Genomic DNA, 56,785 nt, shown 5'->3' with positions numbered 1-56,785 from the left:
TCCAGTGCAGGCGCCTGGCCACGTGCACCTGGGCCTCGCCCGGGCCGCACAGGCCGCGCTCGGCGTTGTAGCGGATAATGTCGGCAATCGGCCGGCCGACGCTGATCAGCCCGTCGGGGTAGTTGAACAGCTCCAGGTAGCGGCGGTTCCAGGCCACCAGGCGCAGCGACTGGTCGACCACGCTGATGCCCTGGCTGATGTTCTCGATTGCCCCTTGCAGCAGGGCGCGGTTGAACTGCAGCACTTCCGAGGCTTCGTCAGCGATGCGCACCACGTCCTCAAGCTGCATGTCGCGGCCTTCGATCGCGGCCTTGACCACTGCGCGGGTCGAGGAGGTGCCGAGCACGCCGGCGAGCAGGCGCTCGGTGTGTTCGATCCATTCGCCGTCGGCATTCTGGTTGGGGTTGAAACCCTTGCCCTGGCGATAGGCAAAACGGATGAAACTCTGCCGCGCGCGCTCTTCACCCACAAAGCGCGCAGCCAGGTGCAGCAGGTCGTCGATCTGCACCGCCAGCAGCGACCGGCTGCTGGGGCGGGCGCTGGTCTGCTGGCCGATGAAACGCCCGGCCTGCCAGTGCTCGGACACCCGTGTGCGCGAGAGGATCGACACCCAGGCGAACAGGGTGAAGTTACCCGCCAGCGACAGCACCACGCCTTGGGTCAGCGGCGTGATCGGCAGGTTCAGCGGGTTGCCATGCAGCCAGGCCAGGCCCGGGAACAGCTCCAGCGACCAGCCCAGGCTATGGGCGGCAATCGGCAGCACCAGGGTGTAGAACCACAGGAACACCCCGGCGGCCAGGCCTGCGAACACCCCGCGGCGGTTGGCCTGCTTCCAGTACAGGGCGCCAAGCATGGCCGGGGTCAGCTGGGTCACGGCGGCAAACGCCACCTGGCCGATGGTCGCAAGGCTTGCGGTAGAGCCGAGCAGGCGGTAGCTGACATAGGCCAGCAAAAGGATGACGACGATGGTCACCCGGCGTACCGAGAGCATCCAGTGGCGGAAGGCTTCGAACGGGCGCTCGGCGTTGTTGCGCCGCAGCAGCCAGGGCAGCAGCATGTCGTTGGAAACCATGGTCGACAGCGCCACGGCCTCGACAATGACCATGCCGGTGGCCGCCGACGCGCCGCCGATAAAGGCCAGCAGGGCCAGCGCCGGATGCGCCTCGGCCAGCGGCAGGCTGATCACGAAGGAGTCGGGCAGCACCGAGTCGGGCAGCAGCATCTGCCCGGCCAGAGCGATTGGTACCACGAACAGCGCGGCGAGGATCAGGTACATCGGGAACACCCAGCGCGCCAGGCGCAGGTCCTGGGGTTCGATGTTCTCCACCACGGTGACGTGGAACTGGCGCGGCAGGCAGATGATCGCCATCATCGCCACGCCGGTCTGCACGATCATCGACGGCCAGTTGATGGTTTCGTTCCAGAAGCCTTCCAGGCGTGGCGCCAGTTGCGCCTTGCTGAACAGGTCTTCGAAACCGTTGAACAGGCCGAAGGTGACGAAGGCGCCGACGGCGAGGAACGCCAGCAGCTTGACCAGCGATTCGAAGGCAATCGCCAGGACCATGCCGCGGTGGTGTTCGGTGACGTCCAGGCTACGGGTACCGAAGACAATCGAAAACAGTGCCAGCACCAGCGACACCACCAGCGCGGTGTCCTGCACACGGCTGCCAGTAGCATCGGCGCCTGCGCCGATCAGCAGGTTGACGCCAAGCACGATGCCCTTGAGCTGCAAGGCGATGTACGGCAGCACGCCGATCAGGCAGATCAGCGCCACCACCACCGCCAGGCTCTGGGATTTACCGTAGCGGGCGGCGATGAAGTCGGCGATCGAGGTGATGTTTTCCTGTTTGCTGATCAGCACCATCTTCTGCAGCACCCAGGGCGCGAACAGCAGCAGTAGCACAGGGCCCAGGTAGATCGGCAGGAACGCCCAGAGTTGTTCGGCGGCCTGGCCGACGGCGCCGAAGAAGGTCCAGCTGGTGCAGTACACCGCCAGCGACAGGCTGTACACCCAGGCACGCAGGCGCGGCGGCAGCGGTGTGCTGCGGCGGTCGCCGTAAAAGGCGATGGCGAACATGATGGCCATATAGGCCAGGGCGACCACGGCGATCAGCCCACTGGACAGCGACATGACAACTCCGAAACAAAAGGGTGATTCAGTCTGACAGCGAACCTCGATCAATCAGTCTGGCACGCCGCAAAGGCTTCGTCAGCGCCGACGATGGTCGCAGTGGCAGAGCGTCGCAGGGCCTTAGCCGGGCAAGGCCAGGTCAAGCAGGCTGTAGAGCTGTTCCAGGGTCGGCGGGGCTTCGGCGAACAAGGTGCGGTAGACGGTCGGTGCGACCAGCAGATCCAGCAGGCGTTCGATGTCTGGCAGGGCCTCGCCGCGCGCCTGGGCGCGGTCGAGGATGACCTGCAGTTGCCCGCGCAGGATGTTGGTGCAGTAACCCGGGCAGGCGCTGCTGAGCACGTCGCGCATCAGGTTGCGGCCTGGTTCGGAGGTGATTTCGTCGAGGTACTGTTCGGTCCAGGCGCGCAGGTCGGTACGCAGCTCGCCGGTGTCCAGCGGCGCCACGTCAGGCAGCACGCGTTCGACGGCGACATCGGCGAGCAGGGCGGCCAATTCGCCCCAGCGCCTATAGATAGTTGACGGGGTGACGCCGGCGCGAGCGGCAATTTGCGGCACGGTCAGGCTCGCGCGGTCCTGCTCCTTGAGCAGTTCGCGTACCGCCGCATGTACCGATGCCTGCACACGGGCGCTGCGCCCACCCGTGCGGATACCTTCTTTAATCGCCATCGGTCGACCTTAACACAAAGGGTTTGCGTTAAGGAATGAAGGCGAGCAGACTGCGCAAAAGCTAAATAATTGCTTTAGCGGAGTGCTGATCATGTTCATGTTGTTCAAAGCCCCGGCCTCACGGCGTTTTCGTCTGATGTTCCTGGCACTTGCCTTGCTCGGCTTTCTCGCCGCCTCGAGCACCCCGACGCCTTTGTATCACCTGTACCAGCAAGCCTGGCAGTTCTCGGCGGTAACCCTGACGCTGATTTTTGCGGTGTATGCCGTCAGCTTGCTGGCGGCGCTGCTGACAGTCGGTTCGCTGTCGGACTACCTGGGGCGGCGGCCACTGATCTTCACTGCATTGGTGCTGGAAAGCGTCTCCATGCTGTTGTTCCTGCAGGCCGACAGTGTCGGCTGGTTGATTGCTGCGCGCATTCTGCAAGGCTTCGCCACCGGCATGGCTACCAGCGTGCTGGGCGCTGCGTTGCTGGATATCGATCGCGAGCAGGGGCCGTTGGTCAACAGCCTGACGCCCTTGCTCGGCATGGCCAGCGGCGCCCTGGGTACCAGCCTGCTGGTGGAATTTGCGCCGTGGCCGCTGCGTTTGGCCTACTGGCTGTTGCTCGGCTTGTTCGTCACGCTGGCGTTGCTGGTGTGGCATCTGCCCGAGAGCGTCAGCCGCCAGCCCGGCGCCCTGGCATCCTTGCGTCCGGCCCTGCATGTACCGCCCCAGGCGCGGGCTGCAGTGCTGCGTATGCTGCCGGTGAACGTCGCCGGTTGGGCGCTGGGTGGGTTCTTCCTGTCGCTGGCGCCATCACTGGCGCGCGAGGCCACCGGGGCAACCTCGAATTTGGTGGGCGGCGGCCTGGTGGCGGCGTTGACGGTGACCGGCGCCGTGGCGATCTACCACCTGCGGCTGCGTCCGGCCGGGCAGATCCTGCGCCTGGGCACAGGGGTGTTGCCGGTCGGGATGCTGTTGATCCTGCTGGCGTTGCATCGCGGTGAGCTGGGGCTGTTTTTCCTCGCCACTGTAGTCACCGGCATCGGCTTTGGCGCCAGCTTCCTTGGAGCGTTGCGTAGCATCATGCCGCTGGCCGAGGCCCACGAACGCGCCGGGCTGATGGCGACGTTCTATGTGCTGAGCTACCTGGCGTTCTGCGTGCCGGCCATGCTGGCCGGGTGGATGGTGCGCAGCTTCGGCCTGGTGCCGACCGGCGAGGTGTATGCCTTGGCGGTGATCATTTTGTGCGCCGTTGCGGCGGTTCTGAGTTTGCCGCTGCGGGCTTTGTCCCGCGGCTGACTGTACTGGCCTCATCGCGGGGCAAGTCGGGTCGCCGCACCGCCGCTCCCACTGGTTCATCGTAGACCCCGCGATGCTTTAATTCGGCGCTCGCCGGGCCCCCAGGTAATAGAACAGCGCCGCCAGCAACACCGAAAGAATCAGCAGGTAAAAGGTCGCCACCGGCACCAGGTGCGCGAGGGCAAAGCCGCAGATCACCGGGCCCAGCGCCGCGCCGAGGTTGGACAGGTTTTGCGCGCCGTAATACACGCCGCGCAGATGTTCCGGGGCGATGCTGTCGATGAACATGTACTCGGCGGGGATGACGATGATCTCGCCAAGGGTGAACACCAGCATCGCCAGGCACCAGGCCAGCAGCGTTTGCGCCAGCGAGAAACCCAGCAGGCCAACCAGAAACAGCGCCATGCCGGCCATCAGCCAGGGCATCAACTGGCGGCTGCTGATGCGCCGGCCAATCACGTACTGCAGGGCAATTACCGTGACCGCGTTGGTGGCCACCAGGTAGCTGATGTAGCGCGCCGCCTCGCTGGCGCTGCTGGTCACCACCAGGTACTGCGACAGGTAGGCGGTGAACTGGCCGAACACCACCGCGCTCAAGGCGCCACCGAGGGTGAAGCAGATCAGCCGGCGATCTTTGACCAGTTGCCCGCCAACGCTAAAGAAACCGGCCTGTTCGCCGCCTTCGACCCGCGCCCGCGCCGCGCGCTCGCCCCAGCGCTGGTAGCTCAGGCACATGGCCAGGCCCAGCAGCGCCGAGAGCAGGAACGGCAGGTGATCGTCCAGCAGCACCAGCGCCACGCCGACGAAGGGCCCGACCGCGTAGGCGACGTTGCTCAGGGTGTACTTGATCGAGAACACCTCGCTGCGTTCTTCCAGCGGCAGCAGTGCACAGAAGCCGGCTTTGGCGGCGATGTCCACCACCGCCAGGGCCAGGTTGATCAGCACCAGGCAGGTGAAGAACAGGCTCAGTTCGCGGCTGACCACCGCACCGACAAAGGCCAAAGTAAAGGTCAGGGTCGCGGCGATGATCACCGTGTAGCTGCGCAGGGTGTCGATCAGGTAGCCGCCATACAGGCTCAGCAACGAGGCGACTATCAGCGCACCGCCGATCATCAGGCCGATGCCGCTGATATCCAGGGCGAAGTTCTGCGCCAGGTAGACCACCAGGTAGGGCAGGGTGATTGCACGGGCGAGGGTGAGGATGAAGGTAGTTGCCAGCAGCAGGCGTACCTGCGCCGAGTAACCTTTGATAGCGGTGAGCATTGAGTGACCACGTCCTTGTTGTTATCGCTGCCGAGCATACGCCGCGGGCAGTGAAATCTGTATATCTGTAAAACCGATAACAGATAGAGAAAATACCCGTTATATAGATATATTTTCCCGGCCTAAGATGGATACAACCTCACCGGAGGACAGGAGAATCCATCATGTCTTGCAGCCAAACCCGCACCTCGCCGTTACGCCCGCTGAGCCAGCTGGCGCACCCGCGTGAAGTGATCCGTCAGTTCACCCCCAACTGGTTCGCCGCGACCATGGGCACCGGCGTGCTCGCCCTGGCCCTGGCACAGGTCGATGTACCCGGCCTGCGTGGCCTGGCCGAATCGCTGTGGTTGTTGACCATCGGCCTGTTCGTGCTGTTTACCCTGCTGTACACCGCGCGTTGGGTCATGTTCTTCGATGAAGCGCGGCGGATTTTCGCCCATTCCACCGTATCGATGTTCTTCGGCACCATCCCCATGGGCCTGGCGACCATCCTCAACGGCTGCCTGGTGTTCGGCATCAATCGCTGGGGCGAAGGGATCCTGCCGTGGGTCGAAGCGCTGTGGTGGTTCGACGTCGGCCTGGCGCTGCTGTGCGGGGTGGCCATTCCCTACCTGATGTTCACCCGCCAGGAACACAGCATCGACCAGATGACCGCGGTGTGGTTGCTGCCGGTGGTGGCCGCGGAAGTCGCCGCTGCCAGCGGCGGCCTGCTGGCGCCGCACCTGGTGGATGCCCATGCGCAGTTCCAGGTGCTGATCACCAGCTACGTGCTGTGGGCGGTGTCGTTGCCGGTGGCGTTCAGCATCCTCACCATCCTCATGCTGCGCATGGCCCTGCACAAATTGCCGCATGCCAACATGGCCGCATCGAGCTGGCTGGCCTTGGGGCCGATCGGTACCGGTGCGCTGGGCATGCTGCTGCTGGGCGCCGATGCCCCGGCGATTTTCGCTGCCAACGGCCTCGGCAGCCTGGGTGAAATCGCCCGTGGCCTGGGCCTGATCGCCGGTATCGTGCTGTGGGGCGCCGGGCTCTGGTGGTTGCTGACCGCCGTGCTGATCACCCTGCGCTACATCCGCCATGGCATGCCGTTCAACCTCGGCTGGTGGGGCTTTACCTTCCCGCTCGGGGTGTACACCCTGGCCACCCTGAAGCTGGCGGCCTGGCTGGGCCTCGGTTTCTTCCTGCACATGGGCATGCTGCTGGTGCTGGCGCTGGCGGCAATGTGGTTGCTGGTCACGGCCCTGACCCTGCGTGGCGCCTGGCGCGGTGAGCTGTTTGTATCGCCGTGCATTGCCGGGCTGAACAAGTAGATTGCATTTACCTGAGTGTTTGTGGCTTTGTGCGGCCTGCGCGTATCCAATAACAAAGCCCCACTCAGGTACACGGACGATGAGTCAATCTTCACAATTCAGCCTGCTTGGCAAACGGCGCTTCTTGCCGTTCTTCGTCACCCAGTCGCTGGGTGCGTTCAATGACAACCTGTTCAAGCAGTCGGTCATCCTGCTGTTTCTCTACAAAATCGCCAGCTCCCATGGCCAGGACACTGCCATCTGGGTCAATGCCTGTGCCTTGATGTTCATCCTGCCGTTCTTCCTGTTCTCGGCGCTGGCCGGGCAGTTTGGCGAGAAGTACGCCAAGGACGCTTTGATCCGCGTGATCAAGCTGGCCGAGATCGCCATCATGGCGGTCGGCGCCATCGGCATCTTGAACCAGATTCCGGGGCTGATGCTCCTGGCGTTGTTCGGCATGGGCACCCACTCGGCGCTGTTCGGCCCGGTGAAGTACTCGATCATGCCCCAGGCCTTGCGCGAAGAAGAGCTGGTCGGCGGCAATGGCCTGGTGGAAATGGGCACCTTCCTGGCCATCCTGGCCGGCACCATTTGTGCCGGGGTGCTGATGTCCAGCGCCCATTACGGTGTCTGGGCGTCGTCGGCAGTGCTGCTGGTGGCGGTGCTCGGCTACCTGTCCAGCCGCGCCATCCCGCGCGCCGCTGCGTCCACGCCGGCGCTGAAAATCAACTGGAACATCGCCAGCCAGACGATCGCCACCTTGCGCATGGGCCTCAAGCAGACGCCAGCGGTGTCGCGCTCGATCGTCGGCAACTCGTGGTTCTGGTTCGTCGGTGCGGTGTACCTGACGCAAATTCCCGGTTACGCCCAGCAATGGCTGCATGGCGACGAGACCGTGGTGACTCTGATCCTGACCCTGTTCTCGGTGGGCATCGCTGTCGGCTCGCTGCTGTGCGAGCGCATGAGCGGGCACAAGGTGGAAATCGGCCTGGTGCCGTTCGGCTCCTTTGGCCTGAGCCTGTTCGGCCTGCTCTGGTGGTGGCACTCCGGTGAGATCCAGCCGGCGGCCGCGCCGTATGACTGGCTGGCGGTGCTGGGCATTGGCCAGGCCTGGTGGGTGCTGGGGTCGATTCTCGGCCTGGGTGTGTTCGGTGGCTTCTATATCGTGCCGCTGTATGCGCTGATCCAGTCGCGCACCCCCGAGGATCAACGCTCGCGGGTGATTGCCGCCAACAACATCCTCAACGCGCTGTTCATGGTGGTCTCGGCGGTCTTCAGCGTGGTGCTGCTGAGTGTCCTCAAGCTGAGCATCCCGCAGTTGTTCCTGGTGGTGTCGCTGCTCAATATTGCGGTGAACTTCTACATCTTCCGCATCGTGCCCGAATTCACCATGCGCTTCATGATCTGGCTGCTCAGCCATTCCATGTACCGCGTCGAGCACCGCGACCTGCAGCAGATTCCGGACCAGGGTGCAGCGCTGCTGGTGTGCAACCATGTGTCGTTCGTCGATGCGTTGCTGATCGGTGGCGCGGTGCGCCGGCCGATCCGCTTCGTCATGTACTACAAGATCTACCGCTTGCCGGTACTCAACTTCATTTTCCGCACCGCCGGGGCGATCCCGATTGCCGGGCGCAATGAAGATGCCGAGACCTACGAGCGGGCCTTCAAGCAGATTGCCGCGTACCTGGCCGATGGCGAGCTGGTGTGTATCTTCCCTGAAGGCAAGCTGACCAGTGACGGTGAAATCGACGAGTTCAAGGGCGGCCTGCGGCGGATCATCGAGCAGACGCCGGTGCCGGTGATCCCGATGGCATTGCAGGGCTTGTGGGGGAGTTTCTTCAGCCGCGATCCGGCCAAGGGTTTCTTTCGCCGCTTGTGGTCGCGGGTGACCCTGGTGGCCGGTTCTGCCGTCCCGGTGGAAGCGGCAGAGCCGGCGTTGTTGCGTGAGCGGGTCAGCGCCTTGCGCGGCGACTCACGCTGACAGGGCAGGGCGGGGTCAGCTGGCGCTGACCTTGAGCCCGACCAGGCCACAGATGATCAGCGCCACGCTGACCAGGCGCACCAGGGCCATGGATTCGCCGAACAGGATGATCCCGGCGATCACCGTGCCGACGGCGCCGACCCCGGTCCAGATGGCATAGGCGGTGCCCAGCGGCAATTCCTTCATGGCCAGGCCCAGCAGGCCGAGGCTGATGACCATGGCGCCGACGGTGAGTACGGTGGGTAGCGGGCGGGAAAAGCCGTCGGTGTATTTCAGGCCGACAGCCCAGCCGACTTCGAACAGGCCGGCGAAAAACAGGATGATCCAGGACATGCAGAGTCTCCATCAAGTGATGGGGCCGTCCCCGGAATGGTCACGCGGTGCGTCGTGAGGCCGTCCTCACAGGGGGCATAAGCTATCAGCTGCAAGCGACAAGCTGCAAGCAAAGGCAGCGCGGGTGGCTGTTGCTCTCTCTTGCAGCTTGAAGCTTGAAGCTTAAAGTCAGATCCCCTGTGGGATCTCTTCCCCGCCCAATGCCTCGAACAGCGCCGGCAGGAACTCGCCAAAGGTCAGCATCATCAGGGTGAAGCTGGCATCGAGCTGGCCCAGGGCCTCGTCGCCGCCGTCTTCTTCGGCCTGGTCCTGCAGCAGTTCTTCAAAGCGCAGGCGCTTGATGACCATCTTGTCGTCGAGCACGAACGACAGTTTGTCCTGCCAGGCCAGCGACAGTTGCGTGACCACCTTGCCGGTACCCAGGTGCAGCTGGATCTCGTCGCTGGTCAAGTCCTGGCGCTTGCAGCGGACGATGCCGCCGTCTTCATGGGTGTCGCGCAGCTCGCACTCGTCCAGTACATAGAAGTCCGGCGCCGCTTGCTGGGTTTTGACCCAGTCGGTCATGGTCGCGCTCGGGGCGATCTTGACGGTCACCGGGCGCACCGGCAGCGAGCCGATCACTTCACGCAGGGTCGACAGCAGGTCTTCGGCACGCTTGGCGCTGGCCGAGTTGACCAGGATCAGGCCTTGCTTGGGGGCGATGGCGGCGAAGATCATCGAGCGGCGGATAAAGGCACGCGGCAGGAAGGCCTGGATGATCTCGTCCTTGATCTGGTCACGCTCCTTCTTATAGACCTTGCGCATCTGCTCGGCTTCGATCTCGTCGATCTTCTCTTTAACCGCATCGCGCACGACGCTGCCGGGCAAAATGCGTTCTTCTTTACGCGCGGCGATCAGCAGGAAGTCACCGCTGACATGCACCAGGGGCGCGTCTTCACCTTTGCCGAACGGGGCGACGAAGCCGTACGTGGTCAACTCCTGGCTGGCGCAGGGGCGAGCCGGCTTGCTGGCCAGAGCGGTTTCCAGTGCCTCGGGGTCGAACGGGATGTCCTGGGTCAGGCGGTAGGTCAGCAGGTTTTTGAACCACATGGGGTGAATCTCTCCTCAACACATAAGGAGGGCATTAAACTCCGAGCGGGCGCTTCAGGCCAAGCACCGCTAAGTCTTTGGAACGCCTGAAAAATTTTTTTAAAAAAGTGCTTGCCAGAGTGTTCGGTGCTCCGTAGAATGCGCGCCACACCGAGACGAAGGGTGATTAGCTCAGCTGGGAGAGCATCTGCCTTACAAGCAGAGGGTCGGCGGTTCGATCCCGTCATCACCCACCACTTCTCAGTGTATCGCGCAGCGGTAGTTCAGTCGGTTAGAATACCGGCCTGTCACGCCGGGGGTCGCGGGTTCGAGTCCCGTCCGCTGCGCCATATTTAGCTTCAGGGCCCACTGAACACCCTGAAGCCACAAAGAAAGCGACCTTAGGGTCGCTTTTTTTGTTTCTGGAATTCGTCCAGAATCCACCAGTACGCTGGGACGCTACTGTTTTTCTCCGTGCCAGCCCCACTTCTGAGCAAGAGATCACACATGCAGGATGCAAGCACCTCCCCGGCGCCAATGCTGGGTATCGACCTGGGTACCACCAACAGCCTGGTGGCGGTCTGGCAGGACGGCCGGGCACAACTGATCCCCAACGCCCTGGGCGACGTGCTCACGCCTTCAGTGGTCAGCCTCGACGAAGACGGCAGCATCCTGGTTGGCAAGGCCGCGCGTTCACGACTGACCACCCACCCGCAACGCACGGCTGCTGCCTTCAAGCGTTTCATGGGCAGCGAAAAAAAGATCAGCCTCGGTGAGCAGGCCTTCAGCCCGGAAGAGCTCTCGGCGCTGGTGCTCGGTGCGCTCAAGGCCGATGCCGAAGCCTTCCTCGGCTGCCCGATCAGCGAAGCGGTGATTTCCGTACCGGCCTATTTCAGCGACGAGCAGCGCAAGCGCACCAGCTTTGCCGCCGAGCTTGCCGGGCTGAAAGTCCAGCGCCTGATCAACGAACCGACCGCCGCGGCCATGGCCTACGGCCTGCACGAGCAGAAGTTCGAACGCACGCTGATTTTCGACCTCGGTGGCGGTACCTTCGACGTCACGGTGCTGGAATACGCGCTGCCGTTGATCGAGGTGTATGCCTCGACCGGCGACAACTTCCTCGGTGGCGAAGACTTTACCGGCGCTTTGCTTCAGGCCTGCCTGCAAGACTGGCAGCTCAAGCCGACGATGCTCGCGCCCCAGGCCCTGGCCAGCCTTGCCGACGCCATCGAGCAGCTCAAGTGCAAGCTGGGCGAAGGCGAGCAGCACCTGAGCTGGAACGGTGATGGCGTCAGCCGCCAGTGGCTGCTGGATGAAGCCCGCGCGCAGAAGATCTGGGCGCCGTTGCTGGCGCGGATTCGCGCGCCGATCGAGCAGGCCCTGCGCGATGCGCGGCTGCGTGCCAGTGACCTCGACAGCCTGGTGCTGGTCGGCGGCGCCACGCGCATGCCGGTGGTCCAGCAGATGGTCTCGACCCTGTTTGGCCGCCTGCCTTACCGCCACCTCGACCCGGACACCATCGTTGCCCTCGGTGCTGCCACCCAGGCGGCATGCAAGGCGCGCGATTCGGCGATCGAAGAGCTGATCCTCACCGATGTCTGCCCCTACACCCTGGGAATTGCGGCAATGGATGGCGACTACCAGACCGAGATATTTGCGCCGATCATCGACCGCAATACGGTGATCCCGACCTCACGGATCAAGCCGTTCTACAGCACCCATGTTGAGCAAAAAGCCATCAGCATCCGTGTCTACCAAGGTGAACGGCCGTGGGTCGAAGACAACATCTTTGTCGACGCCTTCACGATCCCGCTGACCCCCAACGGCAAGATCCAGCGCCTGGACGTGCGCTTCAGCTATGACATCAACGGCCTGCTGGAAGTCGATGTGACCTTGCCGCAGACGCGCGAGCAATTCAGCCACGTGATCGATCGCAGCCCCACCGGGCTTGACGACGAGGCGCGCCAGGCCAGCCATGAGCGCCTGGCCGGGCTGAAGATCCACCCGCGCGACGCCTTGCCCAACCGCACCTTGCTGGCCCGCCTGGAGCGGGCCTGGGCGCAGAGCCTGGGGCCTGAGCGCGATGCGATCGGCGACAGGCTCAAAGAGTTCAGCGCGATCCTGGCCGGTCAGGAGTCGAGCGAGATCGCCGGGGCCCGCCAGCGCCTGATCGAGGCGCTGGACGACATGCGTTACTGACCGTTGAGCCGCCGCAAGGCGGCCTGCAGGCCACCCTCCAAGGTGTCCTGCGGCTGATTGCCGGGCGGCACGCCGTAGCGGTTGGGCAGCGGTTCGCCCGGTAGCAGCAACAGCACCAGCGGCAAGAACTGCAGGAACGGGATCAGCATCACGAAGATGATCATCATCGGGATGCCCCGGCCAATGTCGTGCAGGCGGCGCAGCGTGGCGCTGCCAAGCACACCGACGAACAGCAGGCCGAAGAATATCTGCTCGATCGCGCTGCCGGCCATCAAGGTCAGGATCGGCCCGAGAAGGACACTCACGGCCACCTGCACACCATAACCCTTGCGGCCCAGGCGGCTGCCCAGTTTCCACAGGTGCGAGGCCGGTACCGGCTGGCTGCCGGAGTTTTCCAGCAGCAGGCGTTCGGACCACGACAGCAAGGCGGTGATCGCTGCGCGAATGCCGGCGTCCATGCCCGGGTAATCCTTGCCGCGCTGCAGCTCTTTGAGCACTTTGGCCCGCGGTACCCCGGCGCGGCCGTAGCGGGCCAGGTCCTTGAGGCTGTCGAGCATGCTGTAGAACAGCGTGCTGTTGATCAGTTCGTCTTCTTCCAGCACCTTGCGTGGCGGGCGCACCGGCTCGCCCTTGATTAGGCCGTTGCGAAACGGCTCGAACCAGTCATCCGGGCAGGTCAAGGTAGAGATGCGTCGCAGCAGGCTGCCATGCTGTTCGGCGTTCAGGGTCGGGTCGTGATAGAGGACGGCGCATAGCACCATCATGCCCAGCACGTCTTCATCAAAGGCGCGCGGGTCGTTCTCAAGGCAGGCGTAGAGTTTCAGGTTGCTGGGCAGCTTGGCGCTGTCCAGGGCTTGTTGCACCGTCGACAGGCGCTGGCCGATAAAGCACTGCAGCGGATCGTTGTCATCCAGCCAGCCGAGCAGGCCATCGACATTGCCTTGCTGGCTTTGCAGGCGCAGCAACAGTTGCTGCAGGCGGGCGAACGGATGCTCCGCCGGGTAGGGCAGGCTGGCCAGCAACTGCGCCGGCACCATCGCCAGCCAACGCTCGGGCTGTTCGACCAGGGCAAGCATGAACAGGTTCTGCCGGTGCCAGGTCCACAGGCCGTCGTCGGCAGGCGGGCGTGGCAGTTCGATGCCGGCTTCGGCGAGGTCGGACAGCAGCTGCAGGGCAAAAGGCGTCGGCATCAGGTTGGCCGGCTTGATCAGCGCGGTCAGCTTCGGTAGGGTCGCGGCCGGGTAGCTGCGCATGCGCCGCAGCCAGTCGCGGGCGACTGTCTGGCATGGGCCTTCCTGCAGCACCTCGGGCAGTTGCGGTTGCGCCGCCGGGCTGTTGATAAAGGCGGTCAGGGCCAGGGCCAGCGGTGACTGCTCGAGCCAGCGCAACTGCTGTTCGGCCTGGTACTTGAAGCCTTCGATAATCAGCTGGTCGAGCGGATCGTCGCCCAGCGGCTCGGCCATGATCTGTCGCAGCAGGCCACTGTCACCGCGGTGCAGGGCCCACGCGTGGCGGTACAGGCGCTGCAGCTGGCGATCCAGTTGGTCGTCGAGCAGCCAGGCCAGCAGCGGCAGTTCGTCCTTGCCGTCCAGGCGCCACTTGATGAACTCGCCGGCGATACCTTCCTGCTCGTCACGGGCGGCGTCGAACCAGCGCGTCAGGGTTTCCGGGCGCTGCGACGGGCTGCCCCAGATCTGTGCCGGATCGTTGAGGTCTTGCGGCCATTCATACACCGGCTCCAGGCGGTCGAGGGCCTGGATCAACAGCGCCAAGCGCTGCGGTTGATGCTTGGCGCACAGGTTGAGCAGCCAGCGTGCGGCTTCCGGATGCTGGTGCTCGCGCCACAGGCGGGTCCAGCACTGGCGGGCGAGTTCTTCCTGGCCGGTGTCGCTGGCCTGGCAGGCGAGCAGGTACAGCAGGTCGATATCGTCCGGCGCCTGGCGTTGCTGCTCGGCGATCAGGGCAAAGAAGCTGCTGCTGCCGATGCCGGCCTGGCACAGCTTGACCAGCAGGCGCTGGATATAGGCCGGGTCATCCGGGAACGGCTGGCAGGTGTGCAGGCTGACGAAGCTTTCGAACTCGAACAGCGGCCGGGTGTGGTAGAGGAAATCCAGGTTCCGGGCATACCACAGGGTTTCGACTTGCACTGGCATCGACCAGTGCTTCATCAAGCTGGTGTCGAACGGGTCCGGTTCGCTGATGCGCTCGAGGAATTCGTCAGCCTGGCGCGGATCTTCCAGGCGCAGCACTTCGTTTTCCCAGCCCAGGTGCCGGGCCATCAGTTGCACGCAGGCGTGCGACAACGGCCCGGTTTCCATCAGCCGGTACAGCAAGTGCCAGCTGACCTGCTCCTGGTCACCCAGGGTCAGGCCGCTGAAACCATCGATGAAGGCCTGCCAGGCCGGGGGATCGAAGCGGCGGGCAGGGTCGCCGAGCAACTTGGAAAAGTCGCTCATGGTCTGTTCGATCAGGGCATTGCGCACCGGCGCCGAATCGTCGTGCTGTGCATCCTCAGCGGCCTCATCCGGCTCGTCGCGGGCCAGGCGCAGGGCGTGCTCGTAAGCCTCGCGCAAGGCCTGGAAACCCTGCGGGTCGGTTTCCGGGTGGTGCTGCGGCAGCAGTGCGCGGTAGGCGCCGCGGATGACATCGGGATCGTTGGTCGGCTCGATGCCCAGGTGAATCCAGCAACTCATGACCAGCCTCCTTGCAGGGTGTCAGGGCGTTCCGGCAGGTTCAGCGGCAGGTCCCAGGGGATGCTGGCGAAAAAGCCCAGGGCGTCGTGGCTCAGGTTCATCATGATGCAGCGGTTCCAGTGTTCGCTGCCCTGGCGCTCCAGGCATTGCGCCAGTTCTTCGTCGCTGGCGCTGGAGCAGTTCCACAGCGCCTTGCCGAACAGGTAGCCGGCCAGGTAGCGGTCCCAGCCGTTGTAGTAGTGGCGGGCGCGCACGGCCAGGCGGCCTTGCAGATAGTGGCTTTCATGAATGCTCAGGTAGCCTTTGCGCAACCCGGCACGCAGCAGGTAGCCCATGCGTCCCAGGTCCCAGGCGCGCACACCACCCTGGCCGCAGTCGCCGAGGGTGCGCCGGGCGAATTCGTACTGGATGCGCTGGCGCGGGGTCAGCGCTTCGAGCACCTGCGGCCATTCGCTGGGCAGGCAGCGGGCGGCTTGCCAATAGGCGTCCTTGAGCTCCAGGGCATGGCCGGTGTCGGCCATGCTGAGCATGTTCAGCAGCTCCTGGCGATTGTGGATGCCCCACCACTTCTTGAGGTCGGTCTCGTCTTCGTCGTAAGTCTCGAAGTAGGTCGCGGCGGTGTAGCTGGCGCCGTTGAGGGCGGCCATGGGGGCGGAAAGGGCGTACAGCCAGTGCTGCTCGATTTCTTCCATGAAAAAGCTCCGGGGCCGGTAGGAAAATGTGCGGGTGCCGGCCGTAATGGCGCGGATTGTAGAGAGCCGCGCGGTGCGCGGCAAACTGACTTAAGCGTGGACCAGCATGGCGCGCTCTTCTTCGCGCAGGGTCAGCACTTCGAAACCTTCGGCGGTGACGGCGATGGTGTGCTCCCATTGCGCGGACAGGCTGCGGTCGCGGGTGATCACCGTCCAGCCGTCCTTGAGCGTGCGCACCCCGCGCCCGCCCTGGTTGATCATCGGTTCGATGGTAAACACCATCCCCGGCTTGAGCTGCAGGCCGCTGCCCTTGTGCCCGTAATGCAGAACCTCGGGCGCCTCGTGCATCTGCCGGCCGATGCCGTGGCCGCAGTATTCGCGCACCACGTTGTAGCCCGCTGCCTCGGCATGGCGCTGGATGGCGTGGCCGATATCGCCCAGGGTCGCGCCCGGACGCACCTGGCGAATGCCTTGCCAGAGCGCGGCATAGGTGGTGTCGACCAGTCGCTGGGCGGCTGCATCGATCTGCCCCAGGCAGTACATCTTCGACGAGTCGGCAATGTAGCCGCCTTGTTCCAGGGTAATGTCGACGTTGACGATCGAGCCGGCCTTGAGCACCTCATCGGCATGCGGCACGCCGTGGCACACCACATGGTCGACCGAGGTATTGAGCGAATAGGCAAAACCGTACTGGCCCTTGCTCGCCGGGCGCGCCTTGAGCACATCGACGATAAAGGCCTCGGCCCGGTCGTTGATCTGCAGGGTGCTGACCCCGGGAGCAATGAAGCTGTCGAGGTGGGCGAACACCTGGCTGAGCAATTGCCCGGCATTGCGCATCAGGGCCAGTTGTTCGGCGTTTTTCAAAACCACTTGGTTCATGGGAGGAGGTTTTTCATCTCTCGGAATGTCTGCCCATGATAAGGCCTGGCCCGCTGGCTGTGCCATCCGATGGTGCAGGCCGGCCCAATGCAGTGCGGCCGGGCAGGCGCCCTGAACGCCTGAACCGCGCCGCACAAGGCGCTGCCAATTGTGGCGCGACCCTTGCTACAGCCTGAGCATCCGGCAATCAACGCAGATTGCCCCGTTCACGACAAAGGCGCCGTGTTGCCCCCGCTTGTTCATTCAGGCCGGGGCAGCAGGGCGCCTTTTTGTTTGCGCAATCAGGAGGTAGGCCGATGAGCAGCACCAGCGTGCGCAGCGTGTGCCCGTATTGTGGCGTCGGTTGTGGCATCGTCATGAACGTCGAAGGCGGGCGGGTGACCAAGATCAGTGGCGACAAACAGCACCCCAGCAACTTTGGCCGCCTGTGCACCAAGGGCCTCACCGCCCATCAACCGTTGAGTGCGTCCGGGCGCACGACGCATGCCTATGTGCGCGAGCAGCGCCAGCGCGACCCGGTGCAGCGCGCCATCGACACCGCTATAGAACAGGCGGCCCGGCGCCTGCGGGCGATCATTGATAAGTATGGCCCGGACGCCCTGGGCTTTTATGTCTCCGGGCAGATGTCGCTGGAGGCCCAGTACCTGATCAACAAACTGGCCAAGGGCTTTGTCCGCAGCCGCCATATCGAGTCCAACTCGCGCCTGTGCATGGCCAGCGCCAGCAGCGGCTACAAGCTGTCGCTGGGCGCCGACGGGCCGCCCGGCAGCTACCAGGATTTCGACCGCGCCGAGGTGTTCCTGGTGATCGGCGCGAACATGGCCGATTGTCACCCGATCCTGTTTTTGCGCCTGCTCGACCGGCTCAAGGCCGGGGCCCGGTTGATCGTCGTTGACCCGCGGCGCAGCGCCACCGCCGACAAGGCCGATTTGTTCCTGCAGATCAAACCGGGCAGCGACCTGGCGCTGCTCAACGGCCTGCTCTACCTGCTGCTGGAAAACGGCCAGTGCGACGCCGAGTTCATCCAGCGCTACACCGAAGGCTGGGAGGACATGCCGGCCTTTTTGCAGGACTACACACCTGAGCGAGTTGCCGCCCTCACCGGGCTGAGCGAGGCCGATATCCGCCAGGCCGCCAAGTGGATCGGCCAGGCCCCGGAGTGGATGAGTTGCTGGACCATGGGCCTGAACCAGAGCATCCATGGCACCTGGCACAGCAACGCCCTGTGCAACCTGCACCTGGCCACTGGTGCTATCTGTCGGCCGGGCAGCGGGCCGTTCTCGCTGACCGGCCAGCCCAACGCCATGGGCGGGCGAGAAATGGGCTATATGGGCCCGGGCTTGCCGGGGCAGCGTTCGGCATTGGTCGATCGCGATCGCGCCTTTGTCGAGCAACTGTGGCAGATCCCCGCTGGCAGCCTGCGCAGCGAAGCCGGTGACGGCACGGTGGCGCTGTTCGAAAACCTCGCCGCCGGGCAGGTCAAGGCCTGCTGGATCATCTGCAGCAACCCGGTGGCCAGCGTCGCCAATCGCCAGCAGGTGATCGAAGGGTTGCAGGCGGCTGAGCTGGTGATCACCCAGGACGCCTTTCTCGACACCGAGACCAACCGTTACGCCGATATCCTCTTGCCCGCCGCGCTGTGGGCCGAAGGCGAGGGGGTTATGGTCAATTCCGAGCGCAACCTGACCTTGATGAACCAGGCCGTCGAGGCGCCGGGCGAGAGCCTGCCCGACTGGCAGATCATCGCCCGAATCGCTTGCGCCATGGGTTACGCCGAGGCCTTCAGTTACGCCAATGCCGAAGCGGTGTTCGACGAGCTGCGCCAGGCCTGGAACCCGGCCACCGGTTACGATGTGCGCGGCGTCAGCTACGCCGGTTTGCGTGAGGCGCCGCGGCAGTGGCCGTGTGAGCCTGGGCGCAACAATGACCGCAGCCCGTTGCGCTATCGCAACGACGGCGTCAGCCAGGCCCTGCGCCACGACGGCCAAGGCGAAGTACCGGCCATTGCCTTCCCCACTCGCAGCGGCAAGGCACGCTTTTTCGCCCGGCCCTGGCTGCCCGCCGCCGAGCTGCCGGACGCCGACTTTCCGCTGGTGCTCAACACTGGTCGGGTCCAGCACCAGTGGCACACCCTGACCAAGACCGGCAAGGTGGCGGCGCTGAACAAGCTCGACCCCGGGCCGTTCGTAGAGATTCACCCGGATGATGCCGAGCGCCTGGGCATCGCTGACAAGGATCAGGTGCAGATCCGCTCCCGACGCGGGCAGGCGCTGCTGCCGGCACGGATTACCGCTCGGGTGCTGCCGGGCAACTGCTTTGCGCCGTTTCACTGGAACGACGTTTATGGCGAGAACCTGGCGATCAATGCCGTCACCAGCGACGCGGTCGATCCGCTGTCGCTGCAACCGGCCTTCAAGTACTGCGCGGTGGCCCTGAGCCGGGTTGCCGGCGAGCGCATCAACGCCACCCAGATCGATCGTCAAACCATGGCAGTGCAGGACCAGCACCTGCTGCTCTGGGCTTCGCAGACCGGCAACAGTCAGGCCCTGGCCGAGCAGTGCGCCGCACGCCTGCGCCAGGTCGGCTTGCCGGTGCAGTTGAGTTGCATGCAAGACCTGGCCCTGGAGCAACTGGACCGCCCCGCCAGCCTGCTGCTGATCGCCAGTACCTTCGGCGACGGCGATGCGCCGGACAGCGGCGCGGCGTTCTGGCGCGGCCTGCATGGCGAGCATGCCCAACGCTGCGTCGGCGTGCCTTATGCGGTACTGGCCCTGGGGGATTCCAGCTACGAGCAGTTCTGCGGCTTTGGTCGTAAGCTCGATCAGCGCCTGGCCGAACTGGGCGCCAAGCGCTTGCTGGAACGGGTCGATTGCGAGGGCGATTTGCATGAATCGACGGGGCAATGGCTGCAGGCACTGCTGGGCAAACTGGGCCACGGCGAACTGCTGCTCGAAGCGCCAACGCCAACGGCCAGCGGTTTCAGCAAGACCCGGCCGTTGCCAGCCACCCTGGTCGGCAACCGCCTGCTTAACGGCCCTGGCGCGGTCAAGGAAACCCGGCAACTGGTGTTCGATCTGGGCGACAGCGGGTTCACCTATCACGCCGGCGACGCCTTGGGTGTATGGCCGCGCAACTGTCCGGCGCTGGTCGATGAGCTACTGACCGCAACCCGCTTCGATGGCGGGCACTGCGTCAGCCTCAAGGGCCAGGCCGACATGCCCTTGGCCGAGGCATTGCTTGAGCACCTGGAGATCGCCCGCATTACCCCGCAGTTGCTCGAGGCTTTCGCCCCGGGTGATGCGCAACTGCGCGCATTGCTTGAGCCGCACAACAAGGCTGCGCTCAAGGACTGGCTGTGGGGCAAACAACTGATCGACCTGGTGCATGCGTGCAAGCCCCAACTGAGCCTGCAGGCTTGGCTCGACCTGCTCAAACCCATGCAGCCGCGGCTGTACTCGATCAGCTCAAGCCAGAAGCTGCATCCGGATCAAGTGCACCTGACGGTTTCCACTGTCCGTTACGGCCAGCGCAAGGGCGTGTGCTCGACCTACCTGGCCGACCGCAGCGAGCCTGGCCGGGTCGAGATATTCGCGCAGCCGACCACACACTTTCGCCTGCCTGGCGACAGCACGGCGCCGGTGATCATGGTCGGCCCCGGCACCGGTGTGGCGCCGTTTCGCGCGTTCCTGCAGGAACGTCAGGCCGAAGGGGCCCACGGTCGCAACTGGCTGCTGTTCGGCGAGCAGCAGGCGGCCACCGATTTCTACTACCGCGACGAGTTGCTGGCCTGGCAGCGCGACGGTCACCTGACCCGCCTGGACACCGCCTTCTCCCGCGACCAGGCGCAGAAGATCTACGTGCAGCAGCGCATGCTTGAGCAGGGTGCCGAGCTGTGGCGCTGGCTGGAGGAGGGCGCGCACTTCTATATCTGTGGCGATGCCGGGCGCATGGCCCGCGATGTTGATACGGCGCTCAAGCAACTGGTGCAGCAGCACGGTGGCATGAGTGTGGAACGGGCCGAGGCTTATGTCGGCGAACTGAATCGCGCCAAGCGTTACCTGCGTGACGTGTACTGAAGTGCCCCATAAGGGGGAGCGCTGCACCAGCCTGGGTCGATAACGGCGCCAGTGGATCGCGCGCAAGCCCCGGTTTCAAAGGCTTTGGCAGTTGGCACGCTCCCTGCTTTTACAGATTTACAACGTCCTCGCGGGTCAATGGCGATTCGCAACCGGGACTACAAAAAACGACCAGGCAAAGGCGCCTGGAGCTTCGGCTCCAGGCGCCTTTTTTTGTTTTTCGGGGTTGGCCCCCAGCAGCAAAGCCAGCGTGATTGGCCTTGAGTGAGGAACGGGTATGAATGGGTTTACCAGCATCGAAGCGCGGCAACAGCTGATCATCGTCGGCAACGGCATGGTCGGTCATCACTGCGTCGAGCAACTGATCGAACGCGGTGCCCTGGGCCGTTTCCAGGTGCGGGTGTTCGGTGAAGAGCGCCAGCGCGCCTACGACCGCGTGCACCTGTCGGAATACTTCAGTGGCAGCGATGCCGAAACCCTGGCCCTGGGCGAGGCAGGCTTGTACACCCGGCACGGCATTGACTTGCACCTGGGCGAGCCGGTGCTGGAGATCGACCGCGAACGCTGCGAGGTGGTCACCTGCGCCGGGCGCTACCCTTACGATCAACTGGTGCTGGCCACCGGCTCCTATCCGTTCGTGCCGCCCATTGAAGGCTCGCAAGGGGCGGCGCGGCTGGTCTATCGCACCCTTGATGATCTCGATGCGATCCGCACCGCGGCCGCCAGCGCTCGCCGTGGGGTGGTGGTCGGTGGCGGCCTGCTCGGCCTGGAAGCGGCCAATGCCTTGAAGTCGCTGGGCCTGGAAGCTCATGTGGTGGAGTTCGCCCCGCGCCTTATGCCGGTGCAACTGGATGGCGAGGGCGGCGCGGCCTTGCGGGCGCAGATCGAAGCCCTGGGGGGTGGCGTGCACCTGTCGCGGGCGACCCAGGCCATCGTTGCCGGTGAAGACTATCGCTACCGGATGAACTTCGAGGGCGGCGAGTTCCTTGAAACCGACCTTGTCGTGTTCTCCGCCGGTATCCGCCCGCAGGATGCCCTGGGCCGCAGCAGTGGCCTGGAAATCGCCCAACGCGGCGGTGTGGTGATCGACAGCGCGTGCCGCAGCAGCGACCCGCGGATCTTCGCCATCGGCGAATGCGCGTCGTGGAACGGCAGCGTGTTCGGCCTGGTGGCGCCGGGCTACAGCATGGCGCGTACAGTGGCGGCGACGCTGGCCGGTGAAGACGCGGGCAGTTTTACCGGGGCCGACATGTCGACCAAGCTCAAGCTGCTCGGTGTCGATGTCGGCTCCATTGGTGATGCCCACGGCGTGACCCCGGGTGCGCGCAGCTATCGCTTTATCGACGAAGCGGCGTCGGCCTACCGCCGGCTGGTGGTCGATGGCAGTGGCAAACGGGTGATCGGCGCGGTGCTGGTTGGCGACAACAGCTATTACGACACCCTGCTGCAATTCGTGCAGAACAGCATTGCCCTGCCCGCCGATCCGGCCGCGCTGATCCTGCCGCAGTCGGCCGGCGCGCCGGCACTGGGCGCTGATGCCTTGCCCGCCAGCGCGACTATCTGCTCCTGCCATAACGTCAGCAAGGGCGCGATCTGCGCCGCCATCGACAGTGGCTGCGGCGAGCTTGGCCAGCTCAAGCAGCAGACCAAGGCCTGCACCGGTTGTGGTGGTTGTGCGGCGCTGCTCAAGCAGGTCTTCGAGCATGAATTGATCGCCCGCGGCGTCAGCGTCGACAAGAGCCTGTGCGAACACTTCGCCTACACCCGCCAGGAGCTCTACGCGCTGGTGCGGGTCGAAGGCATTGTCAGTTTCGACGAGATGCTCGCCAAGCATGGACGCGGGTACGTCGGCTGCGATATCTGCAAACCCACGGTCGGCTCGATCCTCGCCTCGTGCTGGAACCAGCCGATCATGGAGCCGTCGCTGGTGCCGCTGCAGGACACCAACGACACCTTCATGGCCAACATGCAGAAGAACGGCACCTACTCGGTGGTGCCGCGGATTCCCGGCGGCGAGATCACCCCCGAGAAGCTGATCGTCATCGGCGAAGTGGCGAAAAAGTACGACCTCTACACCAAGATCACCGGCGGCCAGCGCATCGACCTGTTCGGCGCCCAACTGCACGAATTGCCCGAGATCTGGGCCGAGCTGATTGGCGCAGGCTTCGAGACCGGCCATGCCTACGGCAAGTCGACGCGTACGGTGAAATCCTGCGTAGGCAGCACCTGGTGCCGTTATGGCGTGCAGGACAGCGTGCAGATGGCCCTGACCCTGGAAGACCGCTACAAGGGCCTGCGTTCGCCGCACAAGCTCAAGTTTGCGGTGTCCGGCTGCACCCGCGAATGCGCCGAGGCGCAGAGCAAGGACATCGGCGTGATCGCCACCGAGAAGGGCTGGAACCTGTACGTCTGCGGCAACGGCGGCATGCGCCCGCGCCATGCCGAACTGTTCGCCACCGACCTGGACGATGCCAGCCTGATCCGCACCATCGACCGCGTGCTGATGTTCTACATCCGCACCGCCGACAAGCTGCAGCGCACCTCGGTGTGGCGCGAGAGCCTGGAGGGCGGGCTGGACTACCTCAAGCAGGTGATCCTCGACGACAGCCTGGGCCTTGGCGCAGAGCTCGAAGCGCAAATGCAGCTGGTGGTCGAGCGCTATGAGTGCGAATGGGCCAATGCCCTGAAAGACCCTGAAAAGCTCAAGCGCTTTCGCACCTTCGTCAATGACCAGCGCCCCGACCCGGGTGTGCACTTTGTCCGCGAACGCGGCCAGCGCCGGCCCATCGGCGCCGGCGAACTTCACTTGATCCCGACCACCGAGGAGGTGCTTTGATGAGCCCGTCCAATGCAGCAGTAAGTGTTCAAGCGCAACCCTGGCAGAGGGTTTGCAGCCGTGCCGACCTGGTCGCCCAGTCGGGGGTGGTGGTGTGGTTCGAAGGGCGCCAGGTGGCGCTGTTCTACCTGCCCGGGCAGGCCACGCCGGTGTTCGCCGTCGACAACCATGACCCCAAGTCCGGGGCCAATGTGATTGGTCGTGGATTGGTGGGCGAGCTCAAGGGCGAGCTGGTGGTGGCGGCGCCGTTGTACAAGCAGCATTTTTGTTTGCGCGATGGGCGTTGCCTGGAGGATCCGCAGCAGGCGTTGCAGGTGTGGCCGGTGCGCATCAGTGGCGAGCAGGTGGAATTGGGCCGCTGTTGATGGCCTCATCGCGGGTCAAGTCGGGTCGCCGCACCGCCGCTCCCACAGGTAGCGTAGGCCTTTAGAGGCGCGAGCTGATCCATTGGCGATGCTGCTCACACTTCACCTTTGCGTCTTGTCGGCGAATGGACCGGCGATGCACGAGAAGCGAAAGCAAAAAAGCGCTCTGCTTCTAGATGTACGTAATTGCAGACGCCACCGATCGTCCCTTGCAGAAGGCCGAGTGGAACCCTTGCGTAGTGGGGCGACGGCCATGGATGGCCGGCGAGCGCCGCAGGGCCAGGGACGGCCCTTCGGCGCGCCCCCACGGGAGCAAGGGTGGAAGGAGGGAACCCGGAGCGCAGCGCAGGGCCGATGAAGGGACAGGGCGTTTTTGGTTACTTTTGCCGCCCAGCAAAAGTGACCCGCCGTAAGGGCGGAAGGCGCCGGCAGCGCCTCATCATCAAATGGATCAGCTCAAACACAGCCTGGCTGCCCCAATACTTGCAAGCTGCTTAAGACAGTTGCTCCCACAATAGGCCTGCATGCACCGGACCTGTAGGAGCGGGCCTTGCCCCGCGATCGAGCGCGAAGCGGTCGCAGTCCGGGCCGAGCCCCGATAAACTCCCCGGATGAACCTCGACACCCGGATCAAATTCCGCCACCTGCTGTGCTTTCTCGAAATCGCCCGCCAGGGCAGTTTCGCCAGGGCCGCCGACGCCATGGCGATCAGTCAGCCAGCGATCTCCAAGACCCTCAAGGAGCTTGAAGCGCTGCTCGAAACGCGGCTGTTCGAGCGCAGCAAGCAGGGCGTCGAGCTGACCCCGGCCGGGGTGCGTTTCATGCGCTACGCCGGCCCCAGCGTGCAGGCCTTGCGCGAAGGCGTCAGCACCTTGCGCGGTGAAGAGCATGCGCCGCCGCAGGTGCGGGTCGGCGTGCTGTCGACCGTCGAAAGCCTGCTGATGCCCGAAGTGCTGTGCCGTCTGCACCAGCGCCATGAGGCGCTGGTGGTCAGCGTCGCCACCGGCCCCAGCGCGCACCTGCTGGGGCAGTTGCACGTCGGTGAGCTGGACCTGGTGATCGGGCGCATGACCGACAGCCCGCAGATCCAGGGGCTGATGTTTGAGCACCTGTACAGCGAGTCGATGTCGCTGGTGGTGCGCCCTGGCCATCCTTTGCTTGGCCGCCAGCCGCTCGAGCGCAGCCAGGTCGGGCGCTACCCGCTGGTGTTGCCGCTGGCCGGCACGACCATCCGCAAGCACGCCGACAGCCTGTTCGTGCAGTGCGCCATCGAGCAACCCGCGCAGCGCCTGGAAACCCTGTCGCCGGCCCTCAGCCGTCGTTATGTACAGGGCAGCGATGCGGTCTGGGTGGCGCCACGCGATGCGGTGCGCGTCGACCTCAGCCGTGGTGAATTGTGCGAGCTGGACCTGGGTGTCAGCGAGCCGGGCGGCTCGGTCGGCATCTGCAGCAATGCCGCCTTGCCGCTGGCCTTGCCGGCACAGTGGCTGTGCGAAGTTTTGCGCGAAGTGGCGGCGCAGTACCGCGACGGCGGTTATCCCTGAGCGTCGATACAAACTGCTACAAAACCTCATCGGCGGATTTGCCCAACCGCCCGGTCCCGTCAATACTGGCCACTGGCTGCAGCCGAGGATGAAGAAGGTTTAATCTGGCTGAACTTATCCGGGTTTTCTTGCTCTCATGCCGGTAGCCATTGGTCGTGGCCGCCTGATAAGCTCGCGGCTTTACTCGATTGCCCTATTGGCGCATGAACAAGGAAATAGCATGAAACAGCATCGGTTGGCGGCTGCGGTTGCCCTGGTTAGCCTGGTACTGGCGGGTTGCGATTCGCAGACCAGCGTCGAGCTGAAGACTCCGGCACAGAAAGCCTCCTACGGTATTGGCCTGAACATGGGCAAAAGCCTGGCTCAGGAAGGCATGGACGACCTTGATTCGAAAGCTGTTGCTCAAGGTATCGAAGACGCCGTTGGCAAGAAAGAACAGAAGATCAAGGACGAAGAGCTGGTTGAAGCCTTCTCGGCCTTGCAGAAGCGCGCTGAAGAGCGCCTGGTGAAAATGAGCGAAGAGTCGGCTGCCGCCGGCAAGAAATTCCTCGAAGAAAACGGTAAGAAGGCTGGCGTGGTCACCACCGCTTCGGGCCTGCAGTACGAAGTCATCAAGAAGGCCGACGGCGCCCAGCCAAAGCCGACTGACGTGGTTACCGTCCACTACGAAGGCAAGCTGATCGACGGCAAGGTCTTCGACAGCTCCGTCGAGCGTGGCAGCCCGATCGACCTGCCGGTTAGCGGCGTGATCCCGGGTTGGGTCGAAGGCCTGCAACTGATGCACGTCGGCGAGAAGTACAAGCTGTACATCCCGTCCGACCTTGCTTACGGCGCGCAGAGCCCGAGCCCGACCATTCCGGCCAACTCGGTGCTGGTGTTCGATCTGGAACTGATCGCCATCAAGGACCCGGCCAAGGCTGAAGAGCCTGCCGATCCAGCTGCCGAGTAAGGCCAGCTGATACCTGCAACGCCCCGTCTCGACGGGGCGTTGTCGTTTCTGGGTTTTACCGAACCCATAGGGCCATGCACGGTCTTAGTCACTGCAACTGTTGATGAATCAGGGCGCAGCGGGCAAAACGTTTGCGCAATTGAAACAGGTGTGTAAAAAACGCCCGATTTAACCCGGACCCTTGCCGGGCGGGCGCCTTGAGCCTGAAACTGAGCTCTGTTCACAAGGTTATCCACAATTATTGTGGATAACCTTCCTTGGCACTGGCCCTGGAGGCCGTATGAAAGCACCGTGGAATTTCGCCCGATTTCTGCCCCTGGCCGAGCGCCTGCTCAGCCGCGGGCGTTTGCCGGCGTTGATTTTTGCCGTGGCGCGCAAAGGTCCGCGGCTGGGCAAACTGCGCGAGGACGTGCGCCTGATGCAGGCCCTGTGCCTGGCCTGGTGGCGCGGCGAGTACCGGGCAATCAGCCCCAAGGCACTGGTCACCGTGGTGGCGGGGCTGCTGTATTTTGTCAGCCCGCTGGATGCGATCCCCGACTGGCTGCTGGGCGTCGGCATGCTCGACGACATCGCCGTGCTGGCCTGGGTGATGAAGGCGGTGTCTGATGAACTGGCCGCGTTCAGCGCCTGGCGCAACCGCCAGGCACCAGAAAAACTGCGGGTGGTCGAACGCCTGCCCGACACCCCCGAAGCCCTGCGCCTGGAACAGGAAAAAAGCTGATCACATCACGACCCTGCACACCCTTGTTGGCTGGTAATATAATTGGCATAAGGATTATGCCTACCGATTACATATCGTAATCCTACAAGGGGGTTGTAATGGGTATTCAGGTCATCAGCCGGGACGGTCAACCCGAGTACGCGGTTGTTCCCTGGGAGCAGTACCAGGCACTGCTTAAAGCTGCCGGGCAAGGCGAGCCACTTGCCGGCACAAACACAGCTTCAAGCGCCACCGACAGCGCCAGCTTGCCGAATTTCAGCGAGCTGGCGCGTTTGCGTGAGGGCAAGGGCCTGGCGCCGGAGCAACTGGCGCGCAGCGTCGGTATCAGCCCGGTGTACCTGGCGCTGATCGAAAGCGGTGAACGCCAGCCGGATGCCGCGATTCGCCGCAGCCTGGCCTGGGAGCTGGGTGTGGCTGGCTGGAGCGAGCCGTCGTGAGCGTGCGCATCAGCCGCCAGCACTGGGAAGGCCTGCTCGGCGAGCTGGATGTCGCCCGCCGCCAGCGCCACCTGCTGACCTACCGGGCCTTGCTTGAGCGTCTGCAATTGCCCAGCCCGGCCATGCAAACGCTGACCGCGGCGCTGGAGCACCTGGCCGCGCTCGACGCCCGCGCCGAGCAGCCGCTGCGCAGCTCGCTGGTGATCAGCCAGGGCGCCAGCCGCTTGCCGCGCACCGGGTTCTTCGAATGCGTCGAGCGCCTGGGGCGCTTTTCCGGCCCGTCCGATGGCATGGCCGCAGCCTCCTGGCACGCCTCGGAAGTGGTGCGGGTGTTCGAGTACAGCTACCCCGAACACGAAGAAGCCTGAGCGCCAGGGGCGGTATCGATCAGGTACAGGCTGTGCCCGGGCACATCCTTGGCCTGGTGCTTGGCCTGTGAGGCCAACTCCGCCAGTTGCCCGGCATCGAGCCCGGCACAGGCTTGCGGGTGCAACTGCACCACGCCGATCGACAACGACAGCAGGGCAAATTCCTGGCGCCGGCCCTGGCGGTCGGTGGCGATGAAGCACCCGGCCTGCAGGTGCTCGGCCCGGTAGAAGCGCCGGCACTGTTTGTGAAAGTCCTCCAGCAACAACTGCAAGCGTTGTTGCCAATCATCTGAGCCGAGCACCAGCATGAAATCGTCGCCGCCGATATGGCCGACGAAATCGCGGCTGGGGTCGACCCGTTCGCCCAGGCACTGGGCCAGGCACAGCAATACCTCATCGCCACGGGCATACCCGTAGATATCGTTGAACGGCTTGAAGCTGTCGATATCGACGTAGCAGATCGCCGCTGCGCGTTGCTGTTGCAGCAGGCGAGTCAGGCATTGCTGGATCGGTACGTTGCCCGGCAGCAGGGTCAGCGGGTTGGCATAGCGGGCCTGTTGGATCTTCTGCTCGGTGATCAGCTTGAGCACGTCGATCACCCGCCCCAGGCCCAGGTAGCGGCCGTTGTGGGTGATGATGAAATCTTCCTCGATGCGCTGGCGGGCGCGGCTGGTGAGCAGGCGGCTGACCTGTTGCAGCGATTGGCCCAGATCCACGGCGAGAAAGTCATCGCTCATCAAGCGGCTGATCGGCTTGCGCGCGAACAGGTCGGTGGCAAACGGCTTGAGCAGCGCGTCGGAGAGCGAATGGCGATGAACGATGCCGCACGGCTGCCCATGCGCGTCGAGCACCGCCAGGGAATTGAGGTTGGCCTGGCTGCGAAACAGTTCCAGCACCTGCGGGGTGGGCGCCTCGCGGTTCACCGCCGGTTGTTCGATCAGTAGCGCGGCGAGGTTGCCGCTGTCTTCATTGAGGCTCTGCAGCGCCTGTACCGGCTGCCCGAGCATGCTTTGCACATCGCGCGCCGCCTGTTCCTGCGGGCGGCCCAGCAGGTAGCCCTGGACCAGGTCGACGCCCATCTCGGTGAGCACCTTGAGCTCTTCGGCCAGCTCGATGCCTTCGGCAATCACCTGGGCCCGCGAGGCCCGGGCGATCTGCAGGATCGAACCGACGAACTCGCGCTTGACCGCATCCAGGTGAATACCGTCGATGAAGTGGCGGTCGATCTTGACGTAGTCCGGGCGCAGCTCCGACCACAGGCGCAGGCTCGAATAGCCGGCCCCCAGATCATCCAGGGCGATGGAAAAGCCCATGTCGCGGTAGTGGTGCAGGGCGTTGAACAGCAGCTGGAAATCGTCGGTGGGGGTCTGTTCGGTGAGCTCGATCACTACCCGGCTGGGCGGCACGCCCAGCTCGTGGAGCATCTTCAGGGTGCGCCCGGACTGGTACTGCGGTTCGAGCAGGGACTCGGGTGAGACGTTGAGGAACAGCTTGCCTTCAAGGTTCTGCTGGCTGAAGCGCCGGCAGGCGCTCTCGCGGCAGGCCACTTCCAGCTCGGTCAGGCGCCCGGCCTGGCGGGCCACGGCAAACAGGTTGATCGGCGAATGCAGCGGGCTGTTGGACGGGCCGCGGCTCAGCGCTTCGTAGCCGAGGATGCGCCGTTCGGAAAGGCAGACAATGGGTTGGAACAGGCTGTGCAAGCCGCTTTGAGCCAGGATGGTGCTCAACGCGCTGAGCTGTTCGTTGATGGTCATGGCAGGCCTACCTAGAAATAAGGGACTGAGCACCCGCGGCGCTCAGTCCCTTATTTCACGACAGTCTGATGACTATTTGATGACGCAATGAAGCGCGGTCACATTATTTTGCCATCACCGGTTTACGGGTTGTTGCGCGCCACCTGCGAATTCAGCCCCAGGTAGTCCAGCAGGATCAACCCGGACTCCTTCAGGTAGGCGTCGTCTTCGGGCTTGGTATCGTCCGGCTCGACCGGCAGCGCGTCTTCGTCTTCCTTCTTCAGTTCCTTGAGCGGTTCTTCGCCCTTGGCCTTGCGTCGGGTGTTTTCCAGCGCCAGCTGCTTGCTTTCGATATCGGCGTGCTGGGCACGGCGTTCGGCCTCGTTGAGGCTGACGGTTTTCTCGTTCATCAGCTTCTGGGTCAGGGCCAGGCGGTCGCGGATGTAGACGAACTCCGGATCCTTGGCCGTACGGCTGTCGTGACGGGCCTTGAGCTGGGCCAGGAACGGCTTGAACGGGTCGACCGCAGGCTTGATCGCCGGGCGGATGGTGTCCCATGGCATGGCTTCGGGCAGGGCGCTTTCACCGATTTCCTTGGTGTCGATGATCGACGGGTAGTCGATGTCCGGCAGCACGCCCTGGTGCTGGGTGCTCTGCCCGGAAACCCGGTAGAACTTGGCCAGGGTCAGCTTCAGCTCGCCATGATTGAGCGGCTGGATGGTTTGCACCGTGCCTTTGCCGAAGGTCTGCCCGCCGAGGATCAGCGCACGGTGATAGTCCTGCATGGCGCCGGCGAAAATCTCCGAAGCCGAGGCCGACAGGCGGTTGACCACCAGTGCCAGCGGGCCTTTGTAGAAGGCGCCGCTGTTTTCGTCTTCAAGCACGTCGACGCGGCCGTCGCTGTTGCGCACCAGCACCGTCGGGCCCTTGTCGATGAACAGGCTGGTCAGCTCGGTGGCTTCCTGCAGCGAGCCGCCGCCGTTGTTGCGCAGGTCGATGACCACGCCGTCGACTTTTTCCTTCTGCAGTTCGGTCAGCAGTTTTTTAACGTCGCGGGTGGTGCTCTTGTACTCCGGATCGCCGGCGCGGAAGGCCTTGAAGTCGAGGTAGAAGGCCGGAATCTCGATGATTCCGAGCTTGTAGTCACGGCCGTCCTGCTTGAGCTTGAGCACCGACTTTTTCGCCGCCTGCTCTTCGAGCTTCACCGCTTCACGGGTGATCGGCACGATCTTGGTGGTCTGGTCGTTAGGGGCGTTGCTGGCCGGGATGATTTCCAGGCGCACCACCGAACCTTTCGGCCCGCGGATCAGCTTGACCACTTCGTCCAGGCGCCAGCCGATCACGTCGACCATTTCCTTGTTGCCCTGGGCCACGCCGATGATCTTGTCGGCCGGAGCTACCAATTTGGTTTTGGCCGCAGGGCCGGCCGGCACCAGGCGCACGATCTTGACCTGGTCGTTGTCGCTTTGCAGTACGGCGCCGATACCTTCGAGCGACAGGCTCATGTTGATATCGAAGTTTTCTGCGTTGTCGGGCGACAGGTAGTTGGTGTGCGGGTCGTAGGACTGGGCGAAGGTGTTGATATAGGCCTGGAAGATGTCTTCGGCGCGGGTCTGGTCCAGGCGCGTGAGCTGGTTCTTGTAGCGCTTGGTCAGCAGTTCCTGGATTGCCTTGGGTTCTTTGCCGGCGATCTTCAGGCGCAGCACTTCATCCTTGACGCGTTTGCGCCAGAGGTCGTCGAGCTCGGCCTGGTTCTTCATCCACGGGGCGTCCTTGCGATCGATCAGCAAGGTCTCATGGGTGGTGAAGTCGAAGTTGTCGACGCCCTTGCTCAGCTCGGCGAGGGCGAAGTCCAGGCGCGATTTGACCCGGTCCAGGTAGCGCTTGTAGATGGTGAAGCCGGGGTCGAGATTGCCGCTTTTGAGGAAATCGTCGAACTGGGTCTTCCACTTGTCGAACTCGGCGATGTCGCTGGCAGTGAAGTAGCTGCGCGCAGGATCAAGGAGTTTGAGGTAGCTGTCGTAGATGATCACCGAGCGCGCATCGTTGAGCGGCGGCTTGCTGTAGTGGTGGCGCTTGAGCAGCTCGACCACGTTCAGGCTGGCGACCACTTCATCGCGGTCGGGCTGGAGCTTATCCCAGCTGTTGGCGGCCCATGCACTGCCCGCCAATGGCAGACTGCCCAGACCGATCAACAGGGCGAGGGTGGTGCTTGGCAGAAAATGCTTCATGCTGATTCGACGTAGGGACAATTGATCACGCATATTAGGCCGTCTTTGAATTCGCCGGTTCCATGAAAACCGGACGCATAATGCAAAAAGCCCGGGGCTACAGCTCCCGGGCTCAGTCATGACTCAACTATGGAGGCACTGTGAAGGCATTGCAAGGCGTTGACGGACATGTGGAGTGGGTTGCGACGACAAGTCCAACTTGCGATATCGGTCAAGTACGAATTCGCGTGGCCGCCGCCGGCCTCAATCGCGCCGACCTGCTCCAGCGTGCCGGGCTCTACCCGCCACCACCGGGGGCCAGCGAATTTCTCGGCCTGGAGTGCTCGGGGGTGATCAGCGAAGTGGGCGCCGGTTCTTCCTGGCAGGTCGGCGATCGGGTCTGTGCCTTGCTCGCCGGTGGCGGCATGGCCGAGGAAGTGGTGGTCGATGGCCGCCACGTACTGCCGGTGCCCGAGGGCTTGAGCCTGCAGGAAGCGGCGGCAATCCCCGAGGTGTATGCCACGGCCTGGCTCAATGTGTTCCAGCTGGCCGCGCTCAAGCCCGGTGAGAAAGTCTTGCTGCATGCCGGGGCCAGCGGTGTCGGCTCGGCGGCGATCCAGCTGTGCAAGGCCTTTGGCAGCCCGTGCTGGGTCAGCGTCGGCTCGGCCGAGCGGCTGGCCTATTGCGAAGGCCTGGGGGCCAGCGGCGGCGTGGTTCGCGGTGAAGACCTCGAGGCTTTGAATGACTTTGCCCCGTTCAACGTGATTCTCGACCCGGTCGGCGCCAACTATGCCGAGCTCAACCTCAAGCTGCTGGCCCGTGACGGGCGCTGGGTGATCATCGGCTTGATGGGCGGGCGCAAGGCCGAGCTGGACCTGGCGCAACTGCTGGGCAAGCGCATACAGGTCCTGGGTTCGACCTTGCGCACCCGCGATGACCAGTTCAAGGCAGACCTGCTCAGCGACCTCGGCCAGCAAGTGTGGCCGCTGTTCAGCGAAGGCCGGCTCAAGCCGCAACTGGCCAGGGCCTTCCCGATCAAGGATGCCGAGGCGGCGTTTGCCGAGCTTGCCGGCAATCAGGTGTCGGGCAAGCTGGTGTTGGTTATTGACGAGAGTCTGGTGTAGTCCGCCGATCGCGGGTCAAGTCGAGTCGTCGCACCGCCGCTCCCACAGGAGCGGCTTGCCCCGCGATGGCTTCAATCATTTCCAGCTATGAATCGGCCAGCCTTGAGTCTCGGCCTGCTCGCGCAACACCGGATCCGGATTGACCACATGCGGGAAATCCACCTTCAGCAGCAACGGCAGGTCGTTGCGTGAATCCGAGTAGAAACTCGCGCCTTCAAGGTTCTCTTCTTCCTGGTCGAGCCATTCCAGCAAACGGGTGATCTTGCCTTCGCGGTAGGTCAGCACGCCCTTGGTCTTGCCGTTGTAAACACCGCGCTCAACCTCCAGCTCAATGCCGAGAATCTCATCGATGCCCAGACGTTCGGCAATCGGCTTGACCAGGTGGGTGCCGGAAGCCGAAATCACCAGGATCCGGTCGCCGGCCTTGCGGTGGGCGGCGATGGTCTTGGTGGCGTCGCTGAAGATGATCGGTTCGATGAAATCTTCCACCCAGGGCGCTACAAGGTGCTCGACTTCTTCCGGGGTGCGGCCGATCAAAGGTTCCAGGCTGAAGGCCATGTAGTCTTCCATGCGCAGCTTGCCATGGCTGTAGGCGTCCATCAGTTCGTTGTTGGTGCGCATGAAAGACGCTGGATCGACCCAGCCCAGACGGCCCATCTGCTCGCTCCAGAGCGTGGCGCAGTCACCGTGGATCAGGGTTTCATCCAGATCGAAAATCGCGAGTGCCATATTCAGAAAAACTCCTGTGCAACCCTCAGGCGACTTCGCAGAGGGCGGTGGGATCGATCGACAAGGATACCCGCTGGCCGTCCGGGTGCAGGTCGGCGGACGAGCGGTTGAGCACATCGACCAGCAATTCTACCCCGCGCGCTTCAACCCGGTAGCGGATCACGTTGCCCAGCAGGCTGTGGCTGCGTACCAGCCCCTCCCGCTCGCCGTCCAGGCTCAGGGCGATGGCTTCCGGGCGAATTGCCAGGCGGCTGTTCACCGGGCGCTGCAGCAGGCGGCTGGCGCTGTCGGCGTCGAGCAGGTTGTAGTTGCCGATAAAGCCTGCGGCGAACACGTCCACCGGCGCGGTATAGAGGGTTTCGGCATCGCCGCTCTGGACGATGCGGCCCTGGTTCATGAGGAAGATGCGATCGGACATGGTCAGCGCTTCTTCCTGGTCGTGGGTGACGAAGATGGTGGTCAGGCCCAGCTCGCGCTGGATCGCGCGGATCTGCTCGCGCAGGTGCTTGCGAATCCGCGCATCCAGCGCCGACAGCGGCTCGTCGAGCAGCAGCAGGCGCGGGCGGGTGACCAGCGAGCGGGCCAGGGCCACGCGCTGGCACTGGCCGCCGGACAACTGGTGCGGGTAGCGCCGGGCGAAGTCCTGCAGCTCGACCAGTTGCAGTACCTCGCGGACCCGCGCCTGGCTGTCGTCGCTGTTGACCTTCTGCATGCGCAGGCCGAAGGCGACGTTCTGTTCGACGGTCATGTTGGGGAACAGCGCATAGCTCTGGAACACCATGCCGATCCCGCGTTTTTGCGGGCTGAGCGGCACCAGGTCGGTGCCATCGAGCAAGATGCGCCCGCTGTCCACCGCGGTCAGCCCGGCGATACAGCGCAGCAGGGTGGACTTGCCGCAGCCGGACGGGCCGAGCAGGGTAACGAATTCGCCGCGTTCGATCTGGCAGTTGATGTCGTTGAACACCGGGCTGCCGGCATAGCTTTTTTGCAGGTTCTGTACGCTGACAAAGCTCATATCAGGACTTGTCCTTGTTCAGGCGGTTGGCTGCCCAGGTCAGCGCCAGCACGAAGAGGAAATAGGAAACCACCAGGGCACTGTTGAAGTGGCCGCTGCTGTTGCGCATGTTGTTGAGGTACACCTGCAGGGTCTCGTAGCGGGTGCCGACCAGCAGGTTGGCGAACACGAACTCGCCGAACAGGAACGAGAACGACAGCAGCAAGGCCACCATCAGGCCCTTGCGCAGGTTTGGCAGCACCACCAGGAACGCCGCCTGGAAGGTGCTGGCGCCCAGCAACTGGGCGGCGTCCATCAGGTCGCGCAGGTTGATCGCCTGCAGGTTGTTGGTGATTGCCCGGTACATGAACGGCAGGGCCACGGTGAAGTAGCAACCGATGAGGATCCACGGCGTGCCGACCATGGCCATCGGCCCCGAGCCGTAGAGCTGCAGCAGGCCCACCGACGACACCACCGGCGGCACCGCGAAGGGCAGCAGGATGAGGATGTTCATCAGCGCATCGAGGCGCGGGAAGTGGTAATGCACCACGAACAGCAGCGGCAATATCAACAGCACCGACAACAGCAGGGCGCCGACACACACCAGCAGCGACTGGCCGAAGGCGGCGAGAAAGCGCGGGTCGCTCCATAGCGCCAGGTACCACTTGAAGGTCAGGCCGCTGGGCAGCAGGCTCGCCGACCAGCTGGTGGCCAGCGAGTAGAGCAGGGTGCCGGCCAGCGGCAGCAAGAGGATGATGAACAGCAGGTAGACCACCAGGCGGTGGTACAGCGACGAGGTGCCCGGTTCAGCGCGCGACATGGTAGCTCCGCTTCAATAGCCATTGATGGACGAAGGTCACCAGGGTCATCAGCCCGACCAGGATGACCGCCAGGGCGCTGGCCAGGTTCGGGTCCAGCGAGATGTCGCCGGCCACCAGCGCGGCGATGCGGATCGGCAGCACGTTGAAGTTGCCGGTGGTCAGCGCATAGACCGTGGCATAGGCGCCCAGGGCGTTGGCCAGGAGGATCACGAAGGTGCCCAACAGCGCCGGGGTCAGCACCGGCAGGCCGATGTGCCGCCAGTATTGCCAGGCGCCAGCGCCGAGCAGCTCGGCGGACTCGCGCCAGTCTTCGCGCAGGGCGTCGAAGGCCGGGTAGAGCAGCAGCACGCCGAGGGGGATCTGGAAATAGGTGTAGAGGATGATCAGCCCGGTCTTGGAGTAGAGGTTGAAGTCTTCGATGATCCCGGCCTGCTTCAGCAGCATGGTCAGCGCGCCGTTGAAGCCGAGCAGGATGATGAAGGCGAAGGCCAGCGGCACCCCGGAGAAGTTGCTGGTCATGTTGGCGAAGGCGTTGACGAAATCGCGCAGGCGCGAGTCGACCCGGCGCAACGAGTAGCTGCCGAGGATGGCGATGAGGATGCCGAACAGGCTTGACCAGAAGCTGATCTCCAGGCTGTGCTGGATCGCCTGGCGGTAGAACCTGGAACTGAATATCTTGCTGAAATTGTCCAGGCCCCAGCTTGATTCCACCTGCACGCTGTGGAGCATGACCCAGGCCAGCGGGGCGATCTGGAAGATGATGAAAAACACCGCGAAAGGCACCAGGCAGAGCAGGGCCAGCCATTTGCCGCGCTTGATCGAATTCACTTGAGCAGCTCCCGGCACACCGGCTTGTCGTGGGGCACGCCGAGCAACTCGCAAATGGTGCCACACAGTTCGGTCTGCAGCGGCTTGGCCGCCGGGTCGAGGCTGAACGCCTGGCCAAAGACGAACAGCGGCACTTCGCGCTCTTCGGCCAGCAGGCCGTTGTGCGAGCGGTCGTTGTTCATGCCGTGGTCGGCGGTCACCAATACCTGATAGCCCTCTTCGAGCCAGGTGCGCAGGTAATCGGCCAGAAGGATATCGGCGCTGCGCGCGCTGTTGCGGTACTGGCTGCTGTCCAGGCCGTGGCGGTGGCCGGCGTCGTCGATGTTCATCGGGTGCACCAGGAGAAAATTCGGTGCATGACGGCGGCGCAGGTACTCGGCGTCGGCGAACAGGTGCGAATCGGGGTAGTGGTCGGCGTAATAGAACAGCCCGTGCTGGATCGGCAGCTTGGGGGCGTGGGTGTGGCGGTCGCGCAGCGGGTCGAAGGGCGAGCGGTTGTACAGCTCGCTCATCCAGTGATAGGCCGCCGCGGCCGTGCCCAGGCCGGCCTCGCGGGCGTAGTGGAACACGCTGCGCTGGTTGGACAGGCGGTTGACGTTGTTGTGGACGATGCCGCTGTCGATCGGCGCGACCCCGGTGAGGATGCATTCGTACAGCGGCCGTGACAACGACGGCAGCTCGCATTCGACCCGGTAAAGCGCTGCACGGTCGGCTTCGACATAGGCATGCAGATGGCCCATGGCGTGGTGCGCGACCTGATGGTTGAGGCCATCGAGCAGGACCAGGATGACGTTGTGGTTCATGGTATCTCCGGGTTATGTGGTGGCCGCATCGCGGGTCAAGTCGAGTCGTCGCACCGCCGCTCCCACAGGGATCTCCGTGGGAGCGGCGGTGCGGCGATCCGACTTGACCCGCGATGGGTTCACTCCATCTCGATGATCACTTGCTCCTGCCACTTCTGCGGCAGGGCCTTGGAGGTCGCTTCCCAGGCTTCGGCATTCTTGATCGGCTGCGCGGCGCTGTACTGCTCGTTGGGCAGCAGTTTGGCCTGTACCTCAGCCGGCAGTTTCAGGTGCTCGGCACGGATCGGCCGGGCATGCCCCTTGGCCAGGTTGATCTGCCCGGCATCGCTGAAGATGTACTCGCGGGTCAGCTTGGCGGCGTTGGGGTTTTTTGCGTACTTGTTGATGATGGTGGTGTAACCGGACATCACTGAACCGTCAGACGGGATCAGCACCTCGAAGCGTTTCGGGTCGATCTGCTGGCGGTAGCTCAGGCCGTTGAAGTCCCAGACCACGCCGACTTCGATCTCGCCCTTCTCCAGGGTCTGGATGGTCGGGTTGGCCAGCGACAGGCGTTTTTGCTGGGCCAGCTTGGTGAACAGCTGCAGGCCTGGTTCGATGTTGCTCTCGTCGCCTTTATAGGCGATGGCAGCGGCCAGAACACCGTTGGCAGCCTGGGCGGCGGTGCCGACGTCACCGATGGCGACCTTGTACTTGCCCTTTTCCAGGTCATGCCAGGTTTTCGGGATGTCTGCCTCCTTCACCAGTTGCTTGTTGATGATGAAGGCAATGGTGCCGGTATAGGCCAGGGCCCAGTGGCCGTCTTTGTCCTTGGCCCAGTCCGGGACCTGCTCCCAGGTGCTTGGCTTGTACGGCTTGGTCACGCCCTTGGCCACCGCGATCGGGCCGAAGGCGGCGCCGACGTCACCGATGTCGGCGCTGGCGTTGTCTTTTTCGGCGTCGAACTTGGCCACTTCCTGGGCCGAGCTCATGTCGGTGTCCATGTGCTTGAGGCCGTATTTTGTCGCCAGGTCGTCCCAGGTGCCTTTCCAGTTGGCCCAGGCATCGGGCATGCCCACGCTGTTGACTACGCCTTCCTTGCGGGCGGCGTCCTCGAGGGCCTTGAGGTCAGTGTCGGCGGCCATGGCCGCTGTGCACATCGCGATACTCGAGCCTAACAGTGACGCCAGAAAAAGCTTTTTCATCCGAAGCTCCTTGATGGGTGCCGTACAAAACGCAAAAGGTGTTGTTGGACGTTGTTGCGGTTCGGTTGGTCTAGGTCAGCAATACCTGAGCCAAGGTAGGCCTGTTGCATGACAATTTGATGTCCAGGCATTGCCCCGGCCGGGCTTTTGCCCCTGGAAATCAAGCGTAGACCACCCTCACTGTCATCTGGCATTCATCTGCAGTGCCTAGGCTTGCACTATTCTCATAGCCCTACGGCGCCAGATTGGGGCGCTACCGGGGCTGGACTAGTCCAGATAGGTAACCTTTGATGCAGCCACTGCCACCGCGAGCAGTAACAGCCATCTGTCATGCCCTGCAGGAGCAGATCGAGCATGGCCTCCTGTCGCCCGGCTGCAAGCTACCGGCCGAGCGCAAGCTCAGCGAGGTGTTCGACACCACGCGCATCACCCTGCGTGAGGCGCTGGTGCAACTGGAGGCGCGGGGTTTGATTTACCGCGAGGAACGCCGCGGCTGGTTCGTCGCGCCCGAGCGCCTGACCTACGACCTGATCGAGCGCAGCCACTTTCATGCCATGGTCCGCGAGCAGGGCCGCGAGGCGCGTACCGAGTTGTTGTCGGCGCGCCTGCAGCCAGCAGCGGCAGCGGTGTGTGCGCGGCTGCAACTGGCGCCGCTGTCGAGCGTGATCCAGATCTGCCGGTTACGCCGGATCGATGGCCGGGCGGTGCTGTATGCCGAGCACTACCTGAACCCCGAATACTTCCCGGGCATTCTTGAGCACGACCTGAGCCGCTCGCTGACCGAGTTGTATGCCGGCCACTACGGCATCGAGTACGGACGGGTGCGCTTCGAGATCCTGCCGACCGCCTTGCCGGTAGCGGCAGCGCTGGCGCTTAAAGTGTCGGCCGGTAGCCCCGGCCTGCACATTACCCGGGTCAACAGCGACCAGCACGGGCGGCTGATCGACTGTGACCTTGAGTACTGGCGCCATGACGCAATCCGCATCAAGGCTCAAGCCGGTTAGGACTTGGGCGGGCTTTCGCTGAACGGTGTGCTGGCGTCGGCGGTGATCACCTGCACGCTCAGGCGCGGGGTAGCCAGGTCCAGGCCGGATTCGTCGAGCTGGCGCTTGAGCGCCAGGTTGAAGGCTCGCGACACTTCCCACTGCTTGATCGGCGCGGTCTTGAAGCGCGCACGCAGGATCGCCGAACCCGACTCGAAGCTCTCCACCCCTTGCAGCTCCAGCGGCGACCAGATGTTGCGGCGCATCAGCGGGTCGTTGCGCATCTTCTGCCCGACATCGCGGATCAGGGTGATTGCCTGGTCGATGTTCATGCTGTGCGGGATGGCCACGCGAAAGATCGCGTAGCCGAACTCGCGGGAGTAGTTCTTGATGCTCTTGATCTCGCTGAACGGGATGGTGTGGACGATGCCGTCGATATCGCGCAGGCGCACGGTACGGATGGTCAGGCCCTCGACCGTGCCCAGGTGGCCGCCGACATCGACGTAATCATCGATGGCCAGGGAGTCTTCGATGATGATGAACAGCCCGGTGATCAGGTCGGCGACCAGCGATTGCGCGCCAAAACCGATGGCCAGGCCGATGACACCGGCACCGGCCAGCAGCGGGGTGACGTTCATGCCCATGTTGGCCAGGGCGACGATCACCGCAATGATGAAGATCGTCACGAACAGCACGTTGCGGATCAGCGGCATCATGGTTTGCGCACGAGCGTTGGCCAGGCCTTTGCGCGAGCGGGTGAGGGCGTGGTGCACGGCGGTGTCGGCGAGAATCCACACCAGCCAGGCGGCGATCAGGGTGCCGGCCAGGCCGAACAGGCGCACCGCCACCTCATGGCCTTCGCCCTCGGTGAAGGTGATCAGCGAAAAGCCCCAGACGCGCAAGCCAAGTTCGATGAACACCAGCCAGATGCCCAGGTGCACCAGGGTGTAGCCAAAGCTGCGCAAGCGCTCCGAGTACACCGCCTGGCGGCGGTTGGCCCGTTGCGGCTTGAGCCCGTGGCGACGGACCAGGCCGTTGATGACCATGCACAAGATCAGCAGCACCGTGCACATCAGTGACTGGCGCAGGGCAGTGCTGGTGTCGCCGGCGGAAATGAACGTGGCAAACAGCGAAATCGCCACCAGCACCAGCGCCGGCAGGTACCAGAAAGTGCCAAGGATTTCGATGGTGTCGCTCAAGGCCCGGCGGGTCAGCCGTCGTGACAGCGGCTGGTTGCGGATCAGGTGGGCGATGGGCCGGCGAAAGCGCAGGATGAACAACCCGGTCGACAGCCCGGCGAGGATGTTGGCCAGGGTCGCCAGGGTGTGCGAGAGGTGATCGCCCAGGGCGCTGGCCATGCGCGGGTCGTTCATGGCCTCGCCGAAGGCGGCGAAGCTGCCAATCAGCCACAGCGGGCGGAACGCCTGGTGGCGCAGGATGTGCAGGGCGCGGTGGCGGTGCGGGCCGTCAAGCAGGGAGAAGGCGATGACGCAGATTGCCGAGAAGCAGGTACCGACCACCAGCGCGTAGGCCAGGACCATGGCCATCGACTTGCCCAGTGACGAGGGCAGGGCAAAGCTCAGGTACACGGTGATCACCAGCGCCACCAGCCAGGGCCCGAGCTTGCGCAAGGCGAAGCGCACCAGGTCCCAGGTGCGCGGGTGTTGTGGCAGTTCTTCGGTCAGGCCAAAGCGCAGCCGGACCTGGTGGCCGACCCAGTTCAGGGCGTAGGCCAGCAGGCTCCACAGGGCGATGATCGCGGCAAAGCCAAAGAGGATCGGTGGCCATTCGTGCCAGGGCACCAGGCGGGCGTCGAGCTCGATCTGCGCCAGCTCCAGCTCGCGGGTCCAGCGGTTGAACGGGCTGGCCTCACCGCTGAACTGTTTTTCCAGCTCGCCGAAGGTCGTGCCGATAAGGCCCAGTACGCCTTGTTCGGCGCTGGGTTGCGCCTGTTTGGTGCTGTCGCGCAGCTTTTTCAGGTCGGCCAGCAGCTTGGCCCGCTGCTGGTCGTTCTCCAGGCTCTTGATGACTTCGTCCAGTGACTGGCCCAGGGGTTCGCTAGCTTCGGGCTGGGCCTTGCTGCCGCCGCCGAGCAGGCCCGGCAGGCCGGCGGCGTGCGCGGGCGCAACGAAGAGCAAGGGCAGGAGCAGGAGAAAAACGCGGAAAAAGACAGGCACCGGACAATCAACCTCAAAACGATCAATCGCCCGAGTGTAGTGTATTTGTCAGTTGAGTTTCTCGAGGATCTTCCAGCACATGATGCCGATCATGCCCAGGGTGCCGACCCACATCATCAACACGCCGATATTGCGATCGCGCAGGTTGAAGCCTACGGTCAGCAGGATCAGGCCGGCGATGACCGGAAGGAACAGAGAGGCAAAGGCTGACATGCGGCAAGGTCCTTACTTGAGAGTTATGGCTCAAGCATAGCGGGATTCGCCGGCTAGGGGTTGATCGGGGTCAGGCTGGCGGGCCTCATCGCGGGTCGACTTGACCCGCGATGCTTTCATCAAGGCAAATCGCGACTGCGATAGAACGCCGTCAGCACTTTCACCAGGTGCGCCAGGTCCTGGCTGCCGCACAGCTCGCGGATCGAGTGCATGGCGAAGGTCGGCAGGCCGATGTCGACGGTGCGCACGCCCAGGTGGCTGGCGGTGATCGGGCCGATGGTCGAGCCGCAACCCATGTCGCTGCGCACCACGAAGCTTTGCACCGGTACTTCCTCGGCCATGCACAGGTGGCGGAAGAAGCCGGCGGTTTCGCTGTTGGTGGCGTAGCGCTGGTTGTTGTTGACCTTGATCACCGGGCCGGCATTGAGCTTGGGCCCGTGATTGCCGTCGTGCTTCTCGGCATAGTTGGGGTGCACGCCGTGGGCGTTGTCGGCCGAGACCAGCAGCGAGCGCTGGATCGCGCGGACGAAGTCGTCGCCGTCGGGCAGCAGGCGGCGCAGGGTCTGTTCGAGCATCGGCCCGTCGGCGCCACAGGCCGAGCAGGAACCCACCTCTTCGTGGTCGTTGCACACCAGCACGCAGGTTTCATCGCTGTCGGCGTTGAGCAGCGCCTGCAGGCCGGCATAGCACGACAGCAGGTTGTCCAGGCGTGCGCCGGCGATGAACTCGCCATGCAGGCCAATCAGGGCGGCGCTCTGGGTGTCGTAGAAGCTCAGTTCGTAGTCCAGCACCACATCGGCGTTCAGGCCGTGCTCGCGGGCCAGCTGGTCGGTAAGCAGGGCACGAAAATCGACGCGCTCGTCACCAGCCACCTGGGCCAGGATCGGCGGCAGCTCGGTCTGCGGGTTGATCGCCCAGCCTTCGTTGGCGGTGCGATTGAGGTGGATCGCCAGGTTCGGAATCACCGCGATCGGCAGCTTGAAATCGACCAGCTGGCTTTCGACCTTGCCGTCACGGCGGAAGGTTACCCGCCCGGCCAGCGACAGGTCACGGTCGAACCACGGCGCCAGCAGGGCGCCACCGTAGACTTCCACGCCCAGTTGCCAGAAGCCCTGGCGCTGCAGTTCGGGCTGCGGCTTGACCCGCAGGCACGGGCTGTCGGTGTGGGCGCCGACCAGGCGGATGCCGTCGAGCAGCGGCGAGTGACGGCCGAGCTTGAAGGCGATGATCGAGGAATCGTTGCGGGTCAGGTAGTAGCGACCGCCGGCCACGGTGGCCCAGCTGTCGCGCTCGTCCAGGCGCTGGTAACCGGCGGCATCGAGGCGCTGGGCCAGGGCGGCGGTGGCATGGAACGGCGTAGGGGAGGCCTTGAGGAAGTCGATCAGGCCTTGATTCAGTGCATCGCGCATAGGTCACTCCAGACAGCAGTGGCGGCATTTTAGCGGGTGAGCTGCAAGCTGCAAGCTGCAAGAGGCGGCGCAACTCAATGCAGGGTGACTGCTTGAAGCTTGAAGCTTGAAGCTTGCCGCTGGCGCCGTCAAAACGGCGCCGGACACTCGAAGCGCAACCGCTCCCCGGACACCGGGTGGGTAAAGCTCAGCATGCTTGCATGCAGGCACAGCCGCTCATGGGCCGCCAGCGCCTCGGGGCAGGCATACAGGCGATCACCCAGCAACGGATGACCGATCGACAGCATGTGCACGCGCAACTGGTGCGAGCGCCCGGTGATCGGCGTCAGCTCGACCCGGCAATGATCGCCACAGCGCTCGACGATGCGCCAGAAGGTCAGGGCATGCTTGCCCTGCTCATGGTCGACCACGTGCCGTGGCTTGGTCGGCGGGTCGTAGCGCAGCGGCAGGTCGATGCTGCCGCTGTCGAGCTGCGGCTGGCCCCAGCACAGTGCGGTGTAGGCCTTCTCGGTTTCGCGGTCGTGGAACTGCCGGGACAGTTCGCGATGACTGTCGGCGTCGCGGGCCAGGAGGATGATCCCCGAGGTTTCCCAGTCCAGGCGGTGGACGATCAGGGCATCAGGGTAGCCGTTTTCCTGCAGGCGGGTGATCAGGCAATCCTTGTTGTCTTCGGCCCGGCCCGGTACGGACAGCAGTAGGGTCGGCTTGTTGATCACCAGGATGGCGTCATCTTCATGCAGGATGTGTACGTTGGACAGCGGCATTGCGTGTTCCAAAATAGCTGTGGGAGCGGGCTTGACCCGCGACGCGATATGACTGGCAGATCGCAATCGCGGGTCAAGCCCGCTCCCACAGGGTGCCCGAAAACGCTATCAGCGATCGGGCAGGGTGATGTTGAGTTCGAGGATCGAGCAGCTGCCCTGGTTCTCCAGAGCGACCTGCACATCATCGGAGCCGATGTTGACGTACTTGCGGATCACTTCCACCAGTTCCTTCTGCAGGGCTGGCAGGTAGTCCGGAGTACTGCGCTGACCGCGCTCGTGCGCCACGATGATCTGTAGACGCTCTTTCGCGACCGAGGCGGTGCTTACTTTTTTGCTGGCACGAAAGAAGTCAAAAAGGTTCATTGGTTAGTTGCCTCCAAACAGGCGCTCGAAGAATCCCTTCTTCTTCACATCAAGGAACCGATGTTCCACGTTTTTGCCCAGCAGGCGGTCAACGGTATCGCTATAGGCCTGGCCAGCATCGCTCTGGTCGTCAAGGATGACCGGTACGCCCTGGTTGGATGCCTTGAGCACCGCCTGGGATTCAGGGATCACGCCCAGCAGGGCCACCGAGAGGATTTCCTTGACGTCTTCGACGCCGAGCATTTCGCCCTGGCTGACGCGCTCCGGGTGGTAGCGGGTGATCAGCAGGTGTTCCTTGATCGGGTCTTCGTTGCGTTCGGCGCGGCGCGATTTGCTCGCCAGCAGGCCCAGCATACGGTCCGAGTCACGTACCGAGGAGACTTCCGGGTTGGTCACGACGATCGCTTCGTCAGCGAAGTACATGGCCAAGTGGGCGCCTTTCTCGATACCGGCCGGCGAGTCGCAGACCACGTATTCGAAGTCCTCTTTGAGCTGCATCAGGACTTTTTCCACGCCTTCCTGGGTCAGCGCGTCCTTGTCGCGGGTCTGGCTGGCGGCCAGCACGTAGAGGTTCTCAAGGCGCTTGTCCTTGATCAGCGCTTGCTGCAGGTTGGCTTCGCCGTTGACGACGTTGACGAAGTCGTACACCACGCGGCGTTCGCAGCCCATGATCAGGTCGAGGTTACGCAGGCCGACGTCGAAGTCGACGATGACAGTCTTGTGGCCGCGCAGTGCGAGGCCGGTACCAATAGCGGCGCTGGTGGTGGTCTTACCCACACCACCCTTGCCGGATGTAACCACGAGAATCTTGGCCAAGGTGTTTCACCCCTAAAGAAAAGGACGTCGAGTCCCAAAAAATACAAAAAACGGCAACATCGAAAAAAGTTGCGCAGAAAATGGCGGCAAGTATCCGTTAAAGACGGGTGATGTTCAACACGTCACCGGACAGGCTGACCTGTACCCCGGCCCCCCACAGCGGATCGCGGCGCAGGTCTTCGGAGACCTTGTATTGCCCGGCGATCGAGACCATCTCGGCGGTCAGCTGCTGGCAGAAGATCCGCGCCCGGGTATTGCCCTTGATCCCGGCCAGTGCCCGCCCACGCATTGCACCGTACACATGGATGTTGCCATCGGCGAGAAGTTCCGCGCCCGGGCTGACCGACGACACTACTACCAGATCGCCACCCTGAGCGTAGATCTGCTGGCCGCCGCGTACCGGGGTGGTGATGATCTTGGTCGGGCGGATGGCCGGCTCCGGCGGCGCCACGGGGGCGGGCGCAGGCTCGGGCTTCTTCACTTCCGGCTCCGGCTCCAGCGGCCGCTCACGGGCACCGGAGGGCGGCAGCACCGGCAGGTCGATGGCGATCGCCGCGGCAATGTCTTCGATACGGCTGGCGCGGATGGCCAGGGTGCGCAGGCCGTGATGGCGGCAGACGCGCATCAGCCCGGGCAAGTCGACCGCGCCTTCGCCGGCCGGGAGCTTGTCCAGGGCCAGTACCAGCGGGGTATTGCTGAAGAAATTCGGCGCCTGGGCGACCTTGGCCGCCAACTGCCGGTCGAGGCCTTCGAGGTTGTTCCTGGCGAGCTCGAGCACGGTAATGGCGAGCATGCTGCCCTTGAGCTGGAACACGGGGTCTTGGTCTGGCGTTTGGGTTTGGCTCATGGTCTGCATTAGGGCGGCTTGTTACGAAAAAGTGCCCAGACTTATAACGAGAACACCGGTTGGCCGCAACCCGTGCCGAACCGTTGTAGAATGCCCGGCCCTTGTCTTTCCGGAATCTTTAATGGATCGCCCGCGTTTTCGTCGTTACTTTCTGCACCCGCGCTTCTGGCCGCTGTGGCTGGGCCTGGGCCTGTTGTGGCTGATCGTGCAGCTGCCGTACCGGGCCTTGCTGGTGATCGGCCGTGCCCTGGGGGCGCTGATGTACCTGGTGGCCGGCGAACGCCGCTACATCGCGGCGCGCAACCTGGAACTGTGTTTCCCCGAGCTACCGTCCGTCGAACGGCAGCGCCTGCTCAAGGAAAATTTCGCTTCCACCGGCATCGCCTTCTTCGAAATGGCCATGAGCTGGTGGTGGCCAAAGGCCCGGTTGGCGCGCCTGGCGCACATCGAAGGGCTCGAGCACCTGCAGGCCGCCCAGCGTGATGGCCAGGGTGCCATCCTCATGGCCCTGCACTTCACCACCCTGGAGATCGGCGCCGCGCTGCTGGGGCAGGAACACACCATCGACGGCATGTACCGCGAGCACGGCAACCCGGTGTTCGACTTCATCCAGCGCCGTGGCCGCGAGCGGCACAACCTCGATTCGCTGGCGGTAGAGCGCGAGGACGTGCGCGGCATGCTCAAGCTGCTGCGCGCCGGCCGTGCCATCTGGTACGCACCCGACCAGGACTACGGCGCCAAGCAGAGCCTGTTCGTGCCGCTGTTCGGCATCGAAGCGGCGACCGTCACCGCCACCACCAAGTTCGCCCGCCTGGGCAAGGCACGGGTGATCCCCTTCACCCAGCAGCGCCTGGCCGATGGCAGCGGTTACCGGCTGGTGATTCATCCGCCGCTTGCGGACTTCCCTGGTGAGACCGAAGAGGCCGACTGCCTGCGCATCAACCAGTGGATCGAAACGGCGCTGCGCGAATGCCCGGAGCAGTACCTGTGGGCGCATCGGCGCTTCAAGTCGCGTCCGCCGGGGGCGCCGAAGCTCTACGAAAAACGGCGTTGAGGCTATCGCGGGTCAAGTCGAGTCGTCGCACCGCCGCTCCCACAACTATCTGTGGGAGCGGGCTTGACCGGCGATGAATTCACCAAAAATCCAGGAAGGTAAAATGGCTGAACCGATCACCGGCTTGATCCTCTCTGGCGGCGGCGCCCGCGCCGCCTACCAGGTCGGTGTGCTGGCCGGCATTGCCGATCTGCTGCCGCCCGGTGCCGCCAACCCCTTTCCGGTGATCGTCGGCACCTCGGCCGGCGCCATCAATGCCGTGACCCTGGCCAGCGGCGCCACTCATTTTGCTGACGCGATCCGCCGCCTGACCAGTTTCTGGCAGGGCTTTCGCAGCCATCAGGTGCTGCGCAGCGACTGGCCCGGGGTGATCCGCCAGGCCAGCCGCTTCGTCGGCCACAGCCTGCTTGGTCTCGGCGCGCCGGTTCCGGTGGCGCTGCTCGACAGCTCGCCGTTGCGCACACTGCTCAGCCAGCACCTGGACCTCAACGGCATCGGCCACGCCATCGAGCAGCAGCACCTGCGCGCGGTGGCGGTGACGGCCTTTGGCTACGAGTCCGGCCAGGCGGTGACCTTCTACCAGGGCAAGGGCGCCATCGACCCCTGGCTGCGCCACCGGCGTATCGGCCTGCCGACCCGCCTGAGCGTCGAGCACCTGTTGGCCAGCTCGGCGATCCCCTTGCTGTTCGCTCCGGTCAAGCTCGGTGAGGAATTCTTCGGTGATGGCGCGGTGCGCCAGTCGGCGCCGATCAGCCCGGCCCTGCACCTGGGCGCCAGCCGGGTACTGGTGGTCGGGGTCAGCGGCAACCCGCAGCGGCCCCATGAAGGCGAAATGCGCCAGCGCATCTTCAGCGGCCAGCAGCCGAGCCTGGCACAGATCGGCGGGCACATGCTCAACAGCACCTTCATTGACAGCCTGGAAGACGATATCGAGCTGCTGCAGCGGCTCAACCACCTTAGCCACCTGATGCCCGAACACCTCGAGCGCCGGCGCCTGGGCCTGGCGCCGGTCGAGGTGCTGGTGGTTGCGCCCAGCCAGCCGCTGGACGAGATCGCCGCGCGCCACCGACGTGAGTTGCCGGCGGCGCTGCGGCTGTTTCTGCGCGGCCCGGGGGCGACCAAAACCAGCGGCGCCGGGGTGCTCAGCTACCTGCTGTTCGAAGCCGGCTATTGCAGCGAGCTGATCGAACTCGGGCGCCGCGACGCCCTGGCCAAGCGCCGCGAGCTGTGCGGCTTTCTTGGCCTGCCGGCGCCCAGCTGAGGGCGCTTACTCGGCGATCTGCAGCTTGCGCGCCTCGGTGTAGACGTAGCGCACCTTCTCGTACTCGAACGGCGAGTTGAGCTGGCCATAGCGGAAGCTGGTGGTGTAGCGCTTGTCGACGGCGCGCAGTACCCAGACTTCCGGATGGTTGCTGCTGACTTCGGCGACGTTGAGGAAGTTGATCCAGTTCTCGGCGCCATAGTCCACCGCCAGGCCACCGGTATCGCGCAGGTTCGACGGGCCGATGATCGGCAGCATCAGGTATGGGCCTTCCGGCACGCCGTAGAAGCCCAGGGTCTGGCCGAAATCCTCGCTCTGGTGCGGCAGGCCCATTTTGCTTGCCGGGTCCCACAGGCCGGCGACGCCGATGGTGGTGTTGAGCAGCAGGCGCGCGGTGATTTCCATCGAGCGCTTGCCCTTGAGCTGCAGCAGGCTGTTGAGCAGGTTCGGCACATCGCCGACGTTACTGAAGAAGTTGCTCACGCCGCTGCGCACAAAGTGCGGGGTGATGTAGCGGTAGCCGTTGACCACCGGCAGGAACACCCATTGGTCGAAGCGGTAGTTGAAGTGGTAGATGCGCCGGTTCATCGATTCCAGCGGGTCGTAGACGTTCAGCGCCGCCAGGGTCGAGCGTTCGAATTCGCGCTGGTCCAGGCCGGGGTTGAACTTGAGTGCCTTGAGCGGTTCGGTGAAGCCATCGGCATCGACCGGATCGGCTTCGATGACGCTGGCGCGCGGTGCGGTTTCTTCAGCCGCCTGGGCCAGGCCGCAGGCCAGCAGCGCGCTAATGATCAGTAGGCGTTTAACCACGGAAGAACTCCAGCATGGCGTCGCTGTTGACGCGATAATTGAGGTTGCCGCAATGGCCGCCGTGGGGGTACAGGGTCAGGCGATCGCCGAAGGCGCTGCGCAGGAAGCCCAGGTCGCCAGGGCCGAGGATGACGTCGTCGGCGTTGTGCATCACGGCGATTTTCGGGCTCTGTTGCAGGTAGTCCTTGAGCGCGTAGAGGCTGACCTGGTCGACCAGTTGCAACAGGCTGCCGCCGTCGGTGCGGGCACGCCACATGGGGATCACCTGCTCGGTCAGGTAGCAGTCGAAGTCGCATTGCAACGCGCGCTTGAAGAACGGCGTGAGGCTACTGCCTTCGGTGATCGGGTACTTGGGCGGGATGATCAGGCCGCGGCGGTTGATCAGGTCGGAGGTAAAGGCGATATCGGCCGCCGAGAAACGGAACGAGGTGCCGATGACCATTGCCATCTGCTCGTTGGACAGGTGCTGGCGTGACTGCTGGAAGTCGTACAGCAGCGCATCGTTGAGGTCGATGTAGCCCTTCTGCTGGAAGTAGCGGGTCAGCTTGTTGAGCACCAGCTCATAGAAGGTGGTGCTGTTGTTGACGCCCTTGACCTCGGTCTGCACCAGCTTGTCGAGGTTGCTGATCGAGGTGTAGAGGTTGACCGGCGGGTTGAGCAGCAGCACGCGCTTGAAGTTGAAGCTGCGCCGGGTTTCATCCAGGTGGCTGACAAACGCCGCATCCAGGGCGCCGAGGCTGTAGCCGCTGAGGTAGTACTCGCTGACCGGCAGGCGCGGGTGCTGAGCGCGCACGCCCTGCATCACCCGGTAAAGGTCTTCGGCGTCTTCCTTGGTCACCCCTGGGGTGGCGTAGCGCGAGGCGGCGGTGATGAAGTCGAAGCTGGTCGGCGATGACAACTGCACCACGTGGTAGCCAGCCTTGTAGTAGAGCTTTTTCAGGTACTCGTTGATGCTGCTGGAGTAGGGCGCGCCGGTGCCGGCAATCAGGAAAATCAGCGGCGCCTCGTGGTCCTGGCGGGCCAGGCGATACTTGAGCTTTTTCACCGGCCAGAAATTGTCGGGCAGGGTGAAGGCCCGTTCCGGGCGCATGTTCAGGCTGTAGTCGGACTGGGTGATGTCGTCGTCGCTAGGCAGCTCCGGGCGTAGCTCCGGCGGCGTCGTGGCGATGGTCGCCTCGAACGGGTTGGTCAACGGATAGCCGTAACTGGCCGCGTCGATGGTTTGTGCCCAAGCGCACGCACTCGAGATAAAGCCACCCAACAGGGCAGCGAGGCGCAGAGAACGAAGCATGACGGATCCCCAAAAATGCAGCAGCAAAGTGCGTTACGCAGGCTAGGACCATGGTGGCCCCGGCAAAGTTGCCTGGCGCTCCGGCATTTATCGTCCCAGATGTTGCCGCCGTCCAATGAGGATTCGCAACAATTGGTTCCATTTATCTACAGGACAAAGTAGCTGAGGCTGGCGCTTTTGCCTTGCATAGACGCCCCGGACGATTATGCTGGGCGCCGATTTTCATGTTTCTGGAGTGTCGCATGTCCCGCCGTTTACCGCTGATCGCATTGCTGGTGTTTCTGCCCTTGTGGCTGGCGGCAAGCTATGGGCTGCGTTATGTGCTGATGGAAGATGCCCACTGGGTGGCGACCTGCACCGACCAGGCACAACTGTGGGGCTGCCAGGCGCGTTCGCTGATGGGGTTGATGATTCACTTCAGGATCGTGGCCTGGTCGGCCCTGGGCCTGGCACTGCTGGCCATGCTGGTGCCAGGGCGCGCGGGTTGGCGCCTGGCGGTGGCGGCACTGGTGTGCGGGGTGCCGGCATTGGTGCTGTACACCGCGAGCATTGCCGTGTTTGCCGTGGTGCTGGCGGGGTTGCGGCTGGTACGGCGTTAGTTGTCTTATCGCGGGTCAAGTCGAGTCGTCGCACCGCCGCTCCTACAGTGATCTCTGTGGGAGCGGCGGTGCGGCGATCCGACTTGCCCCGCGATGGTTCACTGCTGAACCCGAACCCGCAAGCTACGCCACAACGCCGCCACCATCAGCACGCTCACCCCGGCCCAGACCAGCGCCTGCTGGTTGCTCAGCCCTTCACGGTACAGCTGCGGGGCGATGCCGGCGCCGATGATCAACGCCAGCAAGGCCGCTTCGCCCCGGCGTGCCGCCACCGGCCGCAGCAGGTACACCACTGCCGGCAACAGCAAGGCGGGGCTGGGGAAGCTGCGATAACGCGGGTCGAACACCAGCGCCAGCATGCTCACCGCCGCGGCAAAACCGGCCGCCAGCAACCACCAGCCGCCACGCGCTTGGAGCCAGGCGAAGGCCCGCTGGCGCCAGCCCTGGCGTTGCGACAAGGCCAGCGCAGCATGGGCGAGCACCAGCAGGTTCAGGCCCACCAGCACAATCGCCCAGACCCACTCGCCGACAAAGCGGCTGTTGATGCGCAACTGTTCGCCCCACAGGCCCAGGCTGGCCGCAGCCAGGGCCGCCAGCAGTGGCAACAGCAAAGCGCTGCGAGTGCCGCGTACGCGCCCGGCCAGCAGCAGGGTGGCGGCGAACAGCACGACACCTGCGCCCAGCCACTGCGGCCAGAACGCCAGGTTGCTCACCGGCCCTTCAAGGATGCCCTTGTCCTGGCGGTCGGCGTCATACAGGCCCCAGTAGCCGCCCACGGCGCCTTCGCTGGCACGTTTCCAGGGCTGGTCGAAAGCTTCGATCAGGTTGTACTGCCAGCCGTGCTGTTCGGCCATGGCGACGAAGCCGCGAATGAAGCGTGCCTCGTTGACCCGGCTGGGCAGGGCGGTTTCGCGCTGGCGGCCTTCGCTCGGCCAGCCGGTTTCGCCAATGACGATCTCCTTGGGCGCGAAGCGGTTGCCGAACACCTGGCGGATCTCGCCGACGTGCACCAGGGCATCGTCGATGCTCTTCGGGTCATCTTCCCAGTAGGGCAGCAGGTGGATGGTCAGGAAGTCCACCGCCGGAGCGATCTCGGGGTGTTGCAGCCAGAACTCCCAGACATCGGCGTAGGTCACCGGCACGCTGACCTGGCTTTTCACCTGGTTGATCAGCGCCGCCAGTTGCGGGCCGGTGACTTCCTTGCGCAGCAGGGTTTCGTTGCCGACGATCACCGCCTTGACCACATCCGGGTTGGCATTGGCCGAGGCGATCAGGGCCTTGACCTCTTTTTGCGAATCCACCGGGTTGGCGTTGATCCAGGCGCCGAGCATCACCTTCAGGCCATGCTTGCGGGCAAGGTCGGGGATGGCCTCAAGGCCGGTCATCGAGTAGGTGCGGATGCACTCGAAACGCTCGGCCAGCAAGGCCAGGTCGGCGTCCATGCGCGCCGGGCGCAGCTGGAACGGTTGGTCGAACGGCGACTGGTCCTTGTCGAACGGGGTGTAGGAGGCGCACTGCAGCTTGTGCGACGCGCTGGCCGCATCCGGCAGCACCACCGGCTTGCCCAGGCCGTACCACAGCCCTGCGAGGGCGAACAGGCCCAGCAGGCAGGCGAACAGGTAGGGTAATAGCGGGAAGCGCGCAGTCGAGGACATGGAACAGACCGTCTGGAAACAAAGCCGTCAATAGTACCCGCAAATGGCGCCGGCCAAAGCCTTGGGCTACAAAGATCGTCAGGGTGGGTGTTGCTTGATGTATCGATTTCAATGGCTGGCGATGTGATGTCGTTTCTCGTTGTCCCGAGGTCGCTACCAGAGCAGGTCAGCGACCATGCGCGGTTGATGATGCAGCTTCCGTGACGTGACGAGGGGATGCTTGGATGAAAATGCGACGACTCCTGGGGGTGGGCACCGCCCTGGTACTGGCCATTGGCGCGGGGCAAGCGCTGGCCAAGGAAGTGAGCATCGGCTATGTCGATGGCTGGTCCGACAGTGTGGCGACCACCAACGTCGCCGCCGAAGTCATCAGGCAGAAGCTCGGCTATGACGTCAAACTGCAGGCCGTGGCCACCGGCATCATGTGGCAGGGGGTGGCTACCGGCAAGCTCGACGCCATGCTCTCGGCCTGGTTGCCGGTAACCCATGGCGAATACTGGACCAAGAACAAGGACAACGTGGTCGACTACGGCCCCAACTTCAAGGATGCCAAGATCGGCCTGATCGTCCCCGAATACGTCAAGGCCAGCTCGGTGGCCGACCTCAAGACCGATGACAGCTTCAAACAGAAAATCGTCGGCATCGACGCAGGCTCCGGGGTCATGCTCAAGACCGACCAGGCCATCAAGGACTACGACCTCACCGGCTACAAACTGCAGGCAAGCTCTGGCGCGGCGATGACCGCAGAGCTTGGCCGCGCCTATGCCAAGCAGCAATCGATCGCGGTGACCGGCTGGGTGCCGCACTGGATGTTCGCCAAGTGGAAGCTCAAGTTCCTCGAAGACCCCAAAGGCGTGTACGGCGCCGCCGAAACCGTCAACAGCATTGGCAGCAAAGAACTGGACAGCAAGGCGCCGGAAGTGGCGGCGTTCCTGAAGAAATTCCAGTGGCAGTCCAAGGATGAAATCGGTGAGGTCATGTTGGCCATTCAAGAGGGCGCAAAACCTGAAGCCGCAGCCAAGGACTGGGTGGCCAAGCACCCGGAGCGCGTAGCCGAGTGGACCGGCAAATAATGGCCTAAAGCCTCTATCTGGCACCTTCCAGGGCCGCACCCGCGAAACGCCGGTGCGGCCCTTGTCGTTTCAGGCTGTTACCGAATCGGTAAAAGAGTTTTGCATCTAAGACTAAGGTCGTCTGGAGTGCGTTCGAAGGCAGCATAAAGTGGAGTGGGTACTACCTAATCTGTGCTGCGAGGACAAAAACAATGAACGACAGCATTTACCTCTCGATACAAAACAGCCCGCGGTTCAAGGAGCTGGTTTCAAAACGCGAACGTTTCGCCTGGATTCTCTCGGCGATCATGCTCGGTCTCTACGCCGCCTTCATCCTGTTGATTGCCTATGGCCCGCATATTCTCGGTGCCAAGCTCAGCCCTGACTCGTCGATCACCTGGGGTATTCCCCTTGGTGTCGGTCTGATCATCTCGGCTTTCATCCTCACGGCCATCTACGTGCGTCGCGCCAATGGCGAGTTCGACGAGATGAACAAGGCGATCCTCAAGGAGGCTCAGCAATGATCCGGCGTCTACTGGCAACCCTGGCCTTCGGCGTTTTTGCACCCGCCGTCTGGGCCGCTGACGCCCTCACCGGCGCGGTGCAGAAACAACCCTTGAACGTCTCGGCGATCGTCATGTTCGTCGCCTTCGTCGGTGCCACCCTGTGCATCACCTACTGGGCGTCCAAGCGCAACAAGTCCGCCTCCGACTACTATGCCGCCGGCGGGCGCATCACCGGTTTCCAGAACGGCCTGGCGATTGCCGGCGACTATATGTCGGCCGCATCCTTCCTGGGTATTTCCGCCCTGGTGTTCACCTCCGGTTACGATGGCCTGATCTACTCGATCGGCTTCCTGGTCGGCTGGCCGATCATCCTCTTCCTGATCGCCGAGCGCCTGCGCAACCTGGGTAAGTACACCTTTGCCGACGTCGCCTCGTATCGCCTCGGGCAGAAGGAAATCCGCACCCTGTCGGCCTCGGGCTCGCTGGTGGTGGTGGCCTTCTACCTGATCGCGCAGATGGTCGGTGCCGGCAAGCTGATTCAGCTGCTGTTCGGCCTGGACTACCACGTCGCGGTGATCCTGGTCGGTATCCTGATGTGCATGTATGTGCTGTTCGGCGGCATGCTCGCGACCACCTGGGTACAGATCATCAAGGCCGTGCTGTTGCTCTCCGGTGCCAGCTTCATGGCGCTGATGGTGATGAAGCACGTCAACTTCGACTTCAACGCGCTGTTCTCCGAAGCGATCAAGGTTCACCCCAAAGGTGAAGCGATCATGAGCCCGGGCGGGCTGGTCAAAGATCCGATCTCGGCGTTTTCGCTGGGCCTGGCGCTGATGTTCGGTACCGCTGGCCTGCCGCACATCCTGATGCGCTTCTTCACTGTCAGCGACGCCAAGGAAGCGCGCAAGAGCGTGCTGTACGCCACCGGTTTCATCGGCTACTTCTACATCCTGACCTTCATCATCGGCTTCGGCGCGATCCTGCTGGTCAGCACCAACCCTGAGTTCAAGGACGCTGCCGGCGCCCTGATCGGCGGCAACAACATGGCGGCGGTGCACCTGGCCGATGCCGTGGGTGGCAGCGTGTTCCTCGGTTTCATCTCGGCAGTGGCCTTCGCCACCATCCTGGCGGTGGTTGCCGGCCTGACCCTGGCCGGTGCCTCGGCAGTGTCCCACGACCTGTATGCCAGCGTGATCAAGAAGGGCAAAGCCAACGAGAAGGATGAGATCCGCGTGTCGAAGATCACCACCGTCGCCCTTGGCGTGTTGGCGATCGGCCTGGGCATCCTGTTTGAAAGCCAGAACATCGCCTTCATGGTCGGCCTGGCGTTCTCCATCGCTGCCAGCTGTAACTTCCCGGTACTGCTGCTGTCGATGTACTGGAAGAAACTGACCACCCGTGGCGCCATGATCGGTGGCTGGATGGGCCTGATCAGTGCCGTGGCGCTGATGATCCTCGGCCCGACCATCTGGGTGCAGATCCTCGGCCACGAGAAGGCGATCTACCCGTACGAGTACCCGGCGCTGTTCTCGATGATCATTGCCTTTACCGGTATCTGGTTCTTCTCGATCACCGACAAGTCCAAGGCCGCCGATGATGAACGTGCGCTGTTCTTCCCGCAGTTCGTGCGCTCGCAGACTGGCCTGGGTGCCAGCGGTGCGGTGTCTCACTAAGTAAGCAAAAAGGCAGCCTTTGGCTGCCTTTTTGGCTGCAAGCTCCAAGTCACAAGCCGCAAGTTGAAGCCGTACGCGTACTGCTTTGACTTGCGGCTTGCTGCTTATGGCTTGCAGCTTTTCTATATCTTGCCGAGCAACAACAGGATCAGCAGGATGATCAGCACCGTACCGATGATGCCGGATGGCCCATAGCCCCAACTTCTGGAGTGCGGAAAGACGGGTAAGCCACCGATCAACAGCAGAATCAGGATGATGATAAGTATGGTGCCCATGGCAGTTTCCTTGTTTGGCTTGAGAAGTAGGCGTTACGCTGCAATCCATCTCTTCGGTCATGTGTTTCATGCCCGCCTGTTAATTCCGACTGCTGCCAGTGGCTAAAAGTTTTATCCCATCTTTATTAGTCACGTTCACCGCTGTTTGCCCCGGCCATTCAGCATCCTGATACTGCGAGGGTGGCGGCCTTGGCTTCGCTACACTGGCCTGAACTTTCCAGAACAGTACAAGGCAGCTGCTATGCAAAAGCGCATGATGATTACCGGTGCCGGCTCGGGGCTTGGGCGCGAAATTGCCTTGCGCTGGGCGCGCGAGGGCTGGCAACTGGCCCTGGCCGATGTCAACGAGGCCGGCCTCAAGCAAACCCTGGCGCTGGTACGCGAGGCCGGCACCGACGGTTTCGTGCAGCGCTGCGATGTGCGTGACTACAGTCAGCTCACCGCCCTGGCCCAGGCCTGCGAAGAAAAGTTCGGCGGCATCGATGTGATCGTCAACAACGCCGGGGTGGCCTCGGGCGGGTTTTTCGCCGAGCTGTCGCTGGAGGACTGGGACTGGCAGATCGCAATCAACCTGATGGGCGTGGTCAAGGGCTGCAAGGCTTTCCTGCCACTGCTCGAGCGCAGCAAGGGCAGGATCATCAACATCGCCTCGATGGCCGCCCTGATGCAAGGCCCGGCGATGAGCAACTACAACGTCGCCAAGGCCGGGGTGCTGGCCCTGTCGGAAAGCTTGCTGATCGAGCTGCGCCAGCAGGAGGTCGCGGTGCACGTGGTGTGCCCGTCGTTCTTCCAGACCAACCTGCTCGACTCGTTCCGTGGCCCGACCCCGGCGATGAAAG

General features: G+C 63.7%; 48 protein-coding genes and 2 tRNA genes (2 of these 50 only partly in view). 23 read left to right on the top strand and 27 right to left on the bottom strand.

Going from position 1 to position 56,785, the window contains the following annotated elements; all coding sequences use genetic code 11:
- Window positions 1-2,131, bottom strand: partial view of a PAS domain-containing hybrid sensor histidine kinase/response regulator gene (locus tag ACZ9A3_RS17030; protein ID WP_093380333.1) — the 5' portion only. It extends 1,346 nt beyond the left edge of the window; the window shows 2,131 of its 3,477 coding nt (coding positions 1-2,131); the start codon lies at window positions 2,129-2,131; its stop codon lies off the left edge, out of view.
- A 120-nt stretch (window positions 2,132-2,251) separates the two neighbouring features.
- Window positions 2,252-2,797, bottom strand: coding sequence for a TetR/AcrR family transcriptional regulator (locus ACZ9A3_RS17025; protein ID WP_093380335.1), 546 nt, complete (start codon window positions 2,795-2,797; stop codon window positions 2,252-2,254).
- Window positions 2,798-2,888: 91 nt separating this feature from the next.
- Here ACZ9A3_RS17025 and ACZ9A3_RS17020 point away from each other — a divergent pair, with 91 nt between their 5' ends.
- Window positions 2,889-4,079 carry an MFS transporter gene (locus tag ACZ9A3_RS17020; RefSeq protein ID WP_213603483.1) on the top strand — a complete coding sequence of 397 codons (1,191 nt, stop codon included), beginning with the start codon at window positions 2,889-2,891 and terminating at the stop codon, window positions 4,077-4,079.
- 78 nt (window positions 4,080-4,157) lie between these two features.
- Here the strand turns inward: ACZ9A3_RS17020 and ACZ9A3_RS17015 are convergent, their stop codons facing one another.
- Entirely contained in the window at window positions 4,158-5,342 is a 1,185-nt protein-coding gene (locus ACZ9A3_RS17015) for an MFS transporter (RefSeq protein WP_093380337.1), read from the bottom strand.
- 164 nt (window positions 5,343-5,506) lie between these two features.
- Between ACZ9A3_RS17015 and ACZ9A3_RS17010 the strand changes: the two genes are divergently transcribed.
- Together ACZ9A3_RS17010 and ACZ9A3_RS17005 are read left to right on the top strand one after the other, a co-directional pair.
- The gene (locus ACZ9A3_RS17010; RefSeq protein ID WP_093380339.1) at window positions 5,507-6,652 is read left to right on the top strand and encodes a TDT family transporter; all 1,146 of its coding nucleotides are present in this window, start codon (window positions 5,507-5,509) and stop codon (window positions 6,650-6,652) included.
- Between the two features lie 79 nt (window positions 6,653-6,731).
- Window positions 6,732-8,612, top strand: coding sequence for an MFS transporter (locus tag ACZ9A3_RS17005; protein ID WP_093380341.1), 1,881 nt, complete (start codon window positions 6,732-6,734; stop codon window positions 8,610-8,612).
- Window positions 8,613-8,627: 15 nt separating this feature from the next.
- Here ACZ9A3_RS17005 and sugE read toward each other — a convergent pair whose 3' ends face one another.
- Both sugE and rdgC read right to left on the bottom strand, forming a co-directional pair.
- Window positions 8,628-8,945, bottom strand: coding sequence for a quaternary ammonium compound efflux SMR transporter SugE (gene sugE / locus ACZ9A3_RS17000; protein WP_038993957.1), 318 nt, complete (start codon window positions 8,943-8,945; stop codon window positions 8,628-8,630).
- A gap of 168 nt (window positions 8,946-9,113) precedes the next feature.
- Window positions 9,114-10,034, bottom strand: coding sequence for a recombination-associated protein RdgC (gene rdgC, locus ACZ9A3_RS16995; protein WP_045195499.1), 921 nt, complete (start codon window positions 10,032-10,034; stop codon window positions 9,114-9,116).
- A gap of 160 nt (window positions 10,035-10,194) precedes the next feature.
- Between rdgC and ACZ9A3_RS16990 the strand changes: the two genes are divergently transcribed.
- The 3 genes from ACZ9A3_RS16990 to ACZ9A3_RS16980 all read left to right on the top strand — a co-directional run bounded on the left by ACZ9A3_RS16990 (window position 10,195) and on the right by ACZ9A3_RS16980 (window position 12,212).
- Window positions 10,195-10,270: transfer RNA gene (locus ACZ9A3_RS16990), tRNA-Val, on the top strand.
- Between the two features lie 16 nt (window positions 10,271-10,286).
- A tRNA-Asp gene (locus ACZ9A3_RS16985) sits at window positions 10,287-10,363 on the top strand.
- A 157-nt stretch (window positions 10,364-10,520) separates the two neighbouring features.
- On the top strand, window positions 10,521-12,212 hold the full coding sequence (locus ACZ9A3_RS16980; protein ID WP_476252932.1) for an Hsp70 family protein: 1,692 nt from the start codon (window positions 10,521-10,523) through the stop codon (window positions 12,210-12,212).
- Here the strand turns inward: ACZ9A3_RS16980 and ACZ9A3_RS16975 are convergent.
- From ACZ9A3_RS16975 to map, 3 genes are all read right to left on the bottom strand, one after another.
- A complete protein-coding gene (locus ACZ9A3_RS16975) occupies window positions 12,206-14,905 on the bottom strand; it encodes a DUF805 domain-containing protein (protein ID WP_093380346.1) in 2,700 nt (899 codons plus the stop codon). The two genes, ACZ9A3_RS16980 and ACZ9A3_RS16975, sit on opposite strands and share 7 nt — an antisense overlap.
- Window positions 14,902-15,597 (bottom strand): DUF1266 domain-containing protein, encoded by a 696-nt coding sequence (locus ACZ9A3_RS16970; protein ID WP_093380348.1) that lies wholly within the window; start codon window positions 15,595-15,597, stop codon window positions 14,902-14,904. Before ACZ9A3_RS16970 ends, ACZ9A3_RS16975 begins: the two co-directional genes overlap by 4 nt.
- A gap of 90 nt (window positions 15,598-15,687) precedes the next feature.
- The gene (gene map / locus ACZ9A3_RS16965; protein ID WP_045195491.1) at window positions 15,688-16,476 is read right to left on the bottom strand and encodes a type I methionyl aminopeptidase; all 789 of its coding nucleotides are present in this window, start codon (window positions 16,474-16,476) and stop codon (window positions 15,688-15,690) included.
- Window positions 16,477-16,772: 296 nt separating this feature from the next.
- Here map and ACZ9A3_RS16960 point away from each other — a divergent pair, with 296 nt between their 5' ends.
- The 8 genes from ACZ9A3_RS16960 (at window position 16,773) to ACZ9A3_RS16925 (ending at window position 27,772) form a co-directional block, all read left to right on the top strand.
- The gene (locus ACZ9A3_RS16960; protein ID WP_476252931.1) at window positions 16,773-20,552 is read left to right on the top strand and encodes a molybdopterin-dependent oxidoreductase; all 3,780 of its coding nucleotides are present in this window, start codon (window positions 16,773-16,775) and stop codon (window positions 20,550-20,552) included.
- A gap of 277 nt (window positions 20,553-20,829) precedes the next feature.
- The gene (gene nirB / locus ACZ9A3_RS16955) at window positions 20,830-23,388 is read left to right on the top strand and encodes a nitrite reductase large subunit NirB (protein ID WP_476252930.1); all 2,559 of its coding nucleotides are present in this window, start codon (window positions 20,830-20,832) and stop codon (window positions 23,386-23,388) included.
- Window positions 23,388-23,753 carry a nitrite reductase small subunit NirD gene (nirD, locus tag ACZ9A3_RS16950; protein WP_093380354.1) on the top strand — a complete coding sequence of 122 codons (366 nt, stop codon included), beginning with the start codon at window positions 23,388-23,390 and terminating at the stop codon, window positions 23,751-23,753. Before nirB ends, nirD begins: the two co-directional genes overlap by 1 nt.
- A 611-nt stretch (window positions 23,754-24,364) precedes the next feature.
- Entirely contained in the window at window positions 24,365-25,297 is a 933-nt protein-coding gene (gene pcaQ / locus ACZ9A3_RS16945; RefSeq protein ID WP_213603490.1) for a pca operon transcription factor PcaQ, read from the top strand.
- A gap of 220 nt (window positions 25,298-25,517) precedes the next feature.
- Window positions 25,518-26,246 carry an FKBP-type peptidyl-prolyl cis-trans isomerase gene (locus ACZ9A3_RS16940; protein ID WP_045195483.1) on the top strand — a complete coding sequence of 243 codons (729 nt, stop codon included), beginning with the start codon at window positions 25,518-25,520 and terminating at the stop codon, window positions 26,244-26,246.
- 280 nt (window positions 26,247-26,526) lie between these two features.
- Window positions 26,527-26,967, top strand: a complete 441-nt coding sequence (locus tag ACZ9A3_RS16935; RefSeq protein WP_476252929.1) for a YkvA family protein — start codon at window positions 26,527-26,529, stop codon at window positions 26,965-26,967.
- A 98-nt stretch (window positions 26,968-27,065) separates the two neighbouring features.
- Window positions 27,066-27,404, top strand: coding sequence for a helix-turn-helix domain-containing protein (locus ACZ9A3_RS16930; RefSeq protein ID WP_476252928.1), 339 nt, complete (start codon window positions 27,066-27,068; stop codon window positions 27,402-27,404).
- Complete coding sequence (locus ACZ9A3_RS16925) at window positions 27,401-27,772, top strand: hypothetical protein (RefSeq protein ID WP_010224211.1); 372 nt, start codon at window positions 27,401-27,403, stop codon at window positions 27,770-27,772. Before ACZ9A3_RS16930 ends, ACZ9A3_RS16925 begins: the two co-directional genes overlap by 4 nt.
- Here ACZ9A3_RS16925 and ACZ9A3_RS16920 read toward each other — a convergent pair.
- Both ACZ9A3_RS16920 and ACZ9A3_RS16915 read right to left on the bottom strand, forming a co-directional pair.
- Entirely contained in the window at window positions 27,748-29,526 is a 1,779-nt protein-coding gene (locus ACZ9A3_RS16920; protein ID WP_045195476.1) for a bifunctional diguanylate cyclase/phosphodiesterase, read from the bottom strand. The genes ACZ9A3_RS16925 and ACZ9A3_RS16920 overlap by 25 nt on opposite strands.
- 122 nt (window positions 29,527-29,648) lie before the next feature.
- Complete coding sequence (locus ACZ9A3_RS16915; RefSeq protein ID WP_176794227.1) at window positions 29,649-31,736, bottom strand: carboxy terminal-processing peptidase; 2,088 nt, start codon at window positions 31,734-31,736, stop codon at window positions 29,649-29,651.
- 140 nt (window positions 31,737-31,876) lie between these two features.
- On the opposite strand from ACZ9A3_RS16915, the gene ACZ9A3_RS16910 reads away from it, so the two are divergent.
- The gene (locus ACZ9A3_RS16910) at window positions 31,877-32,839 is read left to right on the top strand and encodes a zinc-binding dehydrogenase (RefSeq protein ID WP_093380360.1); all 963 of its coding nucleotides are present in this window, start codon (window positions 31,877-31,879) and stop codon (window positions 32,837-32,839) included.
- A gap of 75 nt (window positions 32,840-32,914) precedes the next feature.
- Here ACZ9A3_RS16910 and ACZ9A3_RS16905 read toward each other — a convergent pair whose 3' ends face one another.
- The 6 genes from ACZ9A3_RS16905 to ACZ9A3_RS16880 form a co-directional block, all read right to left on the bottom strand.
- Window positions 32,915-33,568, bottom strand: a complete 654-nt coding sequence (locus ACZ9A3_RS16905) for an HAD family hydrolase (RefSeq protein WP_213603491.1) — start codon at window positions 33,566-33,568, stop codon at window positions 32,915-32,917.
- A 25-nt stretch (window positions 33,569-33,593) separates the two neighbouring features.
- Complete coding sequence (locus ACZ9A3_RS16900; protein ID WP_093380365.1) at window positions 33,594-34,583, bottom strand: ABC transporter ATP-binding protein; 990 nt, start codon at window positions 34,581-34,583, stop codon at window positions 33,594-33,596.
- A gap of 1 nt (window position 34,584) precedes the next feature.
- The gene (locus tag ACZ9A3_RS16895) at window positions 34,585-35,382 is read right to left on the bottom strand and encodes an ABC transporter permease (RefSeq protein WP_093380368.1); all 798 of its coding nucleotides are present in this window, start codon (window positions 35,380-35,382) and stop codon (window positions 34,585-34,587) included.
- On the bottom strand, window positions 35,369-36,202 hold the full coding sequence (locus tag ACZ9A3_RS16890; protein ID WP_176794327.1) for an ABC transporter permease: 834 nt from the start codon (window positions 36,200-36,202) through the stop codon (window positions 35,369-35,371). The genes ACZ9A3_RS16895 and ACZ9A3_RS16890 overlap by 14 nt, the downstream gene beginning before the upstream one ends.
- Window positions 36,203-36,207: 5 nt before the next feature.
- A complete protein-coding gene (locus ACZ9A3_RS16885) occupies window positions 36,208-37,014 on the bottom strand; it encodes an alkaline phosphatase family protein (protein WP_093380371.1) in 807 nt (268 codons plus the stop codon).
- A gap of 119 nt (window positions 37,015-37,133) precedes the next feature.
- Window positions 37,134-38,198, bottom strand: a complete 1,065-nt coding sequence (locus ACZ9A3_RS16880) for an ABC transporter substrate-binding protein (RefSeq protein ID WP_476252927.1) — start codon at window positions 38,196-38,198, stop codon at window positions 37,134-37,136.
- Window positions 38,199-38,488: 290 nt separating this feature from the next.
- Between ACZ9A3_RS16880 and phnR the strand changes: the two genes are divergently transcribed.
- Window positions 38,489-39,202, top strand: a complete 714-nt coding sequence (gene phnR / locus ACZ9A3_RS16875) for a phosphonate utilization transcriptional regulator PhnR (protein WP_213603493.1) — start codon at window positions 38,489-38,491, stop codon at window positions 39,200-39,202.
- Here the strand turns inward: phnR and ACZ9A3_RS16870 are convergent.
- The 7 genes from ACZ9A3_RS16870 to minC form a co-directional block, all read right to left on the bottom strand.
- Complete coding sequence (locus ACZ9A3_RS16870; RefSeq protein ID WP_093380379.1) at window positions 39,199-41,358, bottom strand: mechanosensitive ion channel family protein; 2,160 nt, start codon at window positions 41,356-41,358, stop codon at window positions 39,199-39,201. The two genes, phnR and ACZ9A3_RS16870, sit on opposite strands and share 4 nt — an antisense overlap.
- Before the next feature lie 48 nt (window positions 41,359-41,406).
- A complete protein-coding gene (locus ACZ9A3_RS16865) occupies window positions 41,407-41,571 on the bottom strand; it encodes a hypothetical protein (RefSeq protein WP_176794228.1) in 165 nt (54 codons plus the stop codon).
- Between the two features lie 119 nt (window positions 41,572-41,690).
- Complete coding sequence (locus tag ACZ9A3_RS16860; protein ID WP_045195457.1) at window positions 41,691-42,980, bottom strand: M18 family aminopeptidase; 1,290 nt, start codon at window positions 42,978-42,980, stop codon at window positions 41,691-41,693.
- Window positions 42,981-43,108: 128 nt separating this feature from the next.
- Complete coding sequence (locus ACZ9A3_RS16855; protein ID WP_093380382.1) at window positions 43,109-43,744, bottom strand: RluA family pseudouridine synthase; 636 nt, start codon at window positions 43,742-43,744, stop codon at window positions 43,109-43,111.
- A 108-nt stretch (window positions 43,745-43,852) separates the two neighbouring features.
- Entirely contained in the window at window positions 43,853-44,107 is a 255-nt protein-coding gene (gene minE / locus ACZ9A3_RS16850) for a cell division topological specificity factor MinE (protein WP_010224188.1), read from the bottom strand.
- A 3-nt stretch (window positions 44,108-44,110) separates the two neighbouring features.
- A complete protein-coding gene (gene minD / locus ACZ9A3_RS16845) occupies window positions 44,111-44,923 on the bottom strand; it encodes a septum site-determining protein MinD (RefSeq protein WP_045195453.1) in 813 nt (270 codons plus the stop codon).
- Between the two features lie 97 nt (window positions 44,924-45,020).
- The gene (gene minC, locus ACZ9A3_RS16840; protein WP_093387360.1) at window positions 45,021-45,770 is read right to left on the bottom strand and encodes a septum site-determining protein MinC; all 750 of its coding nucleotides are present in this window, start codon (window positions 45,768-45,770) and stop codon (window positions 45,021-45,023) included.
- 121 nt (window positions 45,771-45,891) lie between these two features.
- On the opposite strand from minC, the gene ACZ9A3_RS16835 reads away from it, so the two are divergent.
- Window positions 45,892-46,824 carry a lipid A biosynthesis lauroyl acyltransferase gene (locus ACZ9A3_RS16835; protein WP_045195451.1) on the top strand — a complete coding sequence of 311 codons (933 nt, stop codon included), beginning with the start codon at window positions 45,892-45,894 and terminating at the stop codon, window positions 46,822-46,824.
- Between the two features lie 103 nt (window positions 46,825-46,927).
- The gene (locus tag ACZ9A3_RS16830; RefSeq protein ID WP_045195450.1) at window positions 46,928-48,085 is read left to right on the top strand and encodes a patatin-like phospholipase family protein; all 1,158 of its coding nucleotides are present in this window, start codon (window positions 46,928-46,930) and stop codon (window positions 48,083-48,085) included.
- 6 nt (window positions 48,086-48,091) lie between these two features.
- On the opposite strand, the gene ACZ9A3_RS16825 is transcribed toward ACZ9A3_RS16830, so the two are convergent.
- Both ACZ9A3_RS16825 and ACZ9A3_RS16820 read right to left on the bottom strand, forming a co-directional pair.
- Window positions 48,092-48,895, bottom strand: a complete 804-nt coding sequence (locus ACZ9A3_RS16825) for an MlaA family lipoprotein (protein WP_045195448.1) — start codon at window positions 48,893-48,895, stop codon at window positions 48,092-48,094.
- Complete coding sequence (locus ACZ9A3_RS16820) at window positions 48,888-50,186, bottom strand: hypothetical protein (protein ID WP_045195447.1); 1,299 nt, start codon at window positions 50,184-50,186, stop codon at window positions 48,888-48,890. The genes ACZ9A3_RS16825 and ACZ9A3_RS16820 overlap by 8 nt, the downstream gene beginning before the upstream one ends.
- A 242-nt stretch (window positions 50,187-50,428) precedes the next feature.
- Between ACZ9A3_RS16820 and ACZ9A3_RS16815 the strand changes: the two genes are divergently transcribed.
- A complete protein-coding gene (locus ACZ9A3_RS16815; protein ID WP_093380385.1) occupies window positions 50,429-50,785 on the top strand; it encodes a hypothetical protein in 357 nt (118 codons plus the stop codon).
- A 98-nt stretch (window positions 50,786-50,883) separates the two neighbouring features.
- On the opposite strand, the gene ACZ9A3_RS16810 is transcribed toward ACZ9A3_RS16815, so the two are convergent.
- Window positions 50,884-52,440 (bottom strand): glycoside hydrolase family 17 protein, encoded by a 1,557-nt coding sequence (locus ACZ9A3_RS16810; protein ID WP_213603496.1) that lies wholly within the window; start codon window positions 52,438-52,440, stop codon window positions 50,884-50,886.
- A 224-nt stretch (window positions 52,441-52,664) separates the two neighbouring features.
- Between ACZ9A3_RS16810 and ACZ9A3_RS16805 the strand changes: the two genes are divergently transcribed.
- The 3 genes from ACZ9A3_RS16805 (at window position 52,665) to ACZ9A3_RS16795 (ending at window position 55,671) form a co-directional block, all read left to right on the top strand.
- On the top strand, window positions 52,665-53,513 hold the full coding sequence (locus tag ACZ9A3_RS16805; protein ID WP_045195441.1) for a glycine betaine ABC transporter substrate-binding protein: 849 nt from the start codon (window positions 52,665-52,667) through the stop codon (window positions 53,511-53,513).
- 191 nt (window positions 53,514-53,704) lie between these two features.
- Complete coding sequence (locus tag ACZ9A3_RS16800; RefSeq protein WP_038994010.1) at window positions 53,705-54,016, top strand: DUF485 domain-containing protein; 312 nt, start codon at window positions 53,705-53,707, stop codon at window positions 54,014-54,016.
- Window positions 54,013-55,671: a cation acetate symporter gene (locus ACZ9A3_RS16795; protein WP_045195438.1), complete on the top strand. Its 1,659-nt coding sequence runs from the start codon at window positions 54,013-54,015 to the stop codon at window positions 55,669-55,671. The genes ACZ9A3_RS16800 and ACZ9A3_RS16795 overlap by 4 nt, the downstream gene beginning before the upstream one ends.
- A gap of 122 nt (window positions 55,672-55,793) precedes the next feature.
- Here ACZ9A3_RS16795 and ACZ9A3_RS16790 read toward each other — a convergent pair whose 3' ends face one another.
- On the bottom strand, window positions 55,794-55,946 hold the full coding sequence (locus ACZ9A3_RS16790) for a DUF3309 family protein (RefSeq protein ID WP_010224169.1): 153 nt from the start codon (window positions 55,944-55,946) through the stop codon (window positions 55,794-55,796).
- Window positions 55,947-56,187: 241 nt separating this feature from the next.
- Between ACZ9A3_RS16790 and ACZ9A3_RS16785 the strand changes: the two genes are divergently transcribed.
- On the top strand, window positions 56,188-56,785 hold the 5' portion of the coding sequence (locus ACZ9A3_RS16785) for an SDR family oxidoreductase (protein WP_093380391.1). Its footprint extends 218 nt past the window's final position; 598 of the gene's 816 nt are visible here — the first part of the coding sequence; it begins with the start codon at window positions 56,188-56,190; the stop codon falls past the right edge of the window.

The sequence above is a fragment of the Pseudomonas sp. TE4620 genome, from assembly GCF_056279045.1.
The sequence above is the reverse complement of the archived record's forward strand: the minus strand, read 5'-3'. Positions and strand labels throughout refer to the sequence as shown.

Coding starts and splice junctions, on each gene's coding strand:
- ACZ9A3_RS16895 (WP_093380368.1), bottom strand. CDS start 35,382: ATGTCGCGCGCTGAACCGGGCACCTCGTCGCTGTACCACCGCCTGGTG.
- minC (WP_093387360.1), bottom strand. CDS start 45,770: ATGAGCCAAACCCAAACGCCAGACCAAGACCCCGTGTTCCAGCTCAAG.
- ACZ9A3_RS16970 (WP_093380348.1), bottom strand. CDS start 15,597: ATGGAAGAAATCGAGCAGCACTGGCTGTACGCCCTTTCCGCCCCCATG.
- ACZ9A3_RS16865 (WP_176794228.1), bottom strand. CDS start 41,571: ATGTCAGCCTTTGCCTCTCTGTTCCTTCCGGTCATCGCCGGCCTGATC.
- ACZ9A3_RS16820 (WP_045195447.1), bottom strand. CDS start 50,186: ATGCTTCGTTCTCTGCGCCTCGCTGCCCTGTTGGGTGGCTTTATCTCG.
- ACZ9A3_RS16805 (WP_045195441.1), top strand. CDS start 52,665: ATGAAAATGCGACGACTCCTGGGGGTGGGCACCGCCCTGGTACTGGCC.
- ACZ9A3_RS16830 (WP_045195450.1), top strand. CDS start 46,928: ATGGCTGAACCGATCACCGGCTTGATCCTCTCTGGCGGCGGCGCCCGC.
- ACZ9A3_RS16880 (WP_476252927.1), bottom strand. CDS start 38,198: ATGAAAAAGCTTTTTCTGGCGTCACTGTTAGGCTCGAGTATCGCGATG.
- ACZ9A3_RS17005 (WP_093380341.1), top strand. CDS start 6,732: ATGAGTCAATCTTCACAATTCAGCCTGCTTGGCAAACGGCGCTTCTTG.
- ACZ9A3_RS16915 (WP_176794227.1), bottom strand. CDS start 31,736: ATGAAGCATTTTCTGCCAAGCACCACCCTCGCCCTGTTGATCGGTCTG.
- nirD (WP_093380354.1), top strand. CDS start 23,388: ATGAGCCCGTCCAATGCAGCAGTAAGTGTTCAAGCGCAACCCTGGCAG.
- ACZ9A3_RS17020 (WP_213603483.1), top strand. CDS start 2,889: ATGTTCATGTTGTTCAAAGCCCCGGCCTCACGGCGTTTTCGTCTGATG.
- ACZ9A3_RS16885 (WP_093380371.1), bottom strand. CDS start 37,014: ATGAACCACAACGTCATCCTGGTCCTGCTCGATGGCCTCAACCATCAG.
- map (WP_045195491.1), bottom strand. CDS start 16,476: ATGAACCAAGTGGTTTTGAAAAACGCCGAACAACTGGCCCTGATGCGC.
- ACZ9A3_RS16930 (WP_476252928.1), top strand. CDS start 27,066: ATGGGTATTCAGGTCATCAGCCGGGACGGTCAACCCGAGTACGCGGTT.
- ACZ9A3_RS16975 (WP_093380346.1), bottom strand. CDS start 14,905: ATGAGTTGCTGGATTCACCTGGGCATCGAGCCGACCAACGATCCCGAT.
- ACZ9A3_RS16855 (WP_093380382.1), bottom strand. CDS start 43,744: ATGCCGCTGTCCAACGTACACATCCTGCATGAAGATGACGCCATCCTG.
- ACZ9A3_RS17010 (WP_093380339.1), top strand. CDS start 5,507: ATGTCTTGCAGCCAAACCCGCACCTCGCCGTTACGCCCGCTGAGCCAG.
- pcaQ (WP_213603490.1), top strand. CDS start 24,365: ATGAACCTCGACACCCGGATCAAATTCCGCCACCTGCTGTGCTTTCTC.
- ACZ9A3_RS16815 (WP_093380385.1), top strand. CDS start 50,429: ATGTCCCGCCGTTTACCGCTGATCGCATTGCTGGTGTTTCTGCCCTTG.
- phnR (WP_213603493.1), top strand. CDS start 38,489: ATGCAGCCACTGCCACCGCGAGCAGTAACAGCCATCTGTCATGCCCTG.
- ACZ9A3_RS16980 (WP_476252932.1), top strand. CDS start 10,521: ATGCAGGATGCAAGCACCTCCCCGGCGCCAATGCTGGGTATCGACCTG.
- ACZ9A3_RS16920 (WP_045195476.1), bottom strand. CDS start 29,526: ATGACCATCAACGAACAGCTCAGCGCGTTGAGCACCATCCTGGCTCAA.
- sugE (WP_038993957.1), bottom strand. CDS start 8,945: ATGTCCTGGATCATCCTGTTTTTCGCCGGCCTGTTCGAAGTCGGCTGG.
- ACZ9A3_RS17015 (WP_093380337.1), bottom strand. CDS start 5,342: ATGCTCACCGCTATCAAAGGTTACTCGGCGCAGGTACGCCTGCTGCTG.
- ACZ9A3_RS16800 (WP_038994010.1), top strand. CDS start 53,705: ATGAACGACAGCATTTACCTCTCGATACAAAACAGCCCGCGGTTCAAG.
- ACZ9A3_RS16810 (WP_213603496.1), bottom strand. CDS start 52,440: ATGTCCTCGACTGCGCGCTTCCCGCTATTACCCTACCTGTTCGCCTGC.
- ACZ9A3_RS16960 (WP_476252931.1), top strand. CDS start 16,773: ATGAGCAGCACCAGCGTGCGCAGCGTGTGCCCGTATTGTGGCGTCGGT.
- ACZ9A3_RS16860 (WP_045195457.1), bottom strand. CDS start 42,980: ATGCGCGATGCACTGAATCAAGGCCTGATCGACTTCCTCAAGGCCTCC.
- ACZ9A3_RS16835 (WP_045195451.1), top strand. CDS start 45,892: ATGGATCGCCCGCGTTTTCGTCGTTACTTTCTGCACCCGCGCTTCTGG.
- nirB (WP_476252930.1), top strand. CDS start 20,830: ATGAATGGGTTTACCAGCATCGAAGCGCGGCAACAGCTGATCATCGTC.
- ACZ9A3_RS16940 (WP_045195483.1), top strand. CDS start 25,518: ATGAAACAGCATCGGTTGGCGGCTGCGGTTGCCCTGGTTAGCCTGGTA.
- ACZ9A3_RS16905 (WP_213603491.1), bottom strand. CDS start 33,568: ATGGCACTCGCGATTTTCGATCTGGATGAAACCCTGATCCACGGTGAC.
- ACZ9A3_RS16790 (WP_010224169.1), bottom strand. CDS start 55,946: ATGGGCACCATACTTATCATCATCCTGATTCTGCTGTTGATCGGTGGC.
- rdgC (WP_045195499.1), bottom strand. CDS start 10,034: ATGTGGTTCAAAAACCTGCTGACCTACCGCCTGACCCAGGACATCCCG.
- ACZ9A3_RS16900 (WP_093380365.1), bottom strand. CDS start 34,583: ATGAGCTTTGTCAGCGTACAGAACCTGCAAAAAAGCTATGCCGGCAGC.
- ACZ9A3_RS16935 (WP_476252929.1), top strand. CDS start 26,527: ATGAAAGCACCGTGGAATTTCGCCCGATTTCTGCCCCTGGCCGAGCGC.
- minE (WP_010224188.1), bottom strand. CDS start 44,107: ATGAACCTTTTTGACTTCTTTCGTGCCAGCAAAAAAGTAAGCACCGCC.
- ACZ9A3_RS17025 (WP_093380335.1), bottom strand. CDS start 2,797: ATGGCGATTAAAGAAGGTATCCGCACGGGTGGGCGCAGCGCCCGTGTG.
- ACZ9A3_RS16795 (WP_045195438.1), top strand. CDS start 54,013: ATGATCCGGCGTCTACTGGCAACCCTGGCCTTCGGCGTTTTTGCACCC.